This window comes from Georgenia sp. SUBG003, assembly GCF_000715355.2.
Lineage (GTDB): Bacteria > Actinomycetota > Actinomycetes > Actinomycetales > Actinomycetaceae > Georgenia.
This window is the reverse complement of sequence record NZ_CP180204.1, coordinates 1,266,849-1,322,484: the sequence shown is the minus strand read 5'-3', so window position 1 is coordinate 1,322,484 and position 55,636 is coordinate 1,266,849. Positions and strand designations below refer to the sequence as shown.

Genomic DNA, 55,636 nt, shown 5'->3' with positions numbered 1-55,636 from the left:
CCTCGACCTGGGTCTGCCGGACATCGACGGCCTCGAGGTGTGCCACCGCGTGCGCGAGGCCGGCTACGAGGACGGCATCATCATCCTCACGGCCCGGGGCGAGGAGCTCGACAAGGTCGTGGGCCTGGACGTCGGCGCCGACGACTACCTGCCCAAGCCCTTCGCGCTCTCGGAGCTGCTGGCCCGCTCGCGGGCCCTGCTGCGGCGCAGCGCGCGGATGGCCGCCGCCCGGCCGGCGGCCGTCGTCGCCACGGAACCACCGCCCGCGGCTCCGGCTCAGCACCTGCGGGTGGACGCGCGCTCGCGGCGGGCCTGGATCGACGGCGAGGAGCTGGCGCTGAGCTCGAAGGAGTTCGATCTCCTCGCGCTGCTGGAGTCCGAGCGCGGCGCCGTCCTGACCCGCGAGACGCTGATGGACCGGGTCTGGGACGAGAACTGGTACGGCTCCACCAAGACCCTCGACGTCACCGTCGGCCGGCTGCGCCAGAAGCTCGAGGCGAGCGGCGCGCGGGCCAGGGTCGTGGCGGTGCGCGGGGTGGGGTTCCGCCTCGAGGACGTCGATGCGTGACCGGCTGCTCGCCGCGTTCGTCACGCTGACGGTCCTCGTCGTCGCGCTGTACGGCATCCCGCGCGCCTACCAGGTCGCGGGCATGGTCCGCGAGCAGGAGCACAGGAAGATCGAGCGCTCGGTCGACCTCGTCGCCGTCGTGCTCGCCGAGCACCTCGCGGAGGGTGACGAGGTCACCGAGGAGTACCTCACGCCGATGCTCAACGCGGCGGAGACGCTGAGCTACGTCGCCCCCGACGGCACGGAGACGGTCGCCGGTCCGCGCTTCCACCCCGCGCCGTCGGACATCGTCCTGACGCGCAACGTCGACGGTGGCGGGACCGTCACGCTCACCCGCGCCGGCGGGCTGGTCGACGAGCGCGTCTCCGACGCTGTGTACCCGCTGGTGGTGATCGGCCTCGGCCTCGTCCTGGTGTCAGCGGGCGTCGCCGTAATCCTCGCCCGCCGGCTGGCCCGGCCCTTCGGCGAGCTGGCCGCGAGCGCCGAGCGGCTCGGCCGTGGCCAGTTCGACCTGGACGTCCCGCGCTACGCCGTCCCGGAGGCCGACCAGATCGGCGCCTCACTGCGCACCGCCGCCGAACGGCTGGAGGACGTGGTGCGCCGGGAGCGGGAGTTCTCCGCCAACGCCTCCCACCAGCTGCGCACACCAGTCACCGCGCTGCGCCTGCAGCTCGAGGACCTCTCGATGTGGCCTGAGACCCCGGACACGGTGCGCGAGGAGCTCCAGCACTCGCTCGGCGAGCTGGACCGGCTCTCGGGCGCCGTGACGGAGCTGCTCGCGCTCTCGCGCGGGCGCCTGACCGCTTCGGCGGTGGAGCTGGACCTGGCGGACCTCGTCGACGCCGCCGTCGGGCGCTGGGCGGTCCTGGCGCCCGACGGCCGGCAGGTCGTCGCCCGCCTCGCGGGTCGGGTGCCGTGCGAGGTCGCCCCCGGGCCGGTGGGGCAGATCCTCGACGTGCTGATCGACAACGCCCTCAAGCACGGCGCCGGCACGGTCACGGTGTCGGCCCGGGACGAGGGGACGGACGTCGTCGTGGCCGTGGCGAACGAGGGGGCGCGACCGGCGTCGACCGACATCTTCCGCCGTCGGGTCTCCGGCGACACCTCCGGCGGCGAGGGCATCGGCCTCGCGGTCGCCCGGGACCTGGCGGAGGCCCTCGACGGGCGGCTCAGCCTGGCGCCGGGCACGACGACGACGTTCGTGCTCACGGTGCCCCGCAGCCCGCGGAGCGCCCCGCCGGGCGAGCGCGCCTCCGCTCAGGGCGTCTCGGGCACCATCTCGATGGCGCCGCTGGGGCACTCCTCCACGCACAGGCCGCAGCCCTTGCAGTAGTCGTAGTCGATCTCGTACGTCCCGTCGGCGTGCTTGACGATGGCGTTGTCCGGGCAGACCCCGAAGCAGTTGTCGCAGCCGAAGCAGTTGCCGCATGACATGCACCGGCGCGCCTCGAACAGCGCCGTCTCGGCCGTGAGGCCCTGGACCACCTCGTCGAACGTGCCGGCGCGGCGCGGACCCTCGATGCGCGGGCGGACCTGGTGCGGCGCGTCGGCGTAGTACCAGGTGTTCAGAGCCCCGAACTCGGCGTCCGGCGCCGGCGGAGGCATCTCGGCGGCCGTGCCCCGCAGGTAGGCGTCGATGTTCCGCGCCGCCTTCTTGCCGTGCCCGACGCCCACCGTCACCGTCCGCTCGGACGGCACCACGTCCCCGCCGGCGAACAGGCCGGGCCGGCCGGTCATGAGGTGCTCGTCGACGGCGACCACACCGTCCACGACCTCCAGGCCCTCCACGCCCTCGACGAGCGAGAGGTCCGCCTCCTGGCCGAGCGCGAGGACCACGGTGTCGGCCTCGAGGTCCTCCAGCTGCCCCGTGCCGCGCGGGAACCCGGTCTCGTCCAGCTCCATCTTCTCGATGGTCAGCCTGCCCTCGTCGGCGTACCTGATGGTGGAGAGCCACTTCATCCGCACGCCCTCCTCGAGGGCCTCGGCGACCTCCGAGTCGTGGGCAGGCATCCTCTCGCGGGTGCGCCGGTAGACGATGACCGCCTCCTCCGCGCCGAGCCGCCTGGCCGTGCGGGCGGCGTCCACGGCGGTGTTGCCGCCGCCGTAGACCACCACGCGCCGGCCCAGCTGCGGCGCGTCGGCGTCCTCGACGTCGCGCAGCACCTGGACGGCGTCGAGGAGGCGCGCCGCCTCCCCCGCCGGGACGTAGGCCCGCCTGCCGATCTGGGCGCCGACGGCGAGCAGGACGGCGTCGTACCTCTCCAGGTCCGGCTGGACCGTCGTGACCCCGGGTGTCGAGCTCGAGGGTCACGCCCCATGTCGACGATGCGCCGGATCTCCGCGTCGAGGACGTCGCGCGGGAGGCGGTAGGCGGGGATGCCGTAGCGCATCATCCCGCCGGGGCGGGGCGCGGCGTCGCGCACGGTGACGTCGTGGCCGAGCAGGCGCAGGTGGTAGGCGGCGGCGAGCCCGGTGGGGCCGGCGCCGACGACGAGGACGTGCCTGCCCGACTGCGGGGCGGTCACCGGCACGGTCCAGCCCTGGCGGATCGCCTCGTCGCCGAGGAAACGCTCCACGGCGTTGATGCCGACGGCCTCGTCGAGCTGGCCGCGGTTGCAGGCCGTCTGGCACGGGTGGTAGCAGACACGCCCCATGACGGCGGGCAGCGGGTTGTCGGCCATGAGGGTGCGCCAGGCCCGCTCGTAGTGGCCGTCCTCGGCGTCGTAGAGCCACTGCTGGATGTTCTCCCCGGCCGGGCAGGCCTTGTTGCACGGCGGCAGGAAGTCCCGGTACACGGGCCGCTCCACGCGCCAGGCGCCGGTGCGGTTGGCCAGCGAGGAGCCGACGTCCAGGGTGATGGCGAACGGCTTGTCCATCTCATGCCTCCTCGTGCGCGCGGGGCGCGGAACCGGTGCGGGGGTCCGGCGCCGGGCTGCCGTGCAGGTCCAGGCCCGGTCCGGCGGACGTGGACGGCGCGTGGTGGTCGCTCGGCCGGGCGGGGTGCTCCAGGTGCGGGGCGGCGCCGACCAGCACGGGCTCGCCGCTGGCGGGCTCGGGCACGGCGTCGTCGCCGAGCAGGCCGTACCGGGCGATGTTGCGGTCGGCGGCGGCCTGCAGGCGGGCGATGACCTCCTCGTTCCGCCTCGGCCGGAACAGGTGCGCGTAGCGGCCCTGCAGACGCAGGTACTCCTCCACGGGCACCTGGCGGCGGATCTTCCGGACCGAGGTGACCTCGCCGTGCTCCGCCTCGAAGACGGGGAAGACCCCGGACTCGGTGGCGAGCCGTGCGATGCGCACGGTGTGGCTCGACGCCGCGCCCCACCCGAGCGGGCAGGGCACGAACACGTGCAGGTACCGCGCCCCGTGCATCGACATCGCGCGGACGACCTTGGCCTCGAGGTCGCGCAGGTCGGCGACCGTGGCCGTGGCCACGTACGGGATCTCGTGCGCCATCGCGATGCGCGGGACGTCCTTGCCCTGCCCGAAGACGTTGCCCGGGTGCGGGCCGACCGCCTGGGTGGTGGCGGTGCGCGCCGCGGGCGGGGTGGCGCCGGAGCGCTGCACGCCGGTGTTCATGTACGCCTGGTTGTCGTAGCAGATGTACAGCACGTCGTCGTTGCGCTCGAACATGCCCGACAGGCACGCGAAGCCGATGTCCACGGTCCCGCCGTCGCCCCCCTGGGCGACGGTGCGGACGTCGCCGCGGCCCTGGGCGCGCAGGCCGGCGGCGACCCCGGTGGCGACGGCGGGGGCGTTGCCGAAGACCGAGTGCAGCCACGGCACCCGCCAGGAGGACTCGGGGTACGGCGTCGAGAAGACCTCCAGGCAGCCGGTGGCGTTGACCGTGACCATCCGGCCGCCGGCGGCGGCCATGGCGGCGTCGAGCACGTAGCGCGCCCCGAGCGCCTCGCCGCAGCCCTGGCAGGCGCGGTGCCCCGAGGTCAGCGCGTTGGCCCGATCGGGATCGGACTGGACGCTGGCGAGCTCGGGGTCCAGCAGGCGGTTCCCGACGGCGAGGCTGCCGACCTGGTAGAAGCGCACGGGCGTGGTGGGCATCTCTCCTCCTCAGCGTGGCGCGCCGACGGCGCCGGTCCGGCGGCGGGTGTCGGTCCGGCGGCGTCCTTCCGCGCGCTCGCGCCGCTCGGCCCGGTCGCGGGCGATCTCGCGGTCGACGACCTCGTGGTCCAGGTCGAGGAACGTCAGGGGCGCCAGGCGGCCGGCGAGGGCGTCGTCGAGCATGCCGAGCAGGTCCCCGGCGACCCCGTCCGCGTGCCCGCCACCTCGGCCGCCTCAGCCGGCCGGCTCGAGCAGCCTCGGGACGGGCAGCACGCGCGCGAGCCCCGGCTGGCTCGGGTCGTCCCGGATGGGCCGTCCCTCGAGCCAGGCGCCGACGACGTTCGCGAGCTCGCCGGGGTGGCTGAAGTTCAGCGCGTGGGCCGCGCCCTCGATGATGACGACGGTGACGTGCTCCGGCGCCAGGCTGGCCACCTCCCGGACGCGGTGGGGCGGCGGCATCAGGGGGTCGCGACCGCCGAGCACGGCGAGCGCGGGCACCGGGGTCCGCAGCAGCCGCGCGAGCGAGGGGAACCGGGTGAGCTGGGCGAAGAGGCGCAGGGCGCTGACCGGCCCGAATCCGACGTAGTCCGGGACCGCCACGCGGGCCATCCGCGGGCTCTCGCGGACGGCGTCGAGCCCGAGCTGGGCGAGCGCGCGCAGGAGCGGCTGGTTGTGGGCGCCGCCCGCCGGGGAGACCAGGACGAGGCGGTGCACCCTCCCGGGTGCCGCGTGCGCGACCTCGAGGGCGACCGGGCACCCCATCGAGTTGCCCAGGAGGACCGCCTTCTCCAGCTCGAGCTCGTCGAGGACCCCCAGCAGGACCCGTGCCAGGGCCGGGATGCCGAGAGGACGCGGCGGGCGCCCGCTGCGCCCGTATCCGGGCAGGTCGGGCACGATGTTCGCGCCGAGCGGGGCGAGCAGCCGGGCCGTGGGCATGAGGTAGGAGCCGGAGATCGCGAACCCGTGCAGGTGGACGATCGGGACGCCTACGCCGTCGTCCCGGCTCCGCCGGTAGAGGACCGTGCGCCCGGCCACGCTCACGGCACCCCGGCTCCAGCCCGGACCGTCGCTCCTCATGCCGTGATGGTGGCACCGCATCTCTCCCCGGCGGCTCACCCCGGACGGGTGAGCGGCGGCGGCCCCCACAGCTCGACGCCGGACGCCGCCGTGTCCGCGGGAACCGATTGCTGGGTCCATGGTCCGGTTCCTTGGTTCCCGGTGGCCCGTAGTTTTCAGGTACCAGGGACCCGCCTACCGAAAGGGTCGTCATGAGCACCTACGTCGTCACCGGCGCCGCCTCCGGCATCGGACTCGTCACCGCCGAGATCCTCACCGGGCGCGGCCACCGCGTCCTGGGCGTGGACCTCGCGGGCTCGGACATCGACGCCGACCTGTCCACCCCGGCCGGCCGCACCTCGATGGTCGACCAGGTGAGCGAGCGCACCGACGGCCGCATCGACGCGATCGTCGCCTGCGCCGGCCTGTCGTCGCCCACGGTCGCCACCGTCCGCGTGAACTACTACGGCGCGGTCGCCACGCTCGAGGGGCTGCGGCCGCTCCTGGCCGGCTCCCCCGCACCGCGCGCCGTCGCCGTCACCTCCATGGCCTCGCTCTTCCCGCCGGACAAGACGCTGCTCTCCCTCCTGCTGGACGGCACCGAGGACGAGGCGGTCACCCGCGCCGCGGAGCTGGCCGCCGGGGACCTCGCCGGCCAGATCTACGGCACCAGCAAGCGGGCGCTCGCGCTGTGGCTGCGCCGTCGTGCCTCCGCCCCGGAGTGGGCCGGCGCCGGCATCCCGCTCAACGCCGTCGCCCCCGGCGTCATCGACACGCCCATGGTCACCGACCTCATCGCCACCGAGGAGGCGAGGATCGCGCTGCTCCAGCAGGTGCCGATGCCGCTCAACGGCATCGCCAGGCCCGAGGTGGTCGGCAACCTCATCGCCTGGCTCACCGGCGAGGAGAACACGCACCTGTGCGGGCAGGTCGTCTTCGTCGACGGCGGCTCCGACGTGGTCCTGCGCGGCGCCAGCACCTGGTGAGCACCCCGGACTGAGCGGGCGACGGCGGTCAGGTGGCCCCGCCGTCGCCCGTTCTGCTGTTCCCGCCGGGGTCGTGCCTGCCCGGGCGACGATCGACGTCGGCCCGGGTTCCGGCGTCGTCCCTGGCCCGGCCGCCCGGCAGAGGCAACCAGCCCTCGGGGCGCCCGGTGCGGCGAAGCCCGAGCTCTGCCGCGCCGAGGACCACCTTGACGCCCACGCCGAGCAGCACCAGGCCCGAAACCATCTGCACGGTCACCGCGATGCGGGCGGCCTCCGACTGTGCGGCGATGTCCCCGAAGCCGACCGTGGCGAGCGTCGTCACGGCGAAGTAGAGGGCGTCCGTGCGGCCGAGGTCCTCGGTGAAGGCACCCGGGTCGTAGGCGGCGAGGCCCAGGTAGAACCCGGCGAAGAGCACGACGAACAGCGGGATCACCGTTGCGAGCGCCTCGATCCCGCGCAGCCGCGGCTCGCTCGACGTCGCCACCGCGCGCACCTGCCACGCGAGCAGGGCTGCGAGTGCGGCCAGCATCACCACCAGGGAGAGCCACGACGCCTGCGCGCGGGGCGGCCCCGCCGGCCACAGGTAGTACACGGCCACCACCAGGACGGCGGTCAGCACCGGGCGCAGCAGAGCCAGTCGCCGGAGCCGACGGCGGCTCCTGCGGCTGGGGGCGGACGGGCCGGTCATCGTGGGCACCATGGTCCGCCGTCGTGCACGTCCGGGTACCGGGTTTGGCGGTCCTCTCCGGGACAGAGGCACGCCTGCCGCCATGACGTGCCCGGCGGGACGCCGCAGACGCACCGGGCGCGGGTGTGCGCCACGCCCCCGGCCGCCACCGCTGCCCGACACCCCCGGACGGCCGCGACCGCTGCCCGACACCGCGAGCGCCCCTGGTGCACCAGCAGCGCTCGCGGTGTCGAACCGCGTTCGGCAACGGGGGCCAGGCGCAGATCCTCGCCAACCGGTCCGGCGGACGGCTACTTTTGGGACCAGGCACCCGCCTCCGACGACGGCGCGCAACAGCCGGACCCGTCGGCGGGCCGACCGACAGGGAGACGCCATGTCCCGGTGGAAGCGTGCGGCGGTGACGCTCTCGTTCGTCCTTGCCGCGCCGGGGTGCTCGGCCGCCAACCCGATCACCACCCAAATGTCCTACGCACCGAGCGACGGCGTACGCGTGCAGCTCTCCGACGACGTGTCCGCCGAGAACCTCATGATCCTGACCCGCGGGGAGGACCAGGAGGGGCACCTGCTCGGCGCCGTGGTGAACCGTTCGACAGACCCCTCGACCGTCACCGTCACCGTCGAGCTCGACGGGGGGTCGACGTACACGTTCGACCTCGGCCCCTCGGAGAACGTCAACCTCACGGACGAGGACCTCACCCCGACGCGCGTGGACGCCCCGCCCGGCGCCACGCTCCCCGGGACCGTCAGCGCCAGCAACGCCGGCTCGCAGGACGTCGACATCCCGGTGCTCGACGGCACGATCCCCCCCGTACGACGAGTACCTCGAGAGCAACAGCTGAAGTTCGGTCCGGCGACGATCTCGACCGCGCGGATCACGAACGCACGACGGCGCCCCGGCGCCATGCGCCGGAGACCGCTCCGACGCCGGGGATCAGATCGCCCGCGCCGACGCCCCTGCGACGCACGGCAACCCGGGGGTTCGGTCGTCGTGCGCGACGTCACCTGCCTGCCGGACGCGACCAGGTGGTCGAGAGCCGTGCCTTGTCGAGGATCACCTCGAGCTCGGCCGGAGGGACGACGTCGGGCAGTCGCCGCAGGAACTTGGAGACCTGGCGCCGGGTCAGGATCAGCACCCCGTCGGGCGGCGTCCGGCGGACCCTGACCCGTGTCCGCGGGTCCGGCGGTGGCAGCGTCGAGGACGGGCGAGGCGGCTCGGGTGGGTCCAACCGGTCGCTGCCGACCCGCTGACGCCGGCGCACCGTGAGACCACGCAGGTCTCGGCGCCGGACGCCAGCAGTTCCGGCCGGAGGGATGGCCATGAGGAATGGTCACAAACACCTGCCGCCACGTCCGGAAAACCGGGATGCAGTGGCGCCAGACTTTCGGTGGGCGTCGCGCGCGGCCCTTTCCGAGCCGGACGTCGGCCATGCCTCGCCCGTCCAGGCCACGGTCGGGCCCGTATCCGCTACCGTCCGGTCTGGGCACGCAGAATGGGCAGGTGCCCGGCCGCACGCGCACGCGCAGCTGCCAGGGACCCGGCGGGCACGAACTCGCGACCGACAGGACGCACAGGGAGACGAGAAGTCGCATGACGAGTGTCTGGCCCGTGGTGCACGCCGAGCGCGCGGCGCTGGTCCGGGACCTGGAGAGCCTGGGCAGCGAGCAGTGGTCCACACCGTCCCTGTGCCCCGGCTGGGACGTCCACGACGTCGTTGCCCACCTCGTCGACGACGCAACGACCACCCGGCTGAGCTTCGTCCGTGACCTCGTGGCGGCCCGGTTCGACTTCGACCGCCTCAACGCCCGCGGGGTCGCACGCCGGCGCGCCCAGGACCCGCGCCGCACGCTCGAGCGGTTCCACGCGGTCAGCGGCCGTACGACCAGCGCGCCCGCCGCGCCGGCAACCCGGCTGGTGGAGGCGTTCGTGCACGGGGGAGGACGTGCGTCGGCCGCTCGGCATCCGGCGCCGCTATCCCACCGACCACGTGACCGCCGCGCTGCGGTACCAGGTCGCCACCAGTGTCAAGCTCGGTGGCGGCCGGGAGCGGGTCGCGGGGCTGCGGCTCGTGGCCACCGACTGCGACGTCGCTCTCGGGCACGGCACGGAGGCGCGCGGCACGGCCATCGCCCTGCTGCTGGCGGTGTCGGGCCGACCGGTCGGCGACGAAGAGGTGAGCGGCTCCGGGGCTGCCACCCTCGTCGGGCCGGGGCGCTGACCCGGCGGACCCCGCGCCTCCCGCAGGGATCAGCAGGTGGTACTGGGCAGTCGAAGTCGGCCCCGGACTGCTGTCTCTGCGCGAGGTCACTGACCCGACGGCCGGACACTGGGGCGGTGACGGGTGCGCCGACGGTGACGCGCAAAGGCGGACAGCGGGAAGGGTCGGTGCCATCACCTGACACCGACCCTCACCGCTCACGGCCGTCGCCCGGCCCTCAGGAGCCGACGGCGGACCCGACTTCCTGCCGCTCGTCCTCGTGGACGTGGTGGCGCCGCTCGAGCGCCGCCCCCTCGACGTCGACGTTCGGCAGCAGGCGGTCGAGCCAGCCCGGCAGCCACCACGCCTTGTCGCCGGCGAGGTGCATGAGCGCCGGGACGATGAGCATGCGGACGAGGAACGCGTCGACGAGCACGCCGAAGGCGAGGCCGAAGCCGATCGGCCGGATCATCGCCATGTGGGAGAACATGAACCCGCCGAAGACGGAGATCATGATGATCGCGGCCGCGGTGACCACCGCGCGGCCGGCGCGGCGCCCCTCGATGACCGCCTCGCGCGCGGGCGTGCCGTGGACGTACGCCTCCCGCATGCCGGAGACGAGGAAGAGCTGGTAGTCCATCGCCAGGCCGAACAGGACGCCGATGAGGATCGTCGGCAGGAAGCTCAGCACCGGGCCGGGCGTGTGGACGCCGAAGATGTCCCCCAGCCAGCCCCACTGGTAGATCGCGGTGACGCCGCCGAAGGCCGCGAACACCGACAGGATGAACCCGCCCGTGGCGATGACCGGCACGAGGATCGACCGGAACACCAGCACGAGGATGATCAGCGAGAGCCCGATGACCAGCCCGAGGTAGGCGGGCAGCGCGTCGGAGAGCTTCTCGGAGATGTCGATGTTGCCGCTCGCCGCGCCGGCGACGGCGAGGTGGACGTCCGGCTCGCCGTCGACGGTGAGGTCGCGCAGGGCGTAGACGAGCTCCTCGGTGGACTCGGTGCTCGGCCCCTCGGTGGGCACCACCTGGAACGCGGCGAGCGAGAGGTCCTCGGACGTCCCGACCGGGGCGACCGCCTCGACGTCGTCCAGGGCGACGATCTCCTTGCCGACGGCGACCTGGAGGGCCGGCACGTCCGCCTCCTGCGTCCTCTCGGGCAGCTCCGCGATGACGAGGAGCGGGCCGTTCTGGCCGGCGCCGAACTTGTCCTCGACCACGGAGTACGCCTGGTACTGGGTGGAGTCCTGCGGCTCCGACGAGCCGTCCGGCAGGCCCAGGCGCATCCCCAGCGCGGGCAGGGCGACGACGACGAGGGCCGCCACCCCGGCGACGAGGGACACCACGGCGGCGCCCGTGGACATGGCCCGGGCCGGCCTGCGCTCGTGCGGGCGCACGGTCCGCTCGCGCAGAGGGCGCGGCAGCACCCGGCGGCCGGCCAGCCCGAGCAGGGCCGGCATGAAGGTCACGGCGACGAGCACGGCGATCGCCACGCACGCGGCCGCGACGGTGCCCATGAGCCCGAGGAACCCGATGCCCGTGACGTTGAGGGCGAGCAGCGCGATGACCACGGTCAGGCCGGCGAAGACCACGGCGTTGCCGGAGGTGCCGGTGGCGAGCCCGATGGACTCGTGCAGCTCCAGGCCCTCGCGCAGCTGGCGGCGGTGGCGGTTGAGGATGAACAGGGAGTAGTCGATGCCGACGGCGAGGCCGAGCATGAGGCCGAGGACCGGCGTGACGCTGAGCATCTCGATCGTGCCGGACAGCGCCAGCGACCCCAGGGCGCCGACGCCGACGCGACGAGGGCGGACAGGATCGGCAGCCCTGCGGCCACGAGGGTGCCGAGCATGACGATGAGGACGACGACGGCGACGCCGAGACCGATGATCTCGGCCGCCCCGGCGATGCTGTCGATGCTCTGGGTGATCTCCGCCGAGTAGTCGACCTCGACGCCGTCGACCGGGTTGTCCTCGAAGGCGGCCTCGACCCCCTCCTTGGTCTCCGTGGGCACCTCGTACAGCGGGTCGGTGAACTGCACGGCCACGGTGGCCGCGGAGCCGTCCTCGGAGACGGTGCGGAGCCCGCCGGCGAGGGCGAGCTGCTCGGCGCCGAGCTCGAGCTCCGCGCTGCCGGCCTCCAGCTCCTCGCTCTGGGCCTCCAGCTCGGCGGACTGCGTCTCGAGCTCGGCGCGGCCGGCGTCGAGCTGGGCCTGCTGGGCGTCGAGCTGGGGCTGCGCCACGGCCAGCATGCCGGCGGCCTGGGCCTGCGCGCGGGCGGTGTCGAGCTCCGCCTGACCGGCGTCGAGCTGGGCGCGGGCCGCCTCGATCTGCTCCCGGCCGGCGGCGATCTGCTCGCGCCCGGCGGTGACCTGCTCGCGCCCGTCGGCGATCTGCTGCTCCTGGTCCGCCAGCTGCGCGGTCACCTCGAACGGGTCGACGACGTTGCTGACGCCCCCGACGTCGGACACCTCGGCGAAGACGTCGGCGAGGGCCTCGCGCTGGGCGTCGGTGAACCCGGAGCCGTCGGCGGTGTGGAGGACGACCGTGCCGGTGCCGCCCGCGGCGTCGGGAAACTCCGCCTGGAGACGGTCGGTGACCTCCGCCGTCGGCGTGCCGGGGATGGTGATGGCGGTGCTGAGGGTGCCGCCGAGAGTGGCGAACGCCGCCCCGGCCGCGACCAGGATCACGAGCCAGCTCGAGATCACGAGCCAGGCGCGGCGGGCGGCGAACCTGCCGAGCCGGTAGAGCAGTTCTGCCATGGAGCGTCTCCTCGGGAGGGGGCCGGGCACGGCGGGTGCCGCCGTCGTCCAAGCGGATGCGATTCATCCGGTTACGTACCGTACCCGCGTAAGTGGATAGGTCGCATCCACATGCTTCCGTATGATCCGTCACATGAGCGAAGACGGCGGCACGGCGGACGGCACGTCCGGGCGCCGCCTGCGCCGTGACGCCGAGGAGAACCGCGTGCGGATCGTGCGCGCGGCGCGGGAGATGTTCGCGGCGCACGGGCTGGGCGTGGGGTTCAACGACATCGCCCGGCACGCCGGGGTCGGCGTGGGCACGGTGTACCGGCGCTTCCCCGACAAGGCCACCCTGGTCCGCGACGCCCTGCAGGACGAGGTGGTGCGGCTCCTGGAGGTCGCCGACGAGGCGCTGGCCAGCGAGCCGGCCTGGGACGGGCTCATGCTGCTCGTCGAGCACGTGGCGGACCTGCTAGCCGCGAACCTCGGGCTGCGGGACGTCGCCCTCGGGCCGGGCCTGCTGGAGGGCGAGTTCGGCGACGTGGCGGAGCAGGTCGCGGGCTTCGTCGAGGGACTGCTCGAGCGGGCCAAGGCCGAGGGCTCCGCGCGCCCGGACGCCACGCCCCAGGACCTGACGATGATGTTCCTGATGATCACCGAGCTCGCCTTGCACGCCACGGCGTCGGACCCACGGGCCTACAGGCGCTACCTCGCCGTCTTCACCGACGGACTGCGGGCCACGAGCTCTGAGGCGCCTCTCCCCGGGCCCCTCGGGGAGGCTGCCGCGGAGGACGTGGCGCGGCGGTGGACGTCGCGCGGCTGAGACCGGTGTCGGGGCGGGGGGCACGCGGCCGAGCCGGCGGTCGCGACAGGCGGGTCGTGCGCGGCGGCGGGGGGGTTACTCGCGCGGGAAGCGTGCCCAGACGTGCTTGGCCGAGCCGTCGGCGTACCAGGCCACCTCGAGCGCGACCCGCTGGGCAATCTTCAGGCCGGCACCGCCCTCACCGAGCTCCCGGCCCTCGGAGATCTCGGGCGGCACCTCCGGCGCGTGGTCGATGACGTCGAGGACGAACTCCTCCGCCCCCTCGAGCAGGCGCACCCGGGTGGGCGGCAGGGCGTGGACGATCGCGTTCGTCGCCAGCTCCGAGGCGACGAGCACCATCCGGTCGGCGACGCCGCTCAGCCCGTCGGAGTAGGCGGCACCCCGCTCCCGCAGGGCGTGGGTGAGGTCTGCCCGGAACGTGGAGAGGTGCTCGCTCCTGTCGAGGAGCCAGTGCGCAGCCACCTCGTAGTCCTGCGGCGGGTACGACTCGGCCTGCAGCGGCTGGTTCACGGCTCTCCCTGGGGTCCGACGGCGACGCTTCATGGTCCGGGCAGCGGGCGTGGACGGCAACCGGGCGCGAGCCGTCGGCACCTTGGCCGGCCGGCGGGAGCGGGTGCGCCTCGCCCGCTTCCGCCGGCGGGAACGGGTCCGCCTAGCCCCGCTCGCCCCGCGCGGAGGCCGACTCTGCGGCCGTCTTGTGCCCGGCAGCTTCCATCTCCACGTAGCGGCGGGTCAGCCGCCCGGTGAGCAGCCGCGCGAGCGGGGCGAGCGGGCCGTGGTGGTGGACGCCGAGCGTCAGCGTGCTGCGCCCCTCCCCCGCCCCGGCCACCGCATGAGTGGCGAGCGTGCGCACCCCGGGTGACGTGGTCACCCACGCAAACGACTCCCCCGGGCGCCACACCACCACCTGCCACACCATCGCCGGTAGCCTCGGCTGCCGGATCCGGACCCGCGCACCCGGCCCGAGCGTGGTCGCACCGAGCACCTCGAGGGACGTGACCGACGCCGTCCGTCCCGGCCAGCGCGCGACGTCGGCGAGCACCTCCCACACCCTCGCGGGCGGCGCCGCGACCTCCACCTCGACGACGGCGGCGGACCGCAGCCCCGGGGACCGACGACGATGAACCATGACCACCTCCGGTGACGCGACGGGCATTCCCAGGATGGCGCGCCCGGCCAGCCGCGTCAGCCGGTCGGCGGCGCACCGGGTGCCGCCGGCCGGGAGCCGGCCCGGAGCCGGCGACGCGAGCGATGTGGTGACCTTTGTCCCGGTTTTCACCCGCCGCTGTCCGACACCCTTGTCCGGTAGGTCGAAAACCGCCCGACGAAGGGTTTCAGGCATGAGCACCACCGCATCCCGGCCGACGAAGGCCGAGCAGCGCGACGCTGCCCGGGAACGGGCCCGCGAGCTGCGCGCCGAGCAGGAACGCAGGGCACGGCGCAGCCGCCGCCTAATCGTCACCGCCGTCGTCGCGTTCATCGTCCTGGTCGCCGTGGCGGTGGCCGCGATCATCTCCCTGGGCAGCAGGAGCCTGCTGGACGACGTCGCCGCCACCCCCGCGCACACGACCGAGGAGGGGGCGGTGACGCTCGGCTCCGGCCTGGTGGCCGGCGCGACCAACGCCGGCGCGCCGGTGGTCGACGTCTACTTCGACTACACCTGCAGCTACTGCGGCGAGTTCGAGAAGATCAACGGTGAGGACCTCAACGAGGCGGCCGAGGCCGGGGACGTGACCCTCGCGCTGCACCCGGTGTCCATCCTGGACCGCTCGGGCGACTTCTCCGCCTTCTCGGGGCGTGCCGCCCAGGCCGCCGTGACGGTCGCCGACGGCGCCCCCGAGGCGTTCCTCGACTTCCACGAGGCCATGTACGCGCTGTGGGACGACGCCGTCGCGAGCGGGGCGGTCGAGGGCGGCGACGGCACCGGCGAACCCACCGACGCCGACATCGCGACGGCCGCGCTGGAGGCCGGCGTGCCGCAGGCCGTCGTCGACCGGTTCGCCGAGGGCGCCTACACCGAGTGGGTCGAGGCCAACACCGCCCAGTTCGGCCGCGACGGCTTCACCGGGACGCCGACCGTGCTGGTCGACGGCGAGCCGTTCCAGGAGTGGCAGGAGCCGGGCGCGCTCGTCTCCGCCGTCGGCTGACCGACGCCGGCGTTCGGCTTCCGACGGCGCCACGCTTCCCGGTCCGCGGGCGCGGCCCCCCTCACGGGGGCCGCGCCCTCGGTCAGTCCACCTGCCGGATGATCCCGTGGTCGTTCTCCACCGGGCCGGTGAGCTGCCAGCCCGACTCCTCGAGCTCGCGCAGCTCCTGCGCGAACGCCTCGAGCTTGCGCGCCGCCTGGGAGAGAGTGCGCGCCCCGTCCATCACCCATCTCGCCCGGACGACGTCGTCGCTCTCGTCGTCGTCCGACTCCTCCTCGTCGTCGTCGGCGAACAGGTCGTCGTCAAGCACGACCTCGTCGTCCGCGTACACGTCCGGCTCGTAGTCCTGGTTCGTCACGTCGCCCCCCTCCAGCCCGGCATCGTCCAGGGGCAGCGATCATCTCAGGCATCCGCGGACGAGACCATGGATTCGGGCGACGACCGACATGCAAGTCCCGGCCCCGCTCTCCTGCCGCACGCTCCCCCGGCACGTGCGGCCTTGCCTGGCCCCGGGCCACCACCTGCCGCGCGCGTCGCGGTGCGCCGCTGTGCGGACGCCGCCCCCGGCGCCGGCCACGCGATGCACCATGGCCGGGAACTCACCGTCGGCAGAAGAGTCGTCGGCAGAAGTGGAGGATGCGTGGAGGGCACACTGCCGGGGCTCGGCACGGTGATCAACGTGGCGGCCATCGTCGTCGGCTCGCTGCTCGGCCTGGCGGCGGGGCACCGGCTGCCGGAGCGGGTCCGGGACGTCGTCACCGACTTCCTGGGGCTGGTCACGCTGCTGCTCGCCGCACAGTCGGCCATGGCTGTGGCGGATCCGGTCCTGGCCGACGCCGTCGGAGTCGGCGCGCCGGTGCTGATCGTGCTCGGCGCGCTGCTGATCGGCGGCATCGTCGGCTCCGGCCTGCGCATCTCCGACCGCCTCGGCTCCCTCGCCGGCCGTGTCCACGCCTGGTCGAGCCGCCCCGGCACGGCGCGGCTCGAGACGTACGCCGCGCGCCAGAGGTTCGCCGACGGCTGGCTCACCGCCACCCTGCTCTTCTGCGTCGGGCCGCTCGCGGTGCTCGGCAGCCTCTCCGACGGACTGGGCCGGGGCATCGACCAGCTCACGCTCAAGGCGGTGCTCGACGGGTTCGCCGCCCTCGCCTTCGCCTCGACGTTCGGGGTGGGCGTGCTGTTCTCCGCGGTGTCGGTGGGGGTGGTGCAGGGGGCGCTGACGCTGGTCGGGTTCCTGCTGGGCTCGGTGGTGCCCGACGCGCACGTGGCTGCGCTGACCGCGACCGGCGGCCTCATGCTCGTCGGCATCGGGCTGCGTCTGCTGCGGATCCGCGAGGTCCCGGTGGCGGACATGCTCCCGGCGCTCGTCGTCGCGCCGCTGCTCACGCAGGTGGTCGTGCTGCTGCGCTGACGCCGCGGTCGGCAGCTCGGCCGGGGCACCGGACCGGGCGCCCCGGCCGGCGACGAAGACCGGCCGGCGGGCGGATCGCAGAAGATCGGCGAACCGGGCCACGGCGTCCGCGTCGGGCGACCGGGGATCGGGGGGCTCCGGAAGACGGACCGGAGCGGGCGCCGTCGTCTCCTGGTCCTGGACGTCGAGCGGAAGGTTGAGGACCACCGTCCGGCGCTGCTGGACCGCCGTGGCGACGGCCGCGACGGTCTCCTCGACGGCGGCCGCGGCGGAGGTGACGCGCACGGGGACGGCGCCGACCGCCCGGGCGAGGGCCTCCTGGTCGACGGCGAAGTTGGAGCTCGGCGAGGTCGCCTCGGGGGCCAGCACGATCAGCGGGGTCCGGCTCTTCGCGGCCTCGGCGATGCCCGTCATGGCGTTCGTCAGACCGCAGCCCTGGTGCACGCTCAGCGCCGCGGGCCCCCCGGAGGTGCGGGCGTAGGCGTCGGCCATGGTGGCCGCTCCGCCCTCGTGGCGGGCGGCGACGAACCGGGCGCCCGCGGCGACCATGGCGTTGGTGACGTGGAAGTTGCCGGAGCCGACGACGCCGAACACGTGGTCCACGCCGGCCTCGACGAGCGCGGCACCGACCGCCTGGCTGACCCGCACGGTCAGTCCTCGACGAGGGCGAGCACGCGTGCCGGCGAGCCGGAGCCGCCCACGATCTTCAGCGGAGCGGCGAGGATGACGGCGCCCGTGGGCGGGAGCTGGTCGAGGTTCTGCAGCTGCGCGAGACCGAACTTGCCGTTGCCGAGGAGGTACGAGTGGCACGGGAAGGCGGGCTCGAAGGAGTGGGCGGCGCCGGCGTCCGTGCCGACGGTCTCGACGCCGATGCCCTGCAACGGCGACTCCTCGGCCACCCAGCGCGCGGCCTCCGCCGACAGCCCGGGGCTCGCGGGCCCGGACTCGGTGTTGTTGATCATGTCCTCCTGGGTCACCCGCGCGGACCAGCCGGTCCGGCACAGCAGCCACCCGCCGGCGGGCAGCTCCCCGTGCTCGGCGACGAACCCCTCGATGTCGCTGACCTCGATGAGGAAGTTCGGGTTCTCGGCCACGCGGTCGGTGACGTCGAGGACGACGGCGGGGGCGAGCAGCGCCGTCGTCGCGACCTCGTCGACGTTCTCCCGCTCCGCGCCGGTGGCCCAGTGGCTGGGCGCGTCGAAGTGGGTGCCGGTGTGCTCGCCGGTGCGGAAGTTGTTCCAGTACCAGGCCGGGCCCCGGTCGTCGTAGCGGGAGATCTCCTCGAGCTGGAACCGGGCCGTCTGCCCGAACTGCTCGGGCAGCTCGAGGATCGGGGGTGTCGTGGCACAGCGGGGCGGTGAGGTCGACGACGCGGACGGCGCCCGAGGTCAGGGCGGCGACGAGGTCGGTCAGGACGGGCATGTGGGCTCCAGGGGGCGGCGTGGCGTGCGCGAAAGTGTGATCGGGAACATAGCGGAACGGCGGCGACCCGGGGCCGGCAGTCTCGGGAACGGCGGAGCCCCGACCGATCGATTCGGTCGGGGCTCCTGGTGCGCCGTCCTGCACCTCGACGCCACACACCGCGAGACGGCGGCGCTCGACACAGGCGGCGTTGCCGGCGGCGATGTCAGCCGATGCAGCCACCGAGAGCGATCTGGCCGTCGATCTCCGCAATCTGAGTCCGCACATCACCGAGTCGGGCTTGCAGGCCGGCAACGATCGCCTTCTGGGCACCGATCGCATCCTTGTTGGCCTTCTTGGCAAGCTCAAGATCACGCAGAGTCTTCTGGGCTGCAGTGACCTGTCCGTCCAGGTCGTCGAGCTGCTTCTGGAGATCCGCGAGCATCGCCTCCTTCGCAGAAACCTGGTTGTCCAGGTCATCGAGCTGCTTCAGCAGTGGAGCGACGCGTTTCTGGAGGTCGAGGATCTCCTGCTCCCTCGCAGTGATCTGACTGTTGAGCTGCCCCATCTGCTCCTGGAGGCCGTCGACGGTCATCGCAAGGCCTGCGAACTCAGTCTGCTTGCTCGCGACAGCAGTCTCCGCCGCCTCGAGCGCTGACCGCGCCTCGTCCAGCTCTCCCTCGGCGTCGGAAAGCTGGATCTGCCGCTCCCCGACTGTCCGCTGAGCCGTGTCGAGAGCCGCCTGCTGGTCCGCGAGGGTGGCGTTCAGGTTGGCCAGGTCAGCCTCCTTGGCCGCGACCGCGGCCCGGTTGTCGTCGAGGTCCTCCAGGAGAGTCGCCTCCTCCGCCTCGAGGGCGGCGATCTCGTCCTCCTGTGCGCGCAGGGCGGCAGTGGTGCTGCCGACGGCAGCCTGGAGCGTGGGCAGCTGTGCTTCGACGGACGCGATCGTCTCGACCTGCGCCTGGACCGCAGCCCCAGCCTCCTCGACCGCCGTGCGCAGGCCGGGAAGCTGTTCCTGGAGTCCAGCCAGCTCTGCCGTCTTGTCGGCGACCGCCTTGTTCGCCACCTCGGCGGCGTCCTGAGCAGCCTGCAGTGCCTTCTGGAGCTCACTGCTCTGAGCCTGCTTGCCGGCGAGCTGACCGTTGATCTGGCCGATCTGGATCTGCAGAGCCGCGAGGTCACCGCTCAGCGCGGAGATCTGTGCAGTCTTGTCATCGATCTGCGCGTCCACACCGGCGAGCACGGCTTGCTTCGCGGCTCGCTCATCCTGCAACTCTCGCTTGAGCCGCGAGTTGCCGTTGATCGCATCGATCCTGGCAGTGAGATCTGCTATCTCCATCTCGAGCGTTGTCTTTCGGCCCTGGAGCACGGAGAGCTCGCTCTGCGCCGTGGTGAGCTGGGCCTGCATGCGGGACTCCTGCGCCTCGAACTCGGCCAGTGAGCTCTCGAGGCCGACGATCTGCTTCTCGACCGCGTCGAGCTCGCCCTGCCTGGCGACGACGGCAGCAGCGGCTGCCGCGGCTTCCTGCTGCAGTTCGGTGAGCGCAGCCTCGGCCTCGGCGATCTGGTCCTCCTTGGCCGTGAGGGCGGCGGAAGCCGCGGAGGCGGCCTCCTGCCGGGACATCAGCTCAGCCTCTGCGGCGTTCAGCTCATCCTGCTTCGCCGCGAGCGCCTCGGACGCCGTGTCCGCAGCCTCCTGCCGACGGGTGAGCTCCTCCTTCGCGTCGGCTATCTCTGCCTGCTTGGCGGCCAGTGCGGTCTCGGCGGCCTGACCGTCGGCGTTGAGCTGCGTCAGCTCGCCCTCGGCGGTGGCGATCGCCGCGCGGGTAAACTCCACAGCGGCTCGGGCCGCGGTCTCGTCGTCCTCGGCCGTCTTCAGCGCCAACTGGGCATCGGCGACCGCGGTTTGCCTGGCGGTGACCTCGTCGGCTGCAGCTGCCGCCGCGTCCCGGAGCCCGACGAGCTCGTCGCGCGCCGTCGCCAGCGCAGCGGTCGCGGCCGTAATCTCCGCGTCCAGATCGGACTGCTCGTCCTTCATACCCTCCAGGGCGGTCTGAGCGGCTTTCACCTCGTCCTGCATTGGGGCGAGCTCATCCTGAACCTCCTGACGCCGACGCTCAAGGTCAGTGAGGTCCGCCTCGGCGGCGGCGATATCACCCTCAACCTGAGCCTGCTGGTCCCGGAGATTCGCGAGCCCGTTCGTAGCCGCCTCGAATTGGTCGTCGAACGACTTCTCCTCTTCCTCCAGCTCGGCGATCTTCTTGTCGAGGTCCGCGAGCTCGGACGACAGCCCGTCGGCCCTGGTCTGCAGGCTGGCCTTCTGGGCCTGAAGTTGCGCGACCAGCTCGGCGTTCTGCCTCGCGGCGGCCCTGAGCAGGTTGCCCTGCACGGATCCGCGGTGCGCCAGCTGGTTCACCACTCCGTTGCAGATCCCGGGGGTTCCGGCGGGCGAGGCAGCCACCGCCTGGGAGGGCAGGGCGAAGCTGAGCAGGCCGAGCGCCAGCCCGGGCACCAGCAGCGACCCGGTGACCCGACGGCGGGCGGACTTCTTCACGTTCTCGGGGTTCAACGCAACTCCTCGTCGAAAGCGTCATGCGCGGGTCCCGGACTTCCGGGAACTGACCTGCCGCGGCATCGGTGCGGTACGACGCCCATGAGGGCTCGGCCGTCGATGCGTGCTGGGAAGGACGGGGGTGTCGCGGCGAGTCGCCCCCGAGCCCGCTGGTGTCGCGTACCGGCTAGGCGGCCCCACGAGACGTCATGGCTGCGGGGCTCTGTCGCCCGGAACGCCGGGAGGCGCTCGTCGGCTGCAGGAGCTCGGGGTTTCGACCGCAGAAATCAGTCAGCAGCACAACCATGTACCTGAGCCCCCGGATCCGCCTCGAGCCTTCGGCAACCCTGTCGGGTCCCGGCGGCGGCCGCCGTCCAGGCGCCGTTCCGCAGGGCGTAGCACATCGTCTCCGAGCCCGTCCTGTACCGGAAATGGACGGATGAGGGCCGGATGAATTTTCGGAGGGTGAGGTGAAGGTGGCGCATCACGCACAGTTGCGCAGACCGCACATGGGGTTTCCGAACCCCGTAGCTCCGCCGCCACGTGAGGTGTGAACGATCCCACGACGCCCCGGGAATTGCGGTGACCGCCGTCCCGTTGTGCCCGGTGACCGTCTCCCCGGAAGGATCGTCATGACCACCTACGCCGTCACCGGAGCCAGCGGCCAGCTCGGCCGACTCGTGATCGACCAGCTGCTCGTCCGGGGCGTCGCCCCTGGCGCCGTCGTCGCGATCGCTCGCACCCCTGAGAAGATCGCCGGCCTGGCCGAGCGGGGCGTCCAGGTGCGCGAGGGCGACTACGACCGCCCCGAGACGCTCGACGCGGCGCTCGCCGGCGTCGACAGGCTGCTTCTCGTGTCGGGCTCGGAGGTGGGCAGGCGGGTCGCCCAGCACACCAACGTGGTGGAGGCGGCGCGGCGAGCCGGTGTGGGCCGCATCCTGTACACGTCCGTGCTGCGTGCGACCACGACGGCGCTCGTCATCGCGCCCGAGCACAAGGCCACCGAGGAGGCCATCCGCGCCTCCGGTCTTCCGTACACCATGCTCCGCAACGGCTGGTACACCGAGAACTACACGGGCCAGCTGGCGAGCTACCTCGCCCAGGGAGTCGTCCTGCACGCCGCCGGGGAGGGCCGCATCGCCGCCGCCACCCGCACCGACCTCGCCGAGGCCGCCGCCGTCGCCCTGACGGACGACGCCGGAGCGGACCTGGTCTACGAGCTCGGCGGCCCGGCCTTCACCATGGGCCAGCTTGCCGACGCCGTCACCGAGGTCACGGGCACCACCGTCGTGGCGCGGACTCTCGCCGCCGAGGAGCTGGTGACCGCCCTCACCGGCGCCGGGCTCGACGAGGGCACCGCGGGCTTCCTCGCCGCCGTGGACGCGAACATCGCCGACGGCGACCTGGACACCGACGAGGACGACCTCGAGCGCCTGCTGGGCCGCCCGGTGACCGGCCTCCTCGACGCCGTGCGCACCGCCCGGGAGTCGTCGCGCCAGACGGTCTGACCCGGGTGCAGTCGCTCCCGGCCCCCGGCTCTCCGGCCGCGGGTCGGCGAACGACGGGCGGGTCGTGGATCTCTCCACGACCCGCCTCTCCGCGTCCGCGCCCCTGTCAGAACGGGCTGGGCGTCAGGGTGTACTTCGTCTGGAGGTACTCGTGGATGCCCTCGGCACCGCCCTCGCGGCCGAGGCCGGACATCTTCCAACCGCCGAACGGGGCCGCGGCGTTGGAGACCACGCCGACGTTGAGGCCCATCATCCCCGTCTCGAGACGCTCGATCATCCGCTGCCCGCGGGCGAGGTTCTCCGTGTAGACGTAGGAGACGAGCCCGTACTCGGTGTCGTTGGCGATGCGCACCGCCTCGTCCTCGGTGTCGAACGTCACGATCGCGAGCACGGGCCCGAAGATCTCCTCGCGCAGGATGTCGCTGCCCGGGCGCACGTCGGAGAGCACCGTGGCCTCGTAGAACGTCCCGGGGCCGTCGATCGGGCTGCCGCCCGTGCGCACGGTCGCGCCGCGCCGGACGGCGTCGCCCACGAGGGCGGAGGCCTTCTCGACCGCGTCGGTGTTGATGAGCGGCCCGATCGTCACGCCCTCCTCCGTGCCGCGGCCGACGGTGAAGCCCCGGACGCGCTCGGTGACGCGGCGGGCGAACTCCTCGGCGACGTCGCGATGGACGACGAACCGGTTCGCAGCGGTGCAGGCCTGCCCGATGTTCCGGAACTTCGCCGCGATCGCGCCGTCGACCGCCTTGTCGAGGTCGGCGTCGTCGAAGACGACGAACGGGGCGTTGCCGCCGAGCTCCATGGACGTGCGCAGCACGCCCTGCGCGGCCTGCTCGAGGAGGCGCCGGCCCACCGGGGTCGAACCGGTGAAGGAGAGCTTGCGCAGCCGCGGGTCGCGGATGATCGGCTCGGACACCTTCCCCGAGGTCGAGGTGGTGATGACGTTGACGACGCCGGCAGGGACGCCGGCGTCCTCGAGGAGCTTGACGAAGTACAGGGTCGTCAGGGGCGTCAGCTCGGCCGGCTTGACGACGACCGTGCAGCCGGCGGCCAGCGCCGGAGCGATCTTGCGGGTCGCCATCGCCAGGGGGAAGTTCCACGGCGTGATGAGGAAGCACGGCCCCACGGGGTGCTGGGAGACGACCATGCGGCCGGTGCCCTCAGGGCTGGGCCCGTACCGGCCCTGCACGCGCGCGGCCTCCTCGCTGAACCAGCGGACGAACTCGCCGCCGTAGGCGACCTCGCCGCGGGCCTCGGCGAGGGGCTTGCCCATCTCGATCGTCATGAGCAGGGCGAACTCCTCCTTCCGCTCCTGGAGGAGGTCGAACGCCCGGCGCAGGATCTCGGCCCGCTCGCGCGCCGGCGTCGCCGCCCAGGCGGGGAAGGCCTCGGAGGCGGCCTCCAGCGCCGCCAGACCGTCGGCGGGCGAGGCGTCGGCGATCGTCCTGACCGGGTCCCCCGTCGCGGGGTCGTAGACGTCCAGCGTCCGCCCGCCCTCGGCCTCGCGCCACCGCCCGCCGATGTACAGGCGGTCGGGCACGCTCGCCAGCAGCTGGGCCTCGTGATCGTGGCTCATGGATCTCCTGTCGCCGTCGGGGATGCCGAGGCACCCATGATCCAACGTCAGGCACGTGCTTTCACCACGTGGTGCCGAGGTCGGGCACCGCCGCACCCGCGGCCGGAGGCGCTACCGTGAGAGGCCTGTCCGCAGAGAGGCGGAGAGGACGAGCGGCTCCGGGCCCCGGGGCGCCGGCGCTTCCGGGAGGGAGACGACAATGAAGCCCCTGCGTTGGCTGGCCGGCGGTCTGGTGTGGACCGTGGCCGCGCTCCTCGGCCTGGTCGGCGTGCTCCTGTGCGCGACCATCGTCCTGCTCCCCGTCGGCATCGCGGTCCTCATGCTCGCCCGGCGGCTTCTCTGGGTGTCCGCGCGGCTCACCCTGCCGAGGGCGGCACGGCACCCTGGCCAGGAGGCCGGCAGGGCGGCGAGGCGCCGGGCGAAGGCACTCCGCAAGACCGTCCAGGGCGGGCGCGAGCAGGTGCGGCGCAGAAGCGGGAAGGTGACGAAGAAGGGCGGGAAGGCGTTGAGGAAGGCACGCTCCACGTTGCGGTGACGGTCCGAGGATCGGTTCGCCGGGAGTGCCGAGACGCACCCACGTGAACCTCAGCACCGGTCAGCGGGTGGCGCTCGCCGCGTCCTCGGTCGACTTTTCGTTCCCGGCGACCTGCTCGCCAGGTTCGAGGATCAGACCGTACTTCGGTGCCTTCACCATCCTCGAGGCCGCGGGCGGCGCCGGCGCGACGGTGACGGACGGGCCGGCCTGCTCCACCGGCGCCGGGTCCTGGCGCATGGCGGCACGGGCGCTGTTGACCGGGTCCCGGACCAGGGAGACGACGATGTCGACGGTGGCGAGGAGCACCAGCACGACGCCGGGCACCCCCCACGACATCGGGTCGACCACCAGCGAACCGTCGGCGACGACCTTCGCCACGACACCCACCAGCGCCACCCCCGCGAGGACCGCGGGGGTGGTGACGCCCTGGAAGTCGCCGGCGCCGTACCGCTGGAGACGTGCCGCGGCCGCGGGCTGGGCCGCCAGGCGTCGGGCGCGCACGTGCCGGCCCGCCTCCCAGAAGTCGTAGACCTGCTGGCCGACGATGGCCGCCGCGGCGGCGACCTTGAACAACGGGTGGAGCCCCTCCACCATCAGGGTCAGCGCGCTGACGGCGAGGACGGCGGCGAGCGTGGCACCCCCGACCGCCGGGACGTGCCGGCGGTCGGTGATGAGGGCTGGCTGGGTCGTGTCGAGCTTGTTCATGGAAGCCTGGCCTACGGGGAGCGGACGGATACGACATCATCACCCGTACCGGACGCCGGCGTGAAGGACTTCAGACCCGTCTCGTCGCGGGCGCGGTGCAGCGCCGCGGGTCAGGCCGCGTGCGGGGCGGTCGTCGCGGCCAGCTCGGCCATCCTGGCCATCCCCCGCCCGACGTGCTGCCGGAACCGCTCTCTCGCGGCACGCACCGCTGCCGAGCCTGCCAGCTCGGGCGGGACGCGTGCCGGATTGAGCGACACGGTGTCCGACCATGCCCGGACGCGGGCGTCCGACCCGAAGGACGCCCGGGCGCCGAGGACCTGCTGGAGCGCCCAGTCGGCCGGGGTGTCGGAGAACGGCGAGGGTGGGCAGAGCCGGTTCTTGAGGCCGTCGTCGTCGAGCGTCGCCTCCACGTACCCGGCCAGCGCGGCGCCGAAGCACGCGAAGCCGAGCCGGATCGGCTGGACGGTGATCACGTCAGGGCGCCAGACCGGCACCAGCGGGCGGTAGCGCAGCCCCGAGGCGGCGCAGTGCACGACCACGGCGTCCGGCGCGATCGTGACGTCGCCGTGGTCGAGGACCAGCCGCCCGCGCTCCACGCGTCTGAGGTGGCCGAGCCTGACGACGTCGCCGATCGTGCGCAGCAGGTCCAGCTCCCAACGGCCGAGCGTCGGGATCTTCGCCATCGTGGGGGTCACGGACCGGTCTATCCGCAGCATCACCCCCGCCTCCTCCATCCGGAGGAACAGGTCGTCGGCCGATGTGGCCACCTCCGCCGCCTGGACGATGTCCGCCGCCGTGCCGAGGAACACCGCCGGGTCCGGCTGCACGGCGGCGCGGTCGAGCATCCAGGGCTCGCGCGGACGGACCCAGCAGATGTCGTCGGGGTCGACGCCGTTGCCGAGGAGCCAGACGCAGGCGTCCGCGGCGGTCTTGCCGGCGCCGACGACGACGTACTGCGACGGCGCCCGGTCGAGTCGGGCGAGCTCGTTCACCGGGACGACCCGCGCACCGGCCGCCACGTCGAACGGCGGAGGCGTCGTCGCCGGTATCCCCGGGGAGAGGTAGCGGGCGTCGACCACACGCGGCCGTCCGCGCACCTCGTAGCGCCTGCCGGACAGGCGGGAGACGAACCGGCCGTCGCCGAGGTAGTCGCAGCCCGGGTAGTAGGTCACCTTCCCCGTCCTGAGCATCCGCTGCATCACCCGGGTGTAGTAGGCGCAGATCTCCGGCGCCGTCGCCCGCTCGTGCATCCCCGCCTCGGGACCGGCCGGCTGGAGGCGGCCGTCGCCGAGCAGGGTCGAGGCGACGCCGTAGAACGACGACGCCTGGTGCAGACGCACGAACGGGTACGCGTCGAGCCAGTGCCCGCCGGGCGCGTGACGACGGTCGACGATCAGCACGGTGACGTCCGCGTGCTCGGTCAGCGCGTCCGTGAACGCCATCCCCGCCGCCCCCGCGCCGACGACGAGGTAGTCGGCCCCGAGGCTCTCGACCACGGGCCCATGCTCGTCCCGCCGGTTCCGGAGGTCAACGGACCCCTCGTGGTCGGGCTGCGTGACGGGCCGGCGCGCGGCGGGTCACCGAGGGCGGTAGCGGAGCTCCGGGCGGCCAGAACGGCCGCAGTAGACCGGTTCACGCTCGTACGCCCCGCTCGAGACAAGATGCTCGAGGTAGCGCCGCGCAGTGACGCGGGAGAGCCCCGTCGCGGCGGCGGTCTCGTTCGCGGTGAGGCCTTGCACGGCGCCGCGCAGGGTCGACCGGACGAGGTCCAGCGTCTCGCGTGACATGCCCTTCGCCAGGTCGCCCTCGACGGGTGTGCGCAGCGCCGCGAGCGCCGCGTCGATCTCGCCCTGGTCCATGACGGACCCCTGCCCGGACGCCGCCGCCCGGTAAGCGGCGTAGGCCTCGAGCCGTGCCCGCAACGCCGCGAACGTGAATGGCTTGACGAGGTAGTGCACGACGCCGTGCCGCACGGCGGTCCGCACCGACGCGAGGTCGCGCGCCGCGGTGACGACGAGGACGTCGGGAGCGCCGGGCAGGTCCCGCAGCGCCCGGCACACGTCGAGGCCGTGCATCCCGGGCATCGCCAGGTCGAGCAGCACGAGGTCGACGCCGCCGCGGGCGACCCGCGCGAGCGCCGCGTCACCGTCGCCGGCCACCGCGACCGTCCGGAAACCCGGCACGCGGTCGACGAACGTACGGTGTGCGCGGGCGACGACCGGCTGGTCATCCACCACGAGGACCTGGATCATGGCTCCCCCTTCTCCCCGGCTCCGGCGGGTGCACCGGCCGCCGCACCGGCCGGGAGCGGCAAACGCACGACAAAGCGCGCCCCGACGTCGCGCTCCACAACCACACTGCCGCCGAGACGCCGTACGGCCGAGGCCACCAGCGCCAGCCCGAGCCCACGCCCCTGCGGGCGGTCGTCGTCCGGGCACGGTTCCTTGGTGGTCCAGCCGCGCACGAACGCCTGGCGGGCCACCTCGGGCGACATTCCCGGCCCGGAGTCCGCTACCTCCAGCACCAGCTCGTCGTCGGCCACGGTGCTGCGGACGCGGACCCAGCGCGGCGGCTCCCCGTCGCCCGCGGCGTCGATCGCGTTGTCGAGCAGGTTCCCGAGCACGACGACCAGGTCGATCGGGTCGATCCCGGTCGACGGGAGCAGGGAGCCCGTCTCGAGCCGCAGCGTGACGCCCCGTTCCTCACCTGCCGCCGCCTTGCCGAGCAGGAGCGCGGCCAGAGGCGGCTCGGTGACCGCGCCGGTGACGGAGTCGACGAGCTCCTGCGCGTTCCCCAGCGCGGCGGTCGCAAAGGCGACCGCCTGGTCGTACTCGCCCAGCTCGACGAGCGCCACGACGGTGTGCAGGCGGTTGTCAGCCTCGTGCGACCTTGCTCGCAGCGACTCGCTGAAACCGCGCAGCGAGTCGAGCTCACCGGTGATCCGCACCAGGTCGGTGCGGTCCCGCAGGGTGGTGACCCAGCCGAGATCCACGCCCCCGGTCCGGGCAGGGACCTGGGTGACAACCAGGGTGTGCCCGCCGGCGGCGTGAAGCTCGCCGTCGCACTCCCGTCCGGATCCGAGCAGCTCGCCGAGCGCGGGGTCCAGCGGCAGGTCGCAGACGGGGTCACCGGGCCCGACGTCGGGGATTCCGAGGAGACGCCGTGCCTCGTCGTTGCACAGCACGACCCTGCGGTCGCCGGAGACCAGGACGAGACCGGCCCGTACCGAGTGCAGGAGGGCGTCGTGGTACGACTGCAGCCGTGCGAGACCGAGGTGCCCGAGCCCGTAGGTCTGGCGGCGCACGTGCCGGGCGATGAGCCAGGCGGAAACCGTCCCGAGCGCCAGGGCCCCGGCGGCGAGCAGCGCCAGCTCGAGCAGGGACTCGTGCACCCGGTCGCTGATCGCGTCGAGCTGGACCCCGGCGGAGACGAGAGCCACGACGGTGCCGTCGGCGCCATGCACCGGTGTGACGACACGGACCGAGCGCCCGAGGGTACCGGTGTAGTCCTCAGTGGTCGTACGTCCCGCCCGGGCGCCGTCGATCGTGCCCCGGAACAGCCGGCCGACCTGGGCGGGGTCCGGGTGGGTGTAACGGACGCCCTCCGGGCTCATCACGACGAGGAAGTCGACGTCGTTGGTCGCGCGCAGCTTCTCGACCGGCTCGGCGAGCGCCGCCGCGGGGTCCGGGCCCTCGACGGCCTCCACGAGCGACGGGTCGAGCGCCATCGTCAGGACGGTCGCGCGGGCACGCGCCACAGCCTCCGTGCGTGCGGACTCCGCTGCCTCGCGGGCGGCGAACCCCCAGCCGCCGAGGACGACCAGCAGCACGCTCAGAACCTGGAGCACCAGGATGCGGGTCGCCAGCGACGAGCGGTCCCGGTGCACCCACGGGGAGGACCCGCGCCTCATGACGAGACGGGACGACGGTCAGCCTGCATGCGACCAGTATGGACAGAACCGGCACGGATTCCGCAGGCCCTGGGCCGCTCCGCCCGTGAACAGAATGAAGACAACCGCCCGCAGGACTCCGTCAGGTCGATGGTCCCCGCGTCGAGGCGGTAGCCGCCCGAAGACTTGCGACGAACCACCCCGTACCCATCCGGCCGCGACGCGCGGCCGCCGTCGTCGAAAGGGCATTCGGATGGCCCCCCAAAGCGCTCCCGCCGCCTCTGCCGCGCCAGCACCGCCCGACGCACCGGACAGGCCCGCGGCACCCACACCTGCGCCCGCGCCCGCCAGCCGGCTCACGCCGGTGCGCCCGCTCCGCCTCCTCGTCCCCGTCCTGGTGGGCACCGCCCTGTGGTTCGTGCCCGCGCCGTCCGGCGTCGACGCCGCCGCGTGGCACCTCTTCGCCATCTTCGCGGCGACCATCGTCGGTGTCATCGCCAAGCCGCTGCCCATGGGGGCGGTCACCGTCGTCGGCCTCGTCGCGGTCCTCGTCACGGGGGTCCTCGAGCCCGAGGACGCACTGTCCGGGTTCTCGAACACGACGATCTGGCTCATCGTGGTCGCGTTCTTCATCTCGCGCGGCGTCATCAAGACCGGCCTCGGCAATCGCCTGGCGCTGTTCTTCGTCTCCCGCCTCGGGCGGAGCCCGCTCGGGCTGGCTTACGGACTTGCCGCGACCGACCTGGTGCTGGCGCCCGCGACGCCGTCGAACACCGCCCGGGCGGGCGGCATCATCCAGCCGATCGTCCGGTCGGTCTCTGCTTCCTACGGCAGCGAGCCGGGCCCGAGCGCACGCCGCGTCGGCGCTTTCCTCACCAGCAGCGCGTTCCACGTCAACGCCGTCACATCGGCGATGTTCCTCACGGCGATGGCTGGCAACCCGCTCGCGGCGCAGCTCGCCGGCGACCAGGGCGTCGACCTGAGCTGGGGGTCGTGGGCGCTCGCCGCGATCGTGCCCGGCGTCGTGTCGCTCGCCGTCGTCCCGCTCGTCGTGCGGTTCATCTACCCGCCCGAGCTGAGGCGTACCCCCGAGGCTGCCGCAGCGGCGCGCACCCAGCTGTCCGACCTGGGGCCGATGTCCTCCGCCGAGAAGGTCATGACCGGCACGATCGTCGGCCTGCTCGCGCTCTGGACGCTCGGTGACGCCTTCCTCGACATGTCGGCCACCACGACCGCTCTCGTCGGCCTGGTCGTCCTCCTCGCCACCGGCGTCCTGACGTGGGACGACATCAAACGTGAGACGCAGGCGTGGGACACCCTCGTGTGGTTCGCCGTGCTCGTGATGATGGCGACACAGCTCAACGCCCTCGGCCTCATCCCCTGGCTGAGCGGCGAGATGTCGACGATCGTCTCCGGGATGGGCTGGCAGTCCGCGTTCGTCCTGCTGACGCTCGTCTACTTCTTCAGCCACTACCTGTTCGCATCCAACACGGCTCACATCTCCGCCATGTACGCCGCCTTCCTGGCGACGGCGCTCATGGCGGGAGCCCCGCCGCTGCTCGCCGCGCTGGTCCTCGGTTTCATCTCGAGCCTGTTCGCCTCCGTCACCCACTACTCGTCCGGCCCGGCGCCCGTGCTGTTCGGCGCCGGCTACGTACCCGTCGGCGCCTGGTGGCGCACCGGCTTCGTCGTCTCACTCGTGAACATCGCCATCTGGATGGGCGTCGGCGGGGCCTGGCTGAAGGTCATCGGCATGTGGTGAACCGCCCCGCCGACGCACCCGCCCCCCGTTCCCCCCGCAGAGCTCCCCCGGATCGAAAGGAAGCACCCATGACCACCACAGAGAGCCCCACGACCGCCGTCGAGCAGCTCACCGACGTCCCCGCCGGATACCGCGTCGAGCACGACACGATGGGCGAGGTCCTCGTTCCCGTCGACGCCCGGTACGGGGCCCAGACCCAGCGTGCCGTGCAGAACTTCGCCATCTCGGGCACCGGCCTCTCCCGGCACCACATCGCCGCACTGGCCGAGGTGAAGCGGGCGTCCGCCCTGGCCAACGCCGAGCTCGGTGTCGTCCCCGTAGACGTGGCCGATGCCATCGTCGCGGCCGCCGACGAGGTGATCGAGGGTCGCTGGGACGCGCACTTCCCGGTGGACGTGTTCCAGACCGGCTCCGGCACCTCGTCGAACATGAACGCGAACGAGGTGCTCGCGACCCTCGCCTCCGAACGCGTCGGCTCGCCGGTGCACCCCAACGACCACGTGAACGCCTCGCAGTCGTCGAACGACGTCTTCCCGGCGTCCATCCACATCGCCGCGACCCAGGCCGTCGTCGGGGACCTGCTGCCCGCCCTCGGGCACCTGGCGGCGGCCCTCGAGGAGAAGTCCGCGGAGTTCGCCGACGTCGTGAAGTCGGGCCGCACGCACCTCATGGACGCCACGCCCGTCACGCTGGGACAGGAGTTCGGCGGCTACGCGGCGCAGATCCGGCGGGGCGCGGAGCGCCTCGAGGCGGCCCTGCCCCGGCTGGCCGAGCTGCCCCTCGGCGGCACCGCGGTGGGCACCGGGATCAACACACCGGCCGGGTTCCCGCAGCGTGTCATCGCCCTGGTCGCCGACCACACCGGGCTCCCGGTCACCGAGGCCCGCAACCACTTCGAGGCGCAGGGCGCGCAGGACGGGCTCGTCGAGACCTCGGGCGCGCTGCGGACCGTCGCGGTGTCGCTGGTGAAGATCTGCAACGACCTGCGCTGGATGGGCTCCGGTCCCCGCACGGGCCTCGGGGAGATCGCCCTGCCGGACCTGCAGCCGGGTTCCTCGATCATGCCCGGGAAGGTCAACCCCGTGATCCCGGAGGCCGTGCTGATGGTGGCGGCGCAGGTCATCGGCAACGACGCGACGGTCGCGTTCGCGGGGGCGTCCGGTGCGTTCGAGCTGAACGTGATGCTGCCGGTGATGGCCCGCAACCTCCTCGAGTCTGTCACCCTGCTGGCGAACGCGTCGCGGCACCTGGCCGACAGGTGCGTGTCCGGCGTCGTGGCCCATCGCGACCGCTGCCGCCAGCTCGCCGAGTCCTCGCCGTCGGTGGTGACCCCGCTCAACCGGCTCATCGGCTACGAGGCCGCTGCCGCCGTCGTCAAGCACGCCATGGCGCACGACCTGACGATCCGCGAGGCCGTCGTCGCGCTCGGCCACGTCGAGTCCGGCGCCATCAACCCCGGGCAGCTCGACGACGCTCTCGACGTGCTCGCCATGACGGTCGCCCCGACGGCGGGAGAGCGCTGATGCACACCGTACGCACCGACGTCGCGGTGATCGGAGGCGGCGGGGCGGGCCTGCGGGCCGCGATCGCCGCTGCGACCACCCACCCCGAGCTCGACATCACGGTCATCTCCAAGGTCTACCCGATGCGGTCCCACACGGTCGCCGCCGAGGGCGGAGCGGCGGGCGTGGTCGGGCAGGACGACTCCCTCGAGCAGCATTTCGCCGACACCGTCTCGGGCGGGGACTGGCTGTGCGACCAGGACGTCGTCGAGTACTTCGTCGAGCACGCCGCCGAGGAGATGTACCAGCTCGAGCGGTGGGGGTGCCCGTGGAGCCGGCAGGACGACGGCTCGGTCAACGTCCGCCGCTTCGGCGGGATGAGCCGTCCGCGCACGTGGTTTGCGGCCGACAAGACCGGCTTCCACCTGCTTCACACGCTCTTCCAGACCTCGCTGAGCCACCCGTCGGTGCGCAGGCTCGACGAGTGCCTCGCTCTCGAGCTCGTGGTTCACGAGGGCCGCGTCGCGGGGGTGCTCACGTACGACCAGCGGGAGGGCTACCCGGTCCTGGTCGAGGCGGGCGCGGTGATCATCGCGACCGGCGGCGCGGGACGCGTCTACGCCCAGAACACCAACGGCGCGATCGTCACGGGCGACGGCATGGCGATGGCCTACCGGGCCGGGGTGCCGCTCCGCGACATGGAGTTCGTGCAGTACCACCCGACCGGCCTGCCGGGTTCGGGCATCCTCATCACGGAGGGCTGCCGCGGCGAGGGCGGGGTGCTGCTCAACGCGGACGGCCGCCGCTACCTCCAGGACTACGGCCTGGGCCCCGAGACTCCGGTGGGAGAGCCGAAGAACAAGTACATGGAGCTCGGCCCCCGCGACCGGCTCTCGCAGGCGTTCTGGCACGAGCAGCAGGCCGGGCGCACGATCCCCACGCCACGTGGCGACGTCGTCCACCTCGACCTGCGACACCTCGGTGCGGCCTACCTGCACGAGCGGTTGCCGCTGATCTGCGAGCTCGCCGGGCAGTACATCGGGATCGATCCCGCGACCACGCCGATCCCGGTGCGCCCGACGGCGCACTACACGATGGGCGGCATCGAGACCGACCGGTCGACCAGGACGGCCCTGCCCGGCCTGTACGCCGTCGGCGAGTGCGCGTCCTCCGGCCTGCACGGCGCCAACCGGCTCGGGTCGAACTCGCTCGCCGAGCTGGTCGTGCTGGGCCGGGTCGCCGGTGAGGCGGCGGCGGCGCACGCACTGGCGGAGCCCACCGGGCCGGACCCCTACGTGCGGCAGGTCGCGGCCGACGCCGCGCACCGCCACCTCTCACTCATGGGACGCGGCACGGAGCGGCCGGCCGACATCCGCGCCGAGCTCGGACGCGCGATGGACGAGGGCGTCGGCATCTTCCGGACCCGCGAGGGCATGCTTGCCACGGCCGCGAAGATCTCGGAGCTGCGCGAGCGGTACGCGGACGTCCAGGTCGTCGACACCTGCCCCGTCTACAACACCGACTGGGCCGGTGCCGTCGAGCTCGGCGCGATGCTCGACGTCGCCGAGGTCATGGTCCACTCGGCCCTGGGCCGGCAGGAGTCCCGCGGGTCGCACCAACGCCTGGACGGCTTCACGGAGCGCGACGACGAGCGGTTCCTCACGCACACCCAGGCGTGGCGCACGACCGGCGGCACGCCCCGCATCGCTTACACACCCGTCACGATCACGACCTCCCCGCCAGCGACGCGCGCCTACGGCGACGCCGGCAAGGAGGCGGCGGTCGCCAGCACCGGAAGGAGCGCCCGATGAGCGCACCGCAGAACCACGCCCGACGCGACGGGGACGACCCGGCCGACACGGCCGCACCCGAGGGAGGCTGCGGCGGCGGCTGCGCAGGGTGCGGCTGCTCGTCCACCGGGCAGAGCCCGGACACCGCGGCGTCCGCGGTCATCGGCACGATCCGCATCCAGGTGCAGCGCTACCGGCCGGATGTCGACGACGCTCCGCACCTCATGGAGTACGAGGTGCCGTGGGGGCAGGACACGTCCGTGCTCGACGCGCTGACGTGGATCAAGGACCACCGGGACCCGACGCTGGCGTTCCGCTGGTCGTGCCGCATGGCTATCTGCGGCTCCTGCGGGTTCATGCTGAACGGCGTGCCGAAGCTCGGCTGCGAGCAGTTCGTGCGCGACTACGCCCCGGGGCCGCTGCGCGTGGAACCGCTCGAGAACATGGCGGTCGAGCGTGACCTCGTGGTGGATCTCGAGCCGTTCATGTCGGCGCTCTCTTCGGTCAGGCCCTGGCTGGTGGAGGATCCCGACCACCCGGTCGAAGGGCCTGCCAACACCCAGACACCCGAGCAGATGCTCGCGTACCACGACTACGCGATGTGCATCAACTGCATGCTCTGTTACGCGGCGTGCCCGCAGGTCTCCATCGCCGCGGACTTCCTGGGGCCGGCCGCCGTCACCGCCGCGGTCCGTTACAACCGCGACTCCCGGGACCACGGCTCAGCCGAGCGGCTGCCGCTGATCGACCGGGAGGACGGCCTGTGGTCGTGCACCTTCGTCGGCGCATGCTCCACGGCGTGCCCGAAGGGCGTCGACCCTGCCGCCGCCATCCAGCAGGCCAAGGCCGCGACCGCCGCGTCCTGGGCCGCCGAGTTCGTCCTTCCGCGCCACGGGGGGCAGCGATGAACGCGCCGACGACGCAGCTCACGGAGGACGTCCGCCCGATCGGTCCGGCCGACGTCGACGATCGGGTCCGCCCGGGGCCCGGAAGCACCCGGCCTCGGACCGCCCGCCGGCCGTACCGCAAGCCCGTGCCCCGCACGTGGTTCCTCGCGAACCGGGAGTACCGCGCCTACGCGCTTCGGGAGTTCTCCAGCGTCGTCGTCGGTTTTCTCGTCCTCGACCTGATGGTCGGCCTGGTGGCACTGCACCGCGGGCCGGACGCGTGGGCATGGTGGGTCGAACTCCAGACGAACCCGGTCAACCTCGCGCTCGCCGTGGTGGGCCTGGCGATGGCGGTCGTGCACGCCACCACGTGGTTCCAGGCCACCCCGAAGATCATCCGGGTGCGCCGAGGACGTCGCTACGTCGCCGACCGGTGGGTGGTCTTCCAGCACTACGTGCTCCTGGCGCTGTTCGCGCTCGTCGTCGTCCTGTGGCTCGGAGGTCTGTGATGCGTCAGTGGGAGGGGCGGACGAACGAGCCGCTCATGTGGGCCCTGTTCGGTGGCGGCGGCATGCTCGCCGTGTTCACCATGCCCGTGCTGGTCCTGGTGTTCACTCTCCTGGTGCCCTTCGGCGCGTTCGGCGGAGCCGACGGCACCTACGAGCAGGCGCACGCTTTCCTCACGCACCCCCTCGTCGCGCTCGGCGTGTGCGTCGCGCTCGGCCTGGTGCTGTGGCACTGCTGCCACCGGACATACCACGCTCTGCACGATCTCGGCCTGCACCCGCCGGAGGTCGTCCGCGCAGCGATCTACGGTGTTGCGCTCCTGACGCCCGCGATCGGGTTCGCACTCTGCCTCGCGGCCTGATAACACGACGGCGGCCCGCCGGGCTCGGCGCCTCGCGCGCCGAGCCCGGCGGTTCGTCCTCGACGACGCCCACTCTCTCGGTGCGACAGAGCCGGCCCGGCGGCGCGGTGCACCGGGGCTGGTCCGCGGCGGCACCGGCCTGGCGGTGACGTCAGAGGGGCGTCTCGCGTGCCGCCACGACGGCCGCCTGGGCCGCCGCCAGGATCAGCTCGTCGTCGGAGGCGCCGAGGCCGAACCTCGTCCGGCCCTTCCGGGCCTCGATCTTGGCGAAGAGCTCCTTGACGAGGTCCACGTGCGGCGGCTCCTGCCCGTCGCGCTTCTTCCAGCCGTTGCGGCGCCACGTGGGCGCCCACACCGTCGCGGTCTTCACGAGGGGCTCGGAGGAGGAGCGCACGAGCAGGTGGGCGTCGGGGGCGAGGTGGTCCAGCAGGTGCAGCGCGGCGACCAGCTCCCCCTCCCTGTCCGTCGCGTCCGGCAGGCCGCCCGACGTCGTCTCCCGGGTCTCCTGGTTCACATAGGCCCATCCGGTCGGACCGGGACTGGGAGCCGCGTAGGCGTGCAGGGCGACGACCACGTCGAACGTCGTGCCGGGCACCTGGACGGACGGCTTCGGGGCAGCCTGCTTCGAGGCCGGCCGCCGGCGCGGCGCCGACTCGGGCTCGCGCCTGGCGGGCGACGCCTTCAGCTGCTCCGCCAGGGGCTCGAGGAGCGGCAGGACCTCCTCCGCCCGCCACCGCACGAACGGCCGGCCGAGCGGCGAGACGTCCGGCTCCGCGAGCCCCCGGTCCAGCGCGTCGTCCGTCGCCTGGCGCCCCACCTTCAGGCCTGCCGCAACGAGCAGGTCACCGACCGACTGAGCGTCGATACCGAGCTGCCTGCCGAGCTCGTCCTGGTTGGCCCACGTCTCCATGACTCGTCCTCAGTTTCAGTCTCGTTGTCAGGGAACGACAAAGGCCATGCCGAGCGCTTCCGCGTTCCGGCACGGCCTCTGACCTGCGACTATGCGTCGGGCTGGCGGGATTTGAACCCACGACCCCTTGACCCCCAGTCAAGTGCGCTACCAAGCTGCGCCACAGCCCGTCTCCCACCAGCGCCTGGCCGGTCGGGACTGGAAGATGCTACCCCAGCCGTGACCCGCGATCCGAATCCGCCGGCCCGCCCGCCGCTGTGACTCCCGACACTGGCCCCACCGCGCCACGCTGGCCACCCGCAGGCGGCCTGTGTCGCGCAGGGCGTGACCGGTAGGTCGGGCTGCGCAGACGAAGTCGATCCGGGCGGACTTCCATCGCGCAACGTCACTGACCGAGGCGGCGGTGGGCGGGCGGCGAGGGGCGGACGGCGGCGGGGCGCCAGCATCACCGGCGGGCGGAGGCCGTCCCTCCGGCGGGCGCACGCGGCGGCGTCATCGCCGCTGTTCGCCTCCCCCTCTACGCTGGCCCGGTGATCATTCTCGGTCTCCGGGCCTCGACGACGCTGCTCGCCACCATGACGCTGGTCTGCCCGCAGTGCGAGAACCCCGCGGCGCACCGCCTGCACCGGATCGTCAACCGGTTCACGCTCTTCTTCGTCCCGCTGTTCCCCGTCTCCACCACACACGTCATGGACTGCACGTTCTGCGGTCTGCGCCGCACGCCCACCAAGGCCCAGGCGGAGAAGCTGCGGCGGCTGGCGGAGAGCGGGGAGCCGCTCGCACCCCCGGTGGACCGCCCGCGGCGTCCCTCCTGAGCGCCCAGTCACCGCGTCGGCCTCAGACCTCCACCTGGTGCAGCCGCTCGAGCCGGTACTTCTCGGCGCCGATCACGCCGAGCGTCGCGAGCGCCAGGAACAGGCCCAGGGTCGCGGGCCACGGCTCGATCCGGAACAGCGCCACCTGGGTCAGCAGCAGGTTGACCAGCACGGCCCGCCGGAGCCACTGGAACGCGCGGTACCTGTCGGTGCCGAGCAGGGCCCAGCCGCGCACGCCGGCGCCGAGCGAGAGACCGACGGACGCGAGCGCGCCGATCTCGCCCCAGCCCGGGTCCTGGCCCCAGGAGCCGACCACCGTGGCCAGGGTGCCGGCCGCGACGACGGCGAGCAGCGCCGTCGTCGTCCGGGTGGCCCACCGCCGGGTCACCACCGCACGGAAGATCGCCCGCATCCGGCGTGAGGCGCTGTCGAGCGGGTCGAGGATCTCGGCGTCGTCGTCGGGGATCCGGCGCAGCAGCGCCTCGGTCTCGGCCGCCCCGGGAGCCTCCCGTCCCTTGCCGAGCAGCTCCTCGGCGACGGCGCGACGCTCGTGGGTCAGCCCGCCCGCCAGGCCGGCGACGGCGTGGTCGGCCGCCGCGGCGAGGTACTCGGTGGGGTGGTGCGCCCGGCGCCCGTGCAGCGCGTCGGCGGCGAGCATCACCAGCACGAGCGTGACGTACATGATCATCGGGGCCGGGCTGAAGAAGTAGTCGTTGTCGTGGGTGAGGAACTTGCCGACCTCGTCGATGAACAGCCCGAATCCGATGCCGCCGAAGAACGCGACGAGCGGCCGGACCACCGGTCCGGCGAAGGAGACCGCCAGGACGACGGCGACCGCCATGAGCAGCCCGCCCCACAGCACGTGGGCGACGTGCAGGCCCTCCCCGCCGATCTGCGGGAAACCGGTCAGCTGCAGGAGCCCCCGCGTCACCGCGATGGTCAGGACGGTGACGACGACGAACCCGAGGAGGTGCTCGGACGCGCGCGGGTCCCGGGGCAGTCCCCAGCGCAGCAGCCGGTGCCGCCGCTCCGGCGCCGGGCGGGGACCGCTGCCCGCACCCATCAGCGCCGCCGCTTCTCCCGCACCCGGACGCTGATCTCGATCGGGCTGCCGGTGAAGCCGAACTTCTCCCGCAGCCGGTTCTCGATGAACCGCCGGTAACCGGCCTCGATGAACCCGGTGGCGAAGATGACGAACCGGGGCGGCCGGTTCGACGCCTGCGTGGCGAAGAGGATGCGCGGCTGCTTCCCTCCGCGCACCGGGTGCGGGTGGGCGGCGGTCAGCTCGCCGAGGAACGCGTTGAGACGCCCGGTGGGGATGCGCGTGTCCCAGGACGCCAGAGCCGTCTCCAGGGCGCGCGACAGGCGGTTCGTGTGCCACCCGGTCCTCGCCGAGAGGTTGATGCGCGGCGCCCACTGGACCTGGACGAGGTCGAGGTCGATCTCGCGCTCCAGGTACGGGCGGCGGTCCTCGTCCATGAGGTCCCACTTGTTGTAGGCGATCACCAGCGCCCGCCCGGCGTCGATGACCTGCTGGATCACGCGGGTGTCCTGCTCCGTCAGGGGCACCGACGCGTCGACGAGCACCACGCCGACCTCCGCCTTCTCCAGCGCCGCCTGCGTGCGCAGCGAGGCGTAGAAGTCGGCGCCGGACGTCTGGTGCACGCGGCGGCGGATCCCCGCGGTGTCGACGAACCACCACGGCTTCCCGTCGAGCTCCACGAGCTCGTCGACGGGGTCCCGGGTGGTGCCGGCGGTCTCGTGGACCACCACCCGCTCGGCGCCCGCGAGCGAGTTCAGCAGCGAGGACTTCCCCACGTTCGGACGGCCCAGCAGGGCCACGCGCCGCGGCCCGCCCGCCGGCAGCCTGCCGGCGACGGCGGAGACCTCGGGGAGGATCTTCATGGCGGCGTCGAGCACGTCGCCGGAGCCGCGCCCGTGGAGCGCGGACACCGGGTACGGCTCCCCCCAGCCCCAGCGACCACAGCATGGCCGCGTCGGCCTCCTGCACGGGCGAGTCGACCTTGTTGGCCACGAGCACCACCGGCTTGCCGGAGCGGCGCAGCAGGCGCACGACCTGCTCGTCGGTGTCCGTCGGGCCGACCACGGCGTCGACGACGAACATCACCGCGTCCGCCATGGCGATGGCGACCTCCGCCTGCTGGGCGACGGACGCGTCGATCCCGGCGACGTCCACCTCCCACCCGCCGGTGTCGACCAGCGTGAAGCGCCGGCCCGCCCACTCCGCCGGGTAGCTCACGCGGTCCCGCGTGACGCCCGGGGTGTCCTGGACGACGGCCTCGCGGCGGCCGAGGATCCGGTTGACCAGGGTGGACTTGCCGACGTTCGGCCGCCCGACGACGGCGAGCACCGGCAGCCCGGCGGGCGCGGCCTCCTCGGGGGCCGCCTCCCCGGCGGCGAGGACGGCGAGGTCCTCGTCCTCGAGCACGTCTGGCCGCGCTCGAGCAGGTCGGCCTCGCCGACCGTGCCGGGCACAGCGTCCAGGTGTTCTCGGGCGGGCAGCAGCAGCGGGTGCTCATCGCGCGGGCCCTCGTGCGCGAGCCCGACCTGCTGGTCCTCGACGAGCCGCTCGCCGGCATCGACAGCGCGTCGAAGGAGGCCCTCGCCCGCACGGTCGCCGAGCTGCACGAGCGCGGAACGACCGTGCTGGTCGTCCTCCACGAGCTCGGCGAGCTCGGGCCGCTGGTGGAGCGGGCCGTGGTGCTGCGCCACGGCCGGGTGGTCCACGACGGCGCCCCTCCCCGGCCCACCGCCGGCCACGACGCCCCGGGCCACGAGCACGAGCACGCCCACGAGGGCGCCGGCGAGCCGGCGCACCACGCCCCTGACCTGACGGTGGAGCTGTGACAGACCTTCTCTCGACCCTCGGCGCGCTGATCACCACGCCGCTCATGCAGCGCGCGCTCGTCGTCGCGATCCTCGTGGGGGTTTCGGCCCCCGTCATGGGCACCTACCTCGTCCAGCGTCGCCTGGCGCTCCTCGGCGACGGGATCGGCCACGTCGCCCTCACGGGTGTGGCCATGGGGTGGCTCGCCGGCAGCGCCGCCGGGCTCGCCGACAACGACGCGCTCGCCGTCCCGGGCGCGGTGGTCGCGTCCGTCGTCGGCGCCGTGCTCATCGAGGTGGTGCGTGAGCGGGGGAAGACCAGCGGCGACGTCGCGCTCGCCCTGCTCTTCTACGGCGGCATCGCCGCGGGCGTGCTGCTCATCGGGCTCGCCGGCGGCACGACCGCGAACCTCAACGGCTACCTCTTCGGCTCGATCGCGGCGGTCAGCACCCTCGACGTGTGGCTGACGGTCGCGCTCGCGGCCGTGCTCCTCGGCTTCGGGATCGGCCTGCGGCCCGCACTCTTCGCGCTGTGCCACGACGAGGAGTTCGCCCGCGCGGCAGGGCTGCCGGTCCGGGCCCTCAACGTCCTGGTCGCGGTGATGGCCGCCCTGACCGTGTCGGTCTCGATGCGGGTGGTCGGGGTGCTGCTGGTCTCCGCGCTGATGATCGTGCCCGTCGCGGTCGCGCAGCTGTTCGCCCGCTCCTTCCGCTCGACGATGACCACCGCGATGGTCATCGGCGTCGTAGTCTGCGTGAGCGGCCTGACGATCACGTTCCTGTACCCGCTCTCGCCGGGCGCGACCATCGTCGTGCTCGCGATCGGGCTCTACGCCGTGGTGTCGGTCGTGCGCCCGCTGCTGGGACGTCCGGCGCACGGTGATCCGCACCTGGACGTCGGGGACGACGTCGAGCTTCGAGAGGTGGTGTGAGAGATGCTGCGCATGACGAGGCAGCGGTCCGCGGTCAGCGAGCTCCTGGGCCGTACCGACGACTTCCGCAGCGCCCAGCAGCTGCACGAGATGCTGCGGGCGGGCGGGAGTCCCGTGGGGCTCGCGACGGTGTACCGGACGCTGCAGTCGCTCGCGGAGGCCGGCGAGGTCGACGTGCTGCGCATCGACGACGGCGAGACGCTCTACCGGCGCTGCGCCCGCCAGACCCACCACCACCACCTCGTGTGCCGCGAGTGCGGGCGAACGGTGGAGATCGAGGGCGCCATGGTCGAGCGCTGGGCGGCCAAGGTGGCGCAGGACAACGGCTTCGTCGACGTCGGGCACACGGCCGAGCTCTTCGGCACCTGCTCCGCGTGCGCCGCGAAGCAGTACGCGGAGGGGGCGCATGCCTGAGTTCCTCGCGTCCTGGCCCTTCTGGCTGGTCTTCGCCTTTCTCTACCTCGGGGCGACGGTCCGTGGCCAGGCCATGTACTGGGCCGGACGCGTGGTGACCGAGCAGACCCTGCGCCGCACGCACCCCACGTCGGGCTGGCGCCTCCGGGTCCACGACTGGCTCCAGGGAGGCGGCGTCGACCGCGGTATCACCGCCATCCGGCGGTGGGGCCTGCCCGCCGTGCCGCTGTCCTACCTGACAGTCGGGTTCCAGTCGATGATCCAGGTCGCGGCCGGCGTCCTGCGCATCACCTGGCCCCGGTACTCGCTCGCGCAGGTGCCCGGCGCGCTGGCGTGGGCGCTGATCTACTCGACCATCGGCTGGGCCGTGTGGGAGGCGGCGCTCGCCGCCGCGGCGGGCTCCCCGCTCGCGCTGGGCGCGCTGGCGGCGGCGGTCGTCGTGCTCGTCGCCACCTTCGCGATGCACCGCCGCAAGGAGCGCCGCGCGGCGAGCCTCGTGCTCGTGGCGGCGGGCCCCGACCCGGACGCGGGCCCCGGTCATCGCCTGAGCCCGGCGACGGCAGCGCCCCCCGCGACCGAGGGTCGCGGGGGCCGGTCGTCTTTCCCGGACCTACTCGCCGGACCTGCCGTGCTTCAGGCCGGTCGGGAAGCCGATGACCGCTGGCTCCGGTGCGGCGCCGCAGCACCCGCCGCCGGCAGGGTCGACCGTGGCGGTGCCGTCGGCGGCGAGGACGGGCAGGGTCGTCGAGCACACCCCCGTCTCGGGCAGGTCGAGCTCGAGCCGGTTGGCGGCATCCTCGTCGCCCGCCAGGTGCGCGGCGATCGAGCGGACCTGCTCGTAACCGGTGGCCAGCAGGAACGTCGGGGCGCGGCCGTAGGACTTCATCCCGACCACGAAGAACCCGGGTTCGGGGTGGGCGAGGATCTCCGCGCCGTGCGCCGGCACGGTCCCGCAGGAGTGGAGCTCCGGGTCGATGAGCGGCGCGAGCCGGCTCGGTGCCTCGACGCCCGGGTCGAGGTCCAGGCGCAGCTCGCGCAGCATCGACAGGTCCGGCCGGAAACCGGTCGCCCCGGCGACGGCGTCGACGACAAGGTGCCGCGGGCCCTCGGGCGTGTCCAGCGCGACGTCAACCCGTCCGCCCGTGGTGTCGAGACCGGTGATGGTGACCGAGGTGAGCAGCTCGATCTTCCCGGCCTCCACCGCCTCGCGCAGGCTGGAGCCGAGCTGACCGCGGGCAGGCAGGCCGTCGGCGTCCCCGCCGCCGTAGGTGCGGGCGACCGAGGCGCCGCGCACCGCCCAGGTCACCCGGGTCCCCGGCTCGTCCTGGGCGAGCTCGACGAGGTTCAGCAGCGTGTTCGTCGCCGAGTGCCCCGCGCCGACGACGAGCACGTGCCGGCCGGCGACCCGGTCCCGGTCGCGGACCAGGACGTCGGGGAGCGGCCCGAGCATGAAGGGGCCGGTCTCCGCCTCGCCGGCGGCCGGCAGGCCCGCCGCCCCGAGCGGGTTGCGCTGGGACCACGTGCCCGACGCGTCCAGGACCGCCCGGGCGTGGTGGTCCACCACCCGTCGCCCGACGATCGTGCGGACCAGGAACGGCCGCTCCTCACGGCCGGCGCTGTGCGTCTTGTCCAGCCCCGCCCGGCTGACCGCGAGCACCCTCGCCCCGGTCACGATCCGGTCGCGCAACTCCGGCGTCGCAGCCAGCGGCACGAGGTACTCCGTGACCAGGTCTCCGCCGGTGGGCAGCCGGCCACCGCGGGGCGCGTCCCACCCGGCCCGCTCGAGGAGGCGGCGGGCGGCCGCGTCGACGTCGTACTCCCAGGGCGAGAACAGCCGGATGTGCGCCCACTCACGGACGGTGGCCCCCACGTCGTCGCCGGCCTCCAGGACGAGCGGCTCGAGGCCCCGCTCGAGCAGGTGCGCGGCCGCGGCCAGCCCGACCGGGCCGGCGCCGATGACGACGACGGGAAGTGACTCGGGCGATGGTGCCGGGGACTGCGGCATGGACTACCTCCGGAATCGGCGGACCGTTGGACTCAATCCGATTGATGACTGTCGATGTGTTCAGCCGCGAGCATGGCCTGACGTATCGACGTTTGTCAATCAGTTAGGCATACTGGGCCCATGACCGCACTGCCGCTGACCGACGTCACCGCCGTGGCCGCGTGCTGCGCCCCGTTGACCCGCCAACCTGTCACCACGGACGAGGCGGTCCGGCTTGCGGCGATCTTCAAAGCTGTCGCGGACCCGGCACGGCTGCGTCTGCTGTCCATCATCGCCAGCCACGACGGTGGGGAGGCGTGCGTGTGCGACCTGACCGAGCCGCTCGAGCTGTCCCAGCCGACCGTCTCCCACCACCTCAAGGTGCTCGTCGAGGCGGGCCTCGTCACCCGGGACAAGCGGGGGAAGTGGGCCTACTTCGCGGTCGTCCCGGGCGCCCTGGACGCGCTCGGCAAGGTCCTGACCACTCGGCACGACGCCAGCGACGCGGGCGGCGGCTGCTGCTGATGGGCGCGACGCTCACCCTCGCCCGCATGGAGACGGCGCACTGGCCTGAGGTGGAGGCGATCTACGCCGCCGGTATCGCCACCGGCCACGCCACGTTCGAGGCGGGCACCCCCCGGTGGGACGCGTTCGACGCCGGTCACCTCCCGGACCACCGGCACGTCTGCCTGGACGACGACGGTCGCGTCGCCGGCTGGACGGCGGTCAGCCCCGTCTCGCCGCGCGCCGTCTACGCCGGCGTGGTCGAGCACTCCGTCTACGTCGCGCCGGCCGCCCGTGGCCGCGGCGTCGGCCGGGTGCTGCTCGACGAGCTCGTCCGCTCCACCGAGGCCGCCGGGATATGGACCATCCAGTCCAGCGTCTTCCCTGAGAACACCGCCAGCCTCGCCCTTCACCGTGCTGCAGGCTTCCGTGAGGTGGGGACCCGCCGGCGCGTCGCCCGCATGACCACGGGGCCGCTGGCGGGCCGGTGGCGCGACACCATCCTGCTCGAGCGGCGGAGTGAGACGGCGTGACCGGCCCCGGCCGCGCAACTGAGCTGCTCGCCCCGCGAGCCGCGCGCGCGGCAGAACGGTGGGCCCCGTGGGGATCGAACCCACAACCCGCGGATTAAAAGTCCGCTGCTCTGCCGATTGAGCTAGAGGCCCCGGCCGTCCGTTGCCGGACGTCGGAGGATCAGGTTACCCGCGCCGTCGTCGCGGACCGACCCCGGGCCGTCGCCGCGCACGGTCGGCTTCGGACTGCACGCGACTCCCCCACGCGGGTAGCGTCTGAACGCGAACCCGCCGGCAGGTCGCCGCCCGGGCCGAGCCCCACGAGGGGGAGGGAGCAGGGGGAATGAGCGAACGACGTTTCCGCCGTCCGGCGATGCTGGACCCCGCCCAGGCCGAGGCCATCGAGGGGGACGAGGATCCGGCGCTGCGGTCCGAGGTCGCCCACACCTCCGCGCAGGCCCTCGTGCGCGGCGGGCGCGAGGGCGCGGAGGACCCCGAGCTGGTCAGGCGGCTCGTCCAGCTCGTCGACACCGAGGGGCTCGACGCGATCGCCGCGCTGTGGTCCCGCAGCCCCCACACGACCCTCCCCGGCACGCTGTGGCGCCTGTACCTGCTGCGCGAGTGGGTGCGTCGGGACCCCGCGGCCGTGTCGGACCGCTACCGGCTGGGTCTGGAACGCGCCGAGGTGGCGGGCGCCGTCGCCGGCGTCGAGGAGCCGCCCGGGCCGGAGGAGGTCTCCGCCGTCTGCGACAAGGTGCTCTCCGGCCTCTTCGACGGCGACCTCGCCGTCGCGCTCGAGCGCGCCGCCGCCTTCCTGCGCGTCCTCGCGACCGGCTCGGCGATGCACGCCGACTGGATCGAGGAGGACGACGACGACCTCGCCTTCCGCGTGACGCGGCGCGCAGGGGCCCTGCTCACCACCGCCGAGGAGCTCGAGGACGCCGCCGGCCTCTACCGCGGCGGCCGCCTGGACTGACTGGACGGTCGGAGCCGACCGAAAGTCCTCGCCCGGAGTGCCGGATCAGGTGATACTGCCGGTACCGGCAACGACGGCGGGAGGCAGACATGACTGCTACCAGGCAGTCCGACGTACGCGCCACCGAGACCCACGAGGTCACCGAGCGCGAGGCGAGGAGGGTGGCCGAGGCCGCCCGCGAGACCGGCTGGGAGCAGCCGTCCTTCGCCAAGGAGCTCTACCTCGGGCGCTTCCGGCCCGATCTCATCACTCCGCACCCGCGTCCCGAGCCCGAGCTCGCCGCGCGCGGCGAGGCGTACCTGGCGGAGCTCGCCGAGTTCCTGCGCACGGTGGACGTCCGGGCCATCGAGCGTGACGCGCGCATCCCGGACGAGGTGGTCGCCGGGCTGGCCCGCATGGGCACGTTCGGCATCAAGATCCCCGCCGAGTACGGCGGCCTGGGGCTCGGCCAGGTCCACTACAACCGCGCGCTGATGCTCATCGGCAGCGTCAACCCGGCCATGGGTGCGCTGATCTCCGCGCACCAGTCCATCGGGGTGCCGGAGCCGGTCAAGCAGTTCGGCACCGAGGAGCAGAAGCGCGCCTACCTGCCGCGCTGCGCCGCGGGCGCCATCTCGGCCTTCCTGCTCACCGAGCCGGACGTCGGCTCCGACCCGGCGCGCCTCCACGTCACCGCCACCCCCACGGAGGACGGCGACTACGTCCTCGACGGCGTCAAGCTGTGGTCGACCAACGGGGTCGTCGCCGAGCTGCTCGTGGTGATGGCCCGGGTGCCGCGGTCCGACGGGCACCGCGGCGGGATCACGGCGTTCGTCGTCGAGGCGGACTCGCCAGGCATCACCGTCGAGCGGCGCAACGCCTTCATGGGGCTGCGCGGGCTGGAGAACGGCGTCACGAGGTTCGACCAGGTCCGCGTCCCGGCCGCCAACGTGCTGGGCCGCGAGGGGCAGGGCCTGAAGATCGCCCTGACCACGCTCAACACCGGCCGCCTCTCGATCCCCGCCCTGTGCGTCGGAGCGTCGAAATGGTCCCTGAAGATCGCCCGCGAGTGGGCCCGCGAACGGGTCCAGTGGGGCAGGCCGGTGGGCCGCCACGCCGCGGTCGCCCACAAGATCGCGTTCATGGCGACGGCGACGTACGCGCAGGAGGCCGTGGTCGAGCTCGCCGGCCACCTGGCGGACGCGGGCCGCACCGACATCCGGATCGAGGCCGCGCTCGCGAAGCTCTTCGCCTCCGAACGGGCCTGGCAGGTGGCCGACGAGCTCGTGCAGATCCGCGGCGGCCGCGGGTTCGAGACGGCGGACTCGCTCGCCGCCCGCGGCGAGCGCGCCGCCCCGGTCGAGCAGGTTCTGCGCGACCTGCGGATCAACCGGATCTTCGAAGGCTCGTCGGAGATCATGCACCTGCTCATCGCGCGCGAGGCCGTCGACGCGCACCTCGCCGTCGCCGGCGACATCATCGACCCCGAGGTGCGCCTCGCGGGCAAGGTGCGGGCAGCGGGACGGGCCGGTGCCTTCTACGCCACGTGGCTGCCGCAGCTGCTCACCGGGCCCGGCACGGTCCCGACGTCCTACGGCGAGCACGGGCCGCTGGCCACCCACCTGCGGTTCGTCGAGCGCAGCTCGCGGCGCCTCGCCCGCGCGACGTTCTACGGCATGGCCCGCTGGCAGGGCGGCCTCGAGCACCGCCAGGGCTTCCTCGGCCGCGTGGTCGACATCGGTGCCGAGCTCTTCGCGATGGCGGCGATGTGCGCCCGGGCCCAGATGCAGCTCGAGGACGACGACGCAGCCACCGGCCGCGCGGCCGTCAAGCTCGCCGACGCCGCGTGCCGGCGGTCGAGGCTGACGGTGGAGCGGCTCTTCGACGCGTTGTGGACCAACACCGACGACGCCGACGAGGCCCTCGCCGGGGAGGTCCTCGAGGGCGACCACACCTGGGTGGAGGCAGGCGTCGTCGACCTGAGCGAGGGCACCGGCCCGTGGATCGCCGACGCCTCGCCCGGCCCGGCCCGCGCGCCGGACGTGTCCCGCCGGATGCTCCCGCCCACCGCGCCCCGACGCCCCGCTCAGGCGCCCTGCGCGCCGACGCCCCGCAGCGCGTTGTCGACCAGCGCCGCGACGTACCGCTCGAGGTCGGCGTCGAGCTCGTCGCGGCCCGCGCCGCGCGGGGCGACGAGCAGGTGGAAGATCAGCGAGCCCTCGACGGTGTCGAGCAGCAGGTCCGTGTCCGTGCCCGGGGGAAGCTCGCCGTCGGCGGCCGCCCGCTCGATCCGGCCGACGACCGGGAGGATGCCCTGGCTGATGCACTCCTCGCGGATCTCCTGGAAGTCCTCGGGGTTGGCCATCGCGGCGGAGACGATGTTGAGCATCGTCGGTCCGTGCACGCCCAGCAGGAGCCGGCCACGGGCGACGCAGTACTCGACGAGGTAGTCGCGCAGCGGCTGGCCGTCGTCGGCGAGGTTGACGTGCCGGGTCTCGAAGTCGCGGACGGCGTCGAGGAGCAGGTCCCGCTTCGTCTTCCAGCGCAGGTAGATCGAGGACTTCCCGATCCCGGCGTGGGTGGCCACCGCGTCGAGGGTGAGCCCGTCCCAGCCGTGCTGGCCGAACAGTTCCAGCACCGCCTCGTAGCTCCGGGGCTCGACGTCGGTGTGCCGTGGCCTGCCGGGCCCACGCTTGACCGGTTGCTCGGCAGCGGTGTTCGCAGCGGTGCTCTCCGTGAGCTGCTGTGTCATGTCAGGCCCCTCGGTCCGGGTGAACTGGCGGTCGTCGCCGGGGTGAACATTACGGTCGGTGTGACCGAACCGTGAGGGAAATGGTTCGGCACGGCGCGGTGATTTCACGAGCTCGAGAACGGCGCAGATCGCGCGCGGCCAGACGGAAAAGAGCGCGCACCCTGGACCGTCGCCGACTGCCCGGGCGAGGTGCTGTGCCAGGCGTGCGCCGGTCGGGGCTACCGGCGCGCCGGGTGGAAGTCGGGGCTGAATCGCTGGTCCGTCCGCCCGTCGGCGACGGCCGGGTAGGGCGTCCAGGGCTGTTCCGCCACGTGCTTGACCCGCTGCGCCAGGAGGTCGACGACGTCCTGGTGGTGGCGGACCAGGGCCGTGCGGTCGACGCCCGGCGGGACGGTGAACCGCTCGCGCTGCTCGAACCGGCACCCGCCCGGGATGTCGGCGAGCGCGTACGTCGAGCGCGAGGCGTCGTCGAGGGTCCCGAGCACGCGGGTCACCGCCAGCTGCTCCGGGACCTCGGCGACGAGCTCGATGCCCACGAAGTGCTTGCGGCCGTCGTGCACGGTGATGAATCCCTGGATCTCGCCGACCCCCTCGGGCGTCCCGGGCACGTGGAAGCCGCGGACGATGTGGGGGCTGAGCAGCGGCCCGTTCTCGGCCGGCTTGATGAGCGACCAGACGCTCTGCCGGCTCGCACGGACGTCGACCGACGCCGAGACCTCGACGATCTCGCCGCCCCCGCCGTCCAGCAGCGGGTGGTAGTCGCGCTGGAACCATCTCCTCATGCGGTCAAGTATTTGGGACGGCTCCGCCCGGTGGGCGGTTTTGGCGACGGCAGTTGAAGAAAACCGAATTCCGACGAATTAGGAGGGGTTCCTACGACGGCGGACCTCCTTGCGGCGGTGGCAACGCCGGCTCCGACGACGGCGGAGCCGAGCTGTCCCGGTCCGCCCGGCGGGTCAGGTGCGAACCTCGAGGTGGCGCCGGCACCGCGCCTGGTAGGACTCGATGCCGCCCACGTGCTCGGCGGCCGGCGTGCGGGCGTCGCCGACGTCGTCGGCCCGGACGCGCTGGTGGAACGCGGCGTCCTCGCCGCAGACGGTGCACACCGCCGTCAGCTTCGTGACGTCCTCGGCGAGCGCCATGAGCGAGGGGAGGGGCTCGAAGGGGCGGCCGTCGAAGGTGACGCACAGCCCGGCGACCACCACCGTCGCGCCCCGCAGCACCAGGTCCTCGACGACGGCGACGAGATCGGCCCCGAAGAACTGCGCCTCGTCGATCGCGATCAGGTCGAGCCGCTGGTTCGCGACCACCTCCACCAGGGCGGGCACGTCCGGCACCGCGCGGGAGGGCACGCTGAGCCCGGAGTGCGAGGCCACGTGGCCGGCGCCGTGCCGCTCGTCGAGCGCGTGGTTGACGATCTCGACGGCCAGCCCCGCGAGCTGCGCCCGGCGCACCCGCCGCAGCAGCTCCTCGGACTTCCCGGCGAACATCGGCCCGCACACCACCTGCAGCCGCCCCAGCCCGTCCTTGCGCATGGTCGCAAGCGTAGTGACGACGGCGGAGCCGCCCCGAGGGCGCGCGGTGGCCCGGGGCCGCCGCGGGACCGTGCCGGCCACTTTCCGTGTGCTGCCGCGACCGTGCCGGCCACGTTCCGTGTGCCGCCGCGACCGTGCGGCCACCTCCGCGTGCGGGCGCACCGGGCTGCCGCTACCGTTTCGCCGCACCGATCGGTCAGTGATTCTCGGAAATTGCGCGGCCACCGCGCCGAGGAAGGAGCACGACCATGAGCGACGAGGAACTTGCGCCGTTGTCGGAGGCCGAGCTGGCCGCCGAGGGCGGGACCGGGCTGCCCGACAAGGAGGTCATGAGCCTGCTCGACCTCAATGCCGACCTCGACCTGGGGCTGGACGCCGCGGCGCCCATCGACCTGGCGGTCGCCGCGAACGCCAACGTGGCGGCGCCCATCGACGCCGCGGTCGGCGCCAACGTGCTGTCCTCCGGCTCCACGGCCCAGGCCCTGGCGGACCAGGGCGTGGTCATCGACCAGGGCATCACGGGCGAGGCGGTGGCCGAGGGCGGCCAGGACAGCACCATCGACCAGACCGACGACACCACCGGGGACGGCACCACTGCCGAGGAGGGCTCCGGCGACACCACGGCCACCGACGGCGGCACCTCGGACGGCACGACGGACGCCGTCGACCCCACCGACGCCGGCTCGGTGCTGGACGGGGATCTGCTCGACGTGGACGTCGACCTGGCGGCGGACCTCGACGTGGCGGCCCCGATCGGCGGCGCGGTGGCGGCCAACGCCAACGTCGCGGCCCCGATCGACGCGGCGGTCGCCGCGAACGTGGGGTCGGTGGACTCGGAGGCGACCGCGATCGCGCAGCAGGACGCCGTCATCAACCAGGACATCGACGCCGACGCGTCGGCCACCGTCGACCAGAGCTCGCAGATCGACCAGTAAGCCGTGAGCTCCGCCCCCGACACCGCGGCCGGACCGGAGGGCGCCGCACCGGCGTCCTCCTCCGGCCTCGCGGTGCCCGCCCGGGCCGCCGGCCTCCAGCTGCTGGGGGAGCTGTCCGGCTCCGGCTACCGCGAGCCGCCGGCGCTGGCCCGGCGGGTGGACGGCCAGGTCGTCCAGCTCACCCCGCTCCTCTACCAGGTGCTCGCCGCCGTCGACGGCGCCCGCACCTACGAGGAGATCGGCGCGGTCGTCGGTGCGAAGGTGCGGCGGACGGTCACGGCGCACGACGTCCACGTCCTCGCGGAGCGGCTGCGGACCCTCGGCCTGCTCCGGCGGGCGGACGGCACCGAGCCTGAGCTGCGGCGCAGCAACCCCCTGCTCGCCCTGCGGTGGCGGTACGTCGTCTCCGACCCGGCGGTGACCAACCGGCTCACCGCGCCGTTCGCGGTCCTCTTCGCCCCGGTCGTCGTGGCGCTGGTGTGCACCGGGTTCCTCGCCGTGTGCGTGTGGCTCCTGCTGCACAAGGGCCTCGGCTCGGCCACCCACCAGGCGTTCGACCAGCCCGCCCTGCTCCTGACGATCTTCCTCCTGACCGTCGTCTCGGCCGGGTTCCACGAGTTCGGGCACGCGGCGGCGGCCCGGTACGGCGGCGCCCGGCCCGGGGCGATGGGGGCGGGCCTGTACCTCGTCTGGCCGGCGTTCTACACCGACGTCACGGACAGCTACCGGCTCGGCCGCGCCGGCCGGGTGCGCACCGACCTGGGCGGCCTGTACTTCAACGCCCTCGTCGCCGTCGCCATGTTCGGCGTCTGGTGGGCCACCGGCTGGGACGCCGTGCTCCTGGTGGTCGTCACCCAGGTGCTGCAGATGCTGCGCCAGCTCCCGCCGCTCGTGCGCTTCGACGGCTACCACCTGCTGGCCGACCTCACCGGCGTGCCCGACCTGTTCCAGCGCATCAGACCCACGCTGCTCGGCCTGCTGCCCGGCCGGTGGCGGGATCCGCAGGCGCAGGTGCTCAAGCCGTGGGCGCGGGCGGTGGTGACCGCCTGGGTGCTCGTGGTCGTCCCGCTGCTGCTGGCCGCTCTGGTGCTGATGGTCCTCGCGATGCCCCGCCTGCTCGGGACCGCCGCCGCCGGTCTGGCCGAGCAGGCCGGGCTGCTGGGGGAGGCGTTCCGCGCGGGTGACGTCGCGGGCGCGGGGGCCCGGCTGCTGGGCATCGCGGCGATCGCCCTGCCCGTGCTGGGCGTGGTGTACATCCTGGTCCGCACGGTCCGCCAGCTCGCCGCCCGCACGTGGCGCTCCACCGCGGGGCGGCCCGGACGGCGGACCCTGGCGGTCGTGGCGGCCCTGGGCATGGTGGGCGGCCTCGCCGCGGCGTGGTGGCCGGAGCCGGGCGCTACCGTCCGGCCTCCGCCGACATGGCGGCGATCGCCGGGACGTCGGCCGCACCGAGCACCTGGTAGACCACGGCCTGCCGCCACCAGGCCTGCGGGCCGGGCGCACGGCGGTGGACCAGGGTGGTGGTGGTGACCTCGCCGAGGCGGGGGCGGGCGTGACCGTGCTCGTCGTCCGGCGCCGGGGAGGTCCGTCCGGCCCGGCCCTCGTCGTCGGTCTGGGTGTCGGTCACCCGCCCATTGTGGCTCACGCACGCCGCATCCACCCTCCGTCCCGTAGGCTCGCGCCGTGCCGACCGATCCCTTCGTCCCCGACCGTGCCCGGCGGGCCGGTGCGCCGGACGGGAACGTCCGTCCGGCAGACGTCTACACCGACCGTGACCGGGAGCGGTGGTGGACCGAGGCCCCGAAGAACCCCCGGCGCACAGCCTTCGAACGCGACCGCGCGCGCGTGCTGCACTCCTCGGCGCTGCGGCGCCTGGGGGCCAAGACCCAGGTGCTGGGCCCCTCGAGCGACGACTTCGTCCGCACCCGGCTGACACACTCCCTCGAGGTCGCGCAGGTGGGCCGGGAGCTGGGCAAGGTCCTCGGGTGCGACCCCGACGTCGTCGACACCGCGTGCCTGTCCCACGACCTCGGGCACCCGCCGTTCGGGCACAACGGCGAGCGCGCCCTGCACGAGGTCGCGCTCGGGATCGGCGGGTTCGAGGGCAACGCGCAGACGCTCCGGCTTCTCTCGCGGCTGGAGCCGAAGGTGTTCGCCGACGACGGCACGTGCGTGGGCCTCAACCTCACCAGGGCGAGCCTGGACGCCGCCACGAAGTACCCGTGGCAGCCGGGCGACGGGCCGCGCCGGCCCGACGGGACGACCACGCGCAAGTTCGGTGTGTACCCCGACGACGCGCCCGTGTTCGAGTGGCTGCGCCAGGGGGCGCCCGAGCGGCGCAAGTGCCTCGAGGCCCAGGTCATGGACCTCGCCGACGACATCTCCTACTCGGTCCACGACGTCGAGGACGCCATCGTCGGGGGCCGCGTGGACCTGCCCGCGCTGCGCACCACGGCCGAGCTGGTCCGTGTCGTGGCCCAGGTGCGGGACTGGTACGACCCGCCCGTCGGTGACGACGCGCTCGGCGCCGCCCTCGAACGGTTGCTCGGCCACCCGATCTGGGTGCCCTCGTACGACGGGTCCCGCCGCGACCTCGCGCGGCTCAAGGATCTCACCAGCCAGCTCATCGGCCGGTTCTGCGCCGCGGCCGAGGACGCCACCCGCGCCGCCTACGGCACCGGCCCGCTCACCCGGTACGAGGCCGACCTCATCGTGCCGGAGGAGACGCTCGCCGAGATCTTCGTCCTCAAGGGCGTCGCCGCTCTGTACGTCATGGCGCCGCGCGAGCACGAGCCGCTGTACCTGGCGCAGCGGACGATCCTGTTCGACCTCGTCGACGCCCTGGTCGAGTCAGGACCGCGGCACCTCGAGGAGCCCTTCGCGGCGGACTGGCGCGAGGCCGGTGACGACGACGCTCGCCTGCGCGTGGTCATCGACCAGGTCGCCTCCCTGACCGACACCTCGGCGCAGCAGTGGCACGCCCGCCTGTGCGGGATGCTCTCCGAGGTCTACTGATCCCGGGCGCGGGGCCGGGTACCGGACGGCCACGCCTACACTGACGCCATGGCAGGCCTCATCCGGCGCGAGGACATCGCGGCAGTCCGCGAGCGTGCACGGATCGACGAGGTCGTGGGCACCTACGTCACCCTCAAGCCCGCCGGCGTCGGCTCGATGAAGGGGCTGTGCCCGTTCCACGACGAGCGCACCCCCTCCTTCCACGTCCGGCCCCAGCTCGGGCTGTGGCACTGCTTCGGCTGCGACGAGGGCGGCGACGTCATCTCGTTCGTCCAGAAGATCGACCACCTGCCGTTCGCCGAGGCCGTCGAGCACCTCGCTGCCCGGACCGGCGTGCAGCTGCGCTACGAGGACGGCGGCCAGGCGCGTCCGCGCGAGGAGGTCGGCCGGCGCCAGCGGCTCATCGAGGCGCACCGCGTCGCCGAGGAGTACTTCGTCGCGCAGCTCGACTCCCCGGGCGCGCGCCCGCGCGGCAGTTCCTCGCCGAGCGCGGGTTCGACCGGCAGGCGGCGGCGACGTTCGGCGTCGGCTTCGCCCCGCAGGGCTGGGACAACCTGCTGCGCCACCTGCGCGGTCGCGGGTTCACCGAGGCCGAGCTCACGGCCTCCGGCCTCGTCTCCCAGGGCAACCGCGGGATCTACGACCGTTTCCGTGGGCGCCTCGTCTGGCCGATCCGTGACATCACCGGGGAGACCGTGGGTTTCGGCGCCCGGCGGCTCCTCGAGGAGGACCAGGGCCCGAAGTACCTCAACACCCCCGAGACCCCCATCTACAAGAAGTCCCAGGTCCTCTACGGCCTGGACCTCGCCAAGCGCGCCATCGCCAAGGAGCGCAAGGTCGTCGTCGTCGAGGGCTACACCGACGTCATGGCGGCGCACCTGTCGGGCGTCGCGACCGCCGTGGCCACCTGCGGCACCGCGTTCGGCACCGACCACATCCGCATCGTGCGCCGGCTGCTCGGCGACACGGCCGACGCCGCCACCGGGGTGATCTTCTCCTCCGGAGCCACCCACGGCGGCGAGGTCATCTTCACCTTCGACGGGGACTCGGCCGGCCAGAAGGCGGCGCTGCGCGCGTTCGAGGAGGACCAGCGGTTCGCCGCGCAGACCTTTGTCGCGGTGAGCCCGGACGGGCTCGACCCGTGCGACCTGCGCCTCCAGCGCGGGGACGCCGCGGTGCGCGAGCTCGTGACCTCCCGCCAGCCGCTCTTCGCGTTCGCGATCCGCTCCGTGCTGGCCCAGCTCGACCTCTCGACGGCGGAGGGGAGGGTCGCCGCGCTGCGCGCCGCCGCCCCGGTTGTCGCCGGGATCCGCGACCGGGCCCTGCGGTCGGAGTACTCGCGGTCGCTCTCGGGCTGGCTGGGCATGGACCAGGTCGCGGTTCGCCGGGCGGTGCAGGCCGCGGAGCGGTCGGGACAGGGGGCGCCCGGCGACGGATCCGAAGGACGACGGGTGCCCTACGCGGGCGGGCCGCCCGGCCGGGACGAGCGACCCGTTCCTGGCTACCAGGCGCGTCAGGGCGGCGGTCCCGGACCGGCCCCGCCCGGCGGTGCGGCGCAGCGTTGACGGCGCGGCGCACCGGCGGGATCATCCGGAGATGAGCGTCGTTCCCGTGCCCGCGCACACCCGTTGGGTCCCCGACCCGCGGGGAGGTGGGCGCGGGGTGCGCGTCTCGGCCCACCCCGAGTCCGGCGTCGTCGTCGTCAGCCTCTGGAGGTCGGACGAGTGCGTCGCGACGGTGAGGCTCCGCCCGGGGGAGGCGGCAGACCTGGCGTCCGCGCTCACGGCGTCGCTCGCCGAGCTCGCGGACCTGGCCGACCAGGCGCCCGCCGCCCACCCCAGAGCCGGCTGAGCAGATGAGGCTCTTCGTCTCGC

The 55,636-nt window shown here is 73.5% G+C and carries 51 protein-coding genes, 2 tRNA genes and 7 pseudogenes (2 of these 60 only partly in view); 32 read left to right on the top strand and 28 right to left on the bottom strand.

The annotated features are described in order from the left end of the window. Both DA06_RS06445 and DA06_RS06440 read left to right on the top strand, forming a co-directional pair. Window positions 1-568 carry the 3' portion of a response regulator transcription factor gene (locus DA06_RS06445; RefSeq protein WP_418607186.1) on the top strand. 152 nt of this gene lie to the left of the window's left edge, so 568 of the gene's 720 nt are visible here — the last part of the coding sequence; the start codon falls outside the window, past its left edge; its stop codon occupies window positions 566-568. Then, window positions 561-1,901, top strand: a complete 1,341-nt coding sequence (locus DA06_RS06440; protein ID WP_052436438.1) for a sensor histidine kinase — start codon at window positions 561-563, stop codon at window positions 1,899-1,901. The genes DA06_RS06445 and DA06_RS06440 overlap by 8 nt, the downstream gene beginning before the upstream one ends. Here DA06_RS06440 and DA06_RS06435 read toward each other — a convergent pair. The 5 genes and pseudogenes from DA06_RS06435 to DA06_RS06415 form a co-directional block, all read right to left on the bottom strand. Next, a complete protein-coding gene (locus DA06_RS06435) occupies window positions 1,826-2,791 on the bottom strand; it encodes an FAD-dependent oxidoreductase (protein WP_418607882.1) in 966 nt (321 codons plus the stop codon). The two genes, DA06_RS06440 and DA06_RS06435, sit on opposite strands and share 76 nt — an antisense overlap. Before the next feature lie 209 nt (window positions 2,792-3,000). Then, window positions 3,001-3,444 (bottom strand): annotated as a pseudogene (locus DA06_RS06430) (glutamate synthase); the annotation flags it as partial. Window position 3,445: 1 nt separating this feature from the next. Next, a complete protein-coding gene (locus DA06_RS06425) occupies window positions 3,446-4,624 on the bottom strand; it encodes a thiamine pyrophosphate-dependent enzyme (RefSeq protein WP_052436437.1) in 1,179 nt (392 codons plus the stop codon). A gap of 9 nt (window positions 4,625-4,633) precedes the next feature. Next, the gene (locus DA06_RS06420) at window positions 4,634-4,807 is read right to left on the bottom strand and encodes a hypothetical protein (RefSeq protein WP_418607183.1); all 174 of its coding nucleotides are present in this window, start codon (window positions 4,805-4,807) and stop codon (window positions 4,634-4,636) included. 51 nt (window positions 4,808-4,858) lie between these two features. Further along, on the bottom strand, window positions 4,859-5,701 hold the full coding sequence (locus DA06_RS06415) for an alpha/beta fold hydrolase (protein WP_043498375.1): 843 nt from the start codon (window positions 5,699-5,701) through the stop codon (window positions 4,859-4,861). A gap of 191 nt (window positions 5,702-5,892) precedes the next feature. On the opposite strand from DA06_RS06415, the gene DA06_RS06410 reads away from it, so the two are divergent. Then, the gene (locus DA06_RS06410; protein ID WP_043498373.1) at window positions 5,893-6,666 is read left to right on the top strand and encodes an SDR family oxidoreductase; all 774 of its coding nucleotides are present in this window, start codon (window positions 5,893-5,895) and stop codon (window positions 6,664-6,666) included. A 28-nt stretch (window positions 6,667-6,694) separates the two neighbouring features. Here the strand turns inward: DA06_RS06410 and DA06_RS06405 are convergent, their stop codons facing one another. Further along, window positions 6,695-7,354: a potassium channel family protein gene (locus DA06_RS06405; RefSeq protein WP_418607181.1), complete on the bottom strand. Its 660-nt coding sequence runs from the start codon at window positions 7,352-7,354 to the stop codon at window positions 6,695-6,697. 373 nt (window positions 7,355-7,727) lie between these two features. Here DA06_RS06405 and DA06_RS06400 point away from each other — a divergent pair, with 373 nt between their 5' ends. The 3 genes and pseudogenes from DA06_RS06400 to DA06_RS06390 all read left to right on the top strand — a co-directional run bounded on the left by DA06_RS06400 (window position 7,728) and on the right by DA06_RS06390 (window position 9,570). Continuing rightward, window positions 7,728-8,516 (top strand): hypothetical protein, encoded by a 789-nt coding sequence (locus tag DA06_RS06400; protein ID WP_418607179.1) that lies wholly within the window; start codon window positions 7,728-7,730, stop codon window positions 8,514-8,516. Window positions 8,517-8,678: 162 nt separating this feature from the next. Continuing rightward, window positions 8,679-9,407: pseudogene (locus DA06_RS06395) on the top strand (maleylpyruvate isomerase family mycothiol-dependent enzyme); the annotation flags it as partial. Continuing rightward, window positions 9,295-9,570 carry a hypothetical protein gene (locus DA06_RS06390; protein WP_418607177.1) on the top strand — a complete coding sequence of 92 codons (276 nt, stop codon included), beginning with the start codon at window positions 9,295-9,297 and terminating at the stop codon, window positions 9,568-9,570. The pseudogene DA06_RS06395 and the gene DA06_RS06390, both read left to right, overlap by 113 nt. A 217-nt stretch (window positions 9,571-9,787) precedes the next feature. Here DA06_RS06390 and DA06_RS06385 read toward each other — a convergent pair whose 3' ends face one another. Both DA06_RS06385 and DA06_RS06380 read right to left on the bottom strand, forming a co-directional pair. Further along, complete coding sequence (locus tag DA06_RS06385) at window positions 9,788-11,305, bottom strand: MMPL family transporter (protein ID WP_418607175.1); 1,518 nt, start codon at window positions 11,303-11,305, stop codon at window positions 9,788-9,790. 98 nt (window positions 11,306-11,403) lie between these two features. Next, a pseudogene (locus DA06_RS06380) lies at window positions 11,404-11,805 on the bottom strand (RND transporter); the annotation flags it as partial. Window positions 11,806-12,448: 643 nt separating this feature from the next. Here DA06_RS06380 and DA06_RS06375 point away from each other — a divergent pair. Beyond that, complete coding sequence (locus DA06_RS06375) at window positions 12,449-13,120, top strand: TetR/AcrR family transcriptional regulator (protein WP_418607173.1); 672 nt, start codon at window positions 12,449-12,451, stop codon at window positions 13,118-13,120. Between the two features lie 75 nt (window positions 13,121-13,195). Here the strand turns inward: DA06_RS06375 and DA06_RS06370 are convergent, their stop codons facing one another. Beyond that, window positions 13,196-13,630 (bottom strand): ATP-binding protein, encoded by a 435-nt coding sequence (locus DA06_RS06370; RefSeq protein WP_052436433.1) that lies wholly within the window; start codon window positions 13,628-13,630, stop codon window positions 13,196-13,198. 142 nt (window positions 13,631-13,772) lie between these two features. Beyond that, on the bottom strand, window positions 13,773-14,399 hold the full coding sequence (locus DA06_RS06365) for an SRPBCC family protein (RefSeq protein ID WP_418607171.1): 627 nt from the start codon (window positions 14,397-14,399) through the stop codon (window positions 13,773-13,775). A 61-nt stretch (window positions 14,400-14,460) separates the two neighbouring features. Here DA06_RS06365 and DA06_RS06360 point away from each other — a divergent pair, with 61 nt between their 5' ends. Beyond that, window positions 14,461-15,267 (top strand): DsbA family protein, encoded by an 807-nt coding sequence (locus DA06_RS06360; protein WP_043498369.1) that lies wholly within the window; start codon window positions 14,461-14,463, stop codon window positions 15,265-15,267. A gap of 82 nt (window positions 15,268-15,349) precedes the next feature. Here the strand turns inward: DA06_RS06360 and DA06_RS06355 are convergent, their stop codons facing one another. After that, window positions 15,350-15,625, bottom strand: a complete 276-nt coding sequence (locus DA06_RS06355; protein WP_043498366.1) for a hypothetical protein — start codon at window positions 15,623-15,625, stop codon at window positions 15,350-15,352. A gap of 282 nt (window positions 15,626-15,907) precedes the next feature. Here DA06_RS06355 and DA06_RS06350 point away from each other — a divergent pair, with 282 nt between their 5' ends. Next, window positions 15,908-16,678 (top strand): DUF554 domain-containing protein, encoded by a 771-nt coding sequence (locus tag DA06_RS06350; protein ID WP_418607168.1) that lies wholly within the window; start codon window positions 15,908-15,910, stop codon window positions 16,676-16,678. A gap of 196 nt (window positions 16,679-16,874) precedes the next feature. Continuing rightward, a complete protein-coding gene (locus DA06_RS06345; RefSeq protein ID WP_418607166.1) occupies window positions 16,875-17,159 on the top strand; it encodes a hypothetical protein in 285 nt (94 codons plus the stop codon). Here the strand turns inward: DA06_RS06345 and DA06_RS06340 are convergent. The 3 genes and pseudogenes from DA06_RS06340 to DA06_RS06330 form a co-directional block, all read right to left on the bottom strand. Then, window positions 17,072-17,272 (bottom strand): annotated as a pseudogene (locus DA06_RS06340) (thiamine pyrophosphate-binding protein); the annotation flags it as partial. The gene DA06_RS06345 and the pseudogene DA06_RS06340 sit on opposite strands and share 88 nt — an antisense overlap. A gap of 56 nt (window positions 17,273-17,328) precedes the next feature. After that, the gene (locus DA06_RS06335; RefSeq protein WP_418607880.1) at window positions 17,329-17,955 is read right to left on the bottom strand and encodes a cyclase family protein; all 627 of its coding nucleotides are present in this window, start codon (window positions 17,953-17,955) and stop codon (window positions 17,329-17,331) included. 350 nt (window positions 17,956-18,305) lie between these two features. After that, window positions 18,306-20,648, bottom strand: a complete 2,343-nt coding sequence (locus DA06_RS06330) for a hypothetical protein (protein ID WP_043498353.1) — start codon at window positions 20,646-20,648, stop codon at window positions 18,306-18,308. Between the two features lie 614 nt (window positions 20,649-21,262). Between DA06_RS06330 and DA06_RS06325 the strand changes: the two genes are divergently transcribed. Then, window positions 21,263-22,138 carry an NAD(P)H-binding protein gene (locus DA06_RS06325; protein ID WP_043498350.1) on the top strand — a complete coding sequence of 292 codons (876 nt, stop codon included), beginning with the start codon at window positions 21,263-21,265 and terminating at the stop codon, window positions 22,136-22,138. 106 nt (window positions 22,139-22,244) lie between these two features. Here DA06_RS06325 and DA06_RS06320 read toward each other — a convergent pair whose 3' ends face one another. Continuing rightward, on the bottom strand, window positions 22,245-23,714 hold the full coding sequence (locus tag DA06_RS06320) for an NAD-dependent succinate-semialdehyde dehydrogenase (protein ID WP_043498349.1): 1,470 nt from the start codon (window positions 23,712-23,714) through the stop codon (window positions 22,245-22,247). 199 nt (window positions 23,715-23,913) lie between these two features. Between DA06_RS06320 and DA06_RS06315 the strand changes: the two genes are divergently transcribed. Beyond that, window positions 23,914-24,249: a hypothetical protein gene (locus tag DA06_RS06315; RefSeq protein ID WP_052436430.1), complete on the top strand. Its 336-nt coding sequence runs from the start codon at window positions 23,914-23,916 to the stop codon at window positions 24,247-24,249. Between the two features lie 60 nt (window positions 24,250-24,309). On the opposite strand, the gene DA06_RS06310 is transcribed toward DA06_RS06315, so the two are convergent. The 4 genes from DA06_RS06310 to DA06_RS06295 all read right to left on the bottom strand — a co-directional run bounded on the left by DA06_RS06310 (window position 24,310) and on the right by DA06_RS06295 (window position 28,864). Next, entirely contained in the window at window positions 24,310-24,954 is a 645-nt protein-coding gene (locus DA06_RS06310; protein WP_043498347.1) for a hypothetical protein, read from the bottom strand. Between the two features lie 110 nt (window positions 24,955-25,064). Next, a complete protein-coding gene (locus tag DA06_RS06305) occupies window positions 25,065-26,450 on the bottom strand; it encodes an NAD(P)-binding protein (RefSeq protein ID WP_043498345.1) in 1,386 nt (461 codons plus the stop codon). 81 nt (window positions 26,451-26,531) lie between these two features. After that, window positions 26,532-27,206 carry a response regulator gene (locus tag DA06_RS06300; RefSeq protein ID WP_043498344.1) on the bottom strand — a complete coding sequence of 225 codons (675 nt, stop codon included), beginning with the start codon at window positions 27,204-27,206 and terminating at the stop codon, window positions 26,532-26,534. Beyond that, on the bottom strand, window positions 27,203-28,864 hold the full coding sequence (locus DA06_RS06295) for a sensor histidine kinase (RefSeq protein ID WP_052436429.1): 1,662 nt from the start codon (window positions 28,862-28,864) through the stop codon (window positions 27,203-27,205). Before DA06_RS06295 ends, DA06_RS06300 begins: the two co-directional genes overlap by 4 nt. Window positions 28,865-29,207: 343 nt before the next feature. Here DA06_RS06295 and DA06_RS06290 point away from each other — a divergent pair, with 343 nt between their 5' ends. From DA06_RS06290 to frdD, 6 genes are all read left to right on the top strand, one after another. Further along, window positions 29,208-30,605, top strand: coding sequence for an anion permease (locus DA06_RS06290; protein WP_043498342.1), 1,398 nt, complete (start codon window positions 29,208-29,210; stop codon window positions 30,603-30,605). A 68-nt stretch (window positions 30,606-30,673) separates the two neighbouring features. After that, window positions 30,674-32,128: a class II fumarate hydratase gene (locus DA06_RS06285; RefSeq protein WP_043498340.1), complete on the top strand. Its 1,455-nt coding sequence runs from the start codon at window positions 30,674-30,676 to the stop codon at window positions 32,126-32,128. Next, a complete protein-coding gene (gene frdA / locus DA06_RS06280; protein WP_043498338.1) occupies window positions 32,128-33,918 on the top strand; it encodes a fumarate reductase (quinol) flavoprotein subunit in 1,791 nt (596 codons plus the stop codon). Before DA06_RS06285 ends, frdA begins: the two co-directional genes overlap by 1 nt. Further along, on the top strand, window positions 33,915-34,805 hold the full coding sequence (locus DA06_RS06275; protein WP_418607163.1) for a succinate dehydrogenase/fumarate reductase iron-sulfur subunit: 891 nt from the start codon (window positions 33,915-33,917) through the stop codon (window positions 34,803-34,805). Before frdA ends, DA06_RS06275 begins: the two co-directional genes overlap by 4 nt. After that, window positions 34,802-35,293 carry a hypothetical protein gene (locus DA06_RS06270; RefSeq protein WP_043498335.1) on the top strand — a complete coding sequence of 164 codons (492 nt, stop codon included), beginning with the start codon at window positions 34,802-34,804 and terminating at the stop codon, window positions 35,291-35,293. Before DA06_RS06275 ends, DA06_RS06270 begins: the two co-directional genes overlap by 4 nt. Further along, window positions 35,293-35,652: a fumarate reductase subunit FrdD gene (frdD, locus tag DA06_RS06265; RefSeq protein WP_043498333.1), complete on the top strand. Its 360-nt coding sequence runs from the start codon at window positions 35,293-35,295 to the stop codon at window positions 35,650-35,652. The genes DA06_RS06270 and frdD overlap by 1 nt, the downstream gene beginning before the upstream one ends. 151 nt (window positions 35,653-35,803) lie before the next feature. Here the strand turns inward: frdD and DA06_RS06260 are convergent, their stop codons facing one another. Both DA06_RS06260 and DA06_RS06255 read right to left on the bottom strand, forming a co-directional pair. Continuing rightward, window positions 35,804-36,562 (bottom strand): RNase H family protein, encoded by a 759-nt coding sequence (locus tag DA06_RS06260; RefSeq protein WP_052436428.1) that lies wholly within the window; start codon window positions 36,560-36,562, stop codon window positions 35,804-35,806. Between the two features lie 96 nt (window positions 36,563-36,658). Continuing rightward, a tRNA-Pro gene (locus DA06_RS06255) sits at window positions 36,659-36,732 on the bottom strand. A gap of 360 nt (window positions 36,733-37,092) precedes the next feature. Here DA06_RS06255 and DA06_RS06250 point away from each other — a divergent pair. Further along, window positions 37,093-37,377: a zinc-ribbon domain-containing protein gene (locus tag DA06_RS06250; protein ID WP_043498330.1), complete on the top strand. Its 285-nt coding sequence runs from the start codon at window positions 37,093-37,095 to the stop codon at window positions 37,375-37,377. 22 nt (window positions 37,378-37,399) lie between these two features. On the opposite strand, the gene DA06_RS06245 is transcribed toward DA06_RS06250, so the two are convergent. Then, window positions 37,400-38,440 carry a hypothetical protein gene (locus DA06_RS06245; RefSeq protein WP_043498328.1) on the bottom strand — a complete coding sequence of 347 codons (1,041 nt, stop codon included), beginning with the start codon at window positions 38,438-38,440 and terminating at the stop codon, window positions 37,400-37,402. After that, window positions 38,440-39,823 (bottom strand): annotated as a pseudogene (der, locus tag DA06_RS06240) (ribosome biogenesis GTPase Der); the annotation flags it as partial. The pseudogene der and the gene DA06_RS06245, both read right to left, overlap by 1 nt. Before the next feature lie 59 nt (window positions 39,824-39,882). On the opposite strand from der, the gene DA06_RS06235 reads away from it, so the two are divergent. From DA06_RS06235 to DA06_RS06225, 3 genes are read left to right on the top strand one after another with little or no spacing between them, the layout of a single operon-like run. Next, a complete protein-coding gene (locus tag DA06_RS06235; RefSeq protein WP_418607159.1) occupies window positions 39,883-40,245 on the top strand; it encodes an ATP-binding cassette domain-containing protein in 363 nt (120 codons plus the stop codon). Between the two features lie 44 nt (window positions 40,246-40,289). Then, entirely contained in the window at window positions 40,290-41,156 is an 867-nt protein-coding gene (locus DA06_RS06230; protein WP_052436427.1) for a metal ABC transporter permease, read from the top strand. Between the two features lie 3 nt (window positions 41,157-41,159). Further along, window positions 41,160-41,570, top strand: a complete 411-nt coding sequence (locus DA06_RS06225; RefSeq protein WP_043498317.1) for a Fur family transcriptional regulator — start codon at window positions 41,160-41,162, stop codon at window positions 41,568-41,570. Between the two features lie 610 nt (window positions 41,571-42,180). Here DA06_RS06225 and DA06_RS06220 read toward each other — a convergent pair. Then, entirely contained in the window at window positions 42,181-43,575 is a 1,395-nt protein-coding gene (locus DA06_RS06220) for an FAD-dependent oxidoreductase (RefSeq protein ID WP_043498313.1), read from the bottom strand. A 120-nt stretch (window positions 43,576-43,695) separates the two neighbouring features. Between DA06_RS06220 and DA06_RS06215 the strand changes: the two genes are divergently transcribed. Beyond that, a complete protein-coding gene (locus DA06_RS06215; RefSeq protein WP_043498311.1) occupies window positions 43,696-44,079 on the top strand; it encodes an ArsR/SmtB family transcription factor in 384 nt (127 codons plus the stop codon). After that, entirely contained in the window at window positions 44,079-44,591 is a 513-nt protein-coding gene (locus DA06_RS06210; protein WP_043498309.1) for a GNAT family N-acetyltransferase, read from the top strand. The genes DA06_RS06215 and DA06_RS06210 overlap by 1 nt, the downstream gene beginning before the upstream one ends. A 59-nt stretch (window positions 44,592-44,650) precedes the next feature. On the opposite strand, the gene DA06_RS06205 is transcribed toward DA06_RS06210, so the two are convergent. Continuing rightward, window positions 44,651-44,723: transfer RNA gene (locus DA06_RS06205), tRNA-Lys, on the bottom strand. A 190-nt stretch (window positions 44,724-44,913) separates the two neighbouring features. Between DA06_RS06205 and DA06_RS06200 the strand changes: the two genes are divergently transcribed. Continuing rightward, entirely contained in the window at window positions 44,914-45,546 is a 633-nt protein-coding gene (locus tag DA06_RS06200; protein WP_418607156.1) for a hypothetical protein, read from the top strand. A gap of 89 nt (window positions 45,547-45,635) precedes the next feature. Then, window positions 45,636-47,579, top strand: a pseudogene (locus DA06_RS06195) (acyl-CoA dehydrogenase family protein); the annotation flags it as partial. Between the two features lie 32 nt (window positions 47,580-47,611). On the opposite strand, the gene DA06_RS06190 reads toward DA06_RS06195, so the two are convergent. From DA06_RS06190 to DA06_RS06180, 3 genes are all read right to left on the bottom strand, one after another. Next, entirely contained in the window at window positions 47,612-48,277 is a 666-nt protein-coding gene (locus DA06_RS06190; protein ID WP_043498297.1) for a TetR/AcrR family transcriptional regulator, read from the bottom strand. Between the two features lie 218 nt (window positions 48,278-48,495). Then, entirely contained in the window at window positions 48,496-49,059 is a 564-nt protein-coding gene (locus DA06_RS06185) for an SRPBCC family protein (RefSeq protein ID WP_043498296.1), read from the bottom strand. A gap of 174 nt (window positions 49,060-49,233) precedes the next feature. Further along, complete coding sequence (locus DA06_RS06180) at window positions 49,234-49,812, bottom strand: thymidine kinase (protein WP_043498300.1); 579 nt, start codon at window positions 49,810-49,812, stop codon at window positions 49,234-49,236. A 248-nt stretch (window positions 49,813-50,060) separates the two neighbouring features. Here DA06_RS06180 and DA06_RS06175 point away from each other — a divergent pair, with 248 nt between their 5' ends. The 6 genes and pseudogenes from DA06_RS06175 to DA06_RS06150 all read left to right on the top strand — a co-directional run. Then, window positions 50,061-50,747, top strand: a complete 687-nt coding sequence (locus DA06_RS06175; protein ID WP_043498294.1) for a hypothetical protein — start codon at window positions 50,061-50,063, stop codon at window positions 50,745-50,747. A gap of 3 nt (window positions 50,748-50,750) precedes the next feature. Continuing rightward, on the top strand, window positions 50,751-52,277 hold the full coding sequence (locus DA06_RS06170) for a hypothetical protein (RefSeq protein ID WP_418607153.1): 1,527 nt from the start codon (window positions 50,751-50,753) through the stop codon (window positions 52,275-52,277). Window positions 52,278-52,430: 153 nt separating this feature from the next. Beyond that, on the top strand, window positions 52,431-53,762 hold the full coding sequence (locus DA06_RS06165) for a deoxyguanosinetriphosphate triphosphohydrolase (RefSeq protein ID WP_052436425.1): 1,332 nt from the start codon (window positions 52,431-52,433) through the stop codon (window positions 53,760-53,762). A 48-nt stretch (window positions 53,763-53,810) separates the two neighbouring features. Further along, window positions 53,811-55,309 (top strand): annotated as a pseudogene (gene dnaG / locus DA06_RS06160) (DNA primase); the annotation flags it as partial. 49 nt (window positions 55,310-55,358) lie between these two features. Next, entirely contained in the window at window positions 55,359-55,613 is a 255-nt protein-coding gene (locus DA06_RS06155; RefSeq protein ID WP_418607151.1) for a hypothetical protein, read from the top strand. Between the two features lie 4 nt (window positions 55,614-55,617). Further along, window positions 55,618-55,636 carry the 5' portion of a 2'-5' RNA ligase family protein gene (locus DA06_RS06150; RefSeq protein ID WP_043498282.1) on the top strand. The gene runs 626 nt beyond the window's last position, so only the first 19 of its 645 coding nucleotides appear in the window; it begins with the start codon at window positions 55,618-55,620; its stop codon lies off the right edge, out of view.

Excerpts from the sequence above, each read along its gene's own strand:
- DA06_RS06440 (WP_052436438.1), top strand. The coding sequence starts at position 561 with ATGCGTGACCGGCTGCTCGCCGCGTTCGTCACGCTGACGGTCCTCGTC.
- DA06_RS06425 (WP_052436437.1), bottom strand. The coding sequence starts at position 4,624 with ATGCCCACCACGCCCGTGCGCTTCTACCAGGTCGGCAGCCTCGCCGTC.
- DA06_RS06420 (WP_418607183.1), bottom strand. The coding sequence starts at position 4,807 with ATGCTCGACGACGCCCTCGCCGGCCGCCTGGCGCCCCTGACGTTCCTC.
- DA06_RS06415 (WP_043498375.1), bottom strand. The coding sequence starts at position 5,701 with ATGAGGAGCGACGGTCCGGGCTGGAGCCGGGGTGCCGTGAGCGTGGCC.
- DA06_RS06410 (WP_043498373.1), top strand. The coding sequence starts at position 5,893 with ATGAGCACCTACGTCGTCACCGGCGCCGCCTCCGGCATCGGACTCGTC.
- DA06_RS06405 (WP_418607181.1), bottom strand. The coding sequence starts at position 7,354 with ATGACCGGCCCGTCCGCCCCCAGCCGCAGGAGCCGCCGTCGGCTCCGG.
- DA06_RS06400 (WP_418607179.1), top strand. The coding sequence starts at position 7,728 with ATGTCCCGGTGGAAGCGTGCGGCGGTGACGCTCTCGTTCGTCCTTGCC.
- DA06_RS06385 (WP_418607175.1), bottom strand. The coding sequence starts at position 11,305 with ATGCTCAGCGTCACGCCGGTCCTCGGCCTCATGCTCGGCCTCGCCGTC.
- DA06_RS06375 (WP_418607173.1), top strand. The coding sequence starts at position 12,449 with ATGAGCGAAGACGGCGGCACGGCGGACGGCACGTCCGGGCGCCGCCTG.
- DA06_RS06360 (WP_043498369.1), top strand. The coding sequence starts at position 14,461 with ATGAGCACCACCGCATCCCGGCCGACGAAGGCCGAGCAGCGCGACGCT.
- DA06_RS06325 (WP_043498350.1), top strand. The coding sequence starts at position 21,263 with ATGACCACCTACGCCGTCACCGGAGCCAGCGGCCAGCTCGGCCGACTC.
- DA06_RS06320 (WP_043498349.1), bottom strand. The coding sequence starts at position 23,714 with ATGAGCCACGATCACGAGGCCCAGCTGCTGGCGAGCGTGCCCGACCGC.
- DA06_RS06315 (WP_052436430.1), top strand. The coding sequence starts at position 23,914 with ATGAAGCCCCTGCGTTGGCTGGCCGGCGGTCTGGTGTGGACCGTGGCC.
- DA06_RS06310 (WP_043498347.1), bottom strand. The coding sequence starts at position 24,954 with ATGAACAAGCTCGACACGACCCAGCCAGCCCTCATCACCGACCGCCGG.
- DA06_RS06300 (WP_043498344.1), bottom strand. The coding sequence starts at position 27,206 with ATGATCCAGGTCCTCGTGGTGGATGACCAGCCGGTCGTCGCCCGCGCA.
- DA06_RS06295 (WP_052436429.1), bottom strand. The coding sequence starts at position 28,864 with ATGAGGCGCGGGTCCTCCCCGTGGGTGCACCGGGACCGCTCGTCGCTG.
- DA06_RS06285 (WP_043498340.1), top strand. The coding sequence starts at position 30,674 with ATGACCACCACAGAGAGCCCCACGACCGCCGTCGAGCAGCTCACCGAC.
- frdA (WP_043498338.1), top strand. The coding sequence starts at position 32,128 with ATGCACACCGTACGCACCGACGTCGCGGTGATCGGAGGCGGCGGGGCG.
- DA06_RS06275 (WP_418607163.1), top strand. The coding sequence starts at position 33,915 with ATGAGCGCACCGCAGAACCACGCCCGACGCGACGGGGACGACCCGGCC.
- DA06_RS06270 (WP_043498335.1), top strand. The coding sequence starts at position 34,802 with ATGAACGCGCCGACGACGCAGCTCACGGAGGACGTCCGCCCGATCGGT.
- frdD (WP_043498333.1), top strand. The coding sequence starts at position 35,293 with ATGCGTCAGTGGGAGGGGCGGACGAACGAGCCGCTCATGTGGGCCCTG.
- DA06_RS06260 (WP_052436428.1), bottom strand. The coding sequence starts at position 36,562 with ATGGAGACGTGGGCCAACCAGGACGAGCTCGGCAGGCAGCTCGGTATC.
- DA06_RS06245 (WP_043498328.1), bottom strand. The coding sequence starts at position 38,440 with ATGGGTGCGGGCAGCGGTCCCCGCCCGGCGCCGGAGCGGCGGCACCGG.
- DA06_RS06230 (WP_052436427.1), top strand. The coding sequence starts at position 40,290 with ATGCAGCGCGCGCTCGTCGTCGCGATCCTCGTGGGGGTTTCGGCCCCC.
- DA06_RS06225 (WP_043498317.1), top strand. The coding sequence starts at position 41,160 with ATGCTGCGCATGACGAGGCAGCGGTCCGCGGTCAGCGAGCTCCTGGGC.
- DA06_RS06220 (WP_043498313.1), bottom strand. The coding sequence starts at position 43,575 with ATGCCGCAGTCCCCGGCACCATCGCCCGAGTCACTTCCCGTCGTCGTC.
- DA06_RS06215 (WP_043498311.1), top strand. The coding sequence starts at position 43,696 with ATGACCGCACTGCCGCTGACCGACGTCACCGCCGTGGCCGCGTGCTGC.
- DA06_RS06210 (WP_043498309.1), top strand. The coding sequence starts at position 44,079 with ATGGGCGCGACGCTCACCCTCGCCCGCATGGAGACGGCGCACTGGCCT.
- DA06_RS06200 (WP_418607156.1), top strand. The coding sequence starts at position 44,914 with ATGAGCGAACGACGTTTCCGCCGTCCGGCGATGCTGGACCCCGCCCAG.
- DA06_RS06190 (WP_043498297.1), bottom strand. The coding sequence starts at position 48,277 with ATGACACAGCAGCTCACGGAGAGCACCGCTGCGAACACCGCTGCCGAG.
- DA06_RS06185 (WP_043498296.1), bottom strand. The coding sequence starts at position 49,059 with ATGAGGAGATGGTTCCAGCGCGACTACCACCCGCTGCTGGACGGCGGG.
- DA06_RS06180 (WP_043498300.1), bottom strand. The coding sequence starts at position 49,812 with ATGCGCAAGGACGGGCTGGGGCGGCTGCAGGTGGTGTGCGGGCCGATG.
- DA06_RS06175 (WP_043498294.1), top strand. The coding sequence starts at position 50,061 with ATGAGCGACGAGGAACTTGCGCCGTTGTCGGAGGCCGAGCTGGCCGCC.
- DA06_RS06155 (WP_418607151.1), top strand. The coding sequence starts at position 55,359 with ATGAGCGTCGTTCCCGTGCCCGCGCACACCCGTTGGGTCCCCGACCCG.